The 55838-nt window shown below is 71.0% G+C and carries 52 protein-coding genes; 29 read left to right on the plus strand and 23 right to left on the minus strand.

The annotated features are described in order from the left end of the window. Positions 1 to 39: 39 nt before the first annotated feature. Positions 40 to 825, minus strand: coding sequence for a glucosamine-6-phosphate deaminase (gene nagB, locus ACWGO0_RS05110; RefSeq protein ID WP_453528157.1), 786 nt, complete (start codon positions 823 to 825; stop codon positions 40 to 42). 206 nt (positions 826 to 1031) lie between these two features. On the opposite strand from nagB, the gene ACWGO0_RS05115 reads away from it, so the two are divergent. Next, a complete protein-coding gene (locus tag ACWGO0_RS05115; RefSeq protein WP_453528160.1) occupies positions 1032 to 2114 on the plus strand; it encodes an SIS domain-containing protein in 1083 nt (360 codons plus the stop codon). Between the two features lie 353 nt (positions 2115 to 2467). Then, entirely contained in the window at positions 2468 to 3934 is a 1467-nt protein-coding gene (locus ACWGO0_RS05120) for a sensor histidine kinase (RefSeq protein WP_453528704.1), read from the plus strand. Positions 3935 to 4115: 181 nt separating this feature from the next. Here the strand turns inward: ACWGO0_RS05120 and ACWGO0_RS05125 are convergent, their stop codons facing one another. Next, positions 4116 to 4373: a WhiB family transcriptional regulator gene (locus ACWGO0_RS05125; protein ID WP_003953983.1), complete on the minus strand. Its 258-nt coding sequence runs from the start codon at positions 4371 to 4373 to the stop codon at positions 4116 to 4118. A gap of 319 nt (positions 4374 to 4692) precedes the next feature. Beyond that, the gene (locus ACWGO0_RS05130) at positions 4693 to 5661 is read right to left on the minus strand and encodes a diacylglycerol/lipid kinase family protein (protein ID WP_453528163.1); all 969 of its coding nucleotides are present in this window, start codon (positions 5659 to 5661) and stop codon (positions 4693 to 4695) included. Positions 5662 to 5875: 214 nt separating this feature from the next. On the opposite strand from ACWGO0_RS05130, the gene ACWGO0_RS05135 reads away from it, so the two are divergent. Beyond that, positions 5876 to 6253 (plus strand): hypothetical protein, encoded by a 378-nt coding sequence (locus ACWGO0_RS05135; RefSeq protein ID WP_453528707.1) that lies wholly within the window; start codon positions 5876 to 5878, stop codon positions 6251 to 6253. A 3-nt stretch (positions 6254 to 6256) separates the two neighbouring features. Here the strand turns inward: ACWGO0_RS05135 and ACWGO0_RS05140 are convergent, their stop codons facing one another. The 3 genes from ACWGO0_RS05140 to ACWGO0_RS05150 form a co-directional block, all read right to left on the minus strand. Then, on the minus strand, positions 6257 to 7210 hold the full coding sequence (locus tag ACWGO0_RS05140) for an RNA polymerase sigma factor SigF (RefSeq protein WP_453528166.1): 954 nt from the start codon (positions 7208 to 7210) through the stop codon (positions 6257 to 6259). Next, a complete protein-coding gene (locus ACWGO0_RS05145; RefSeq protein WP_003966375.1) occupies positions 7207 to 7620 on the minus strand; it encodes an ATP-binding protein in 414 nt (137 codons plus the stop codon). The genes ACWGO0_RS05140 and ACWGO0_RS05145 overlap by 4 nt, the downstream gene beginning before the upstream one ends. Before the next feature lie 232 nt (positions 7621 to 7852). Next, complete coding sequence (locus ACWGO0_RS05150) at positions 7853 to 8113, minus strand: UBP-type zinc finger domain-containing protein (protein WP_453528170.1); 261 nt, start codon at positions 8111 to 8113, stop codon at positions 7853 to 7855. Positions 8114 to 8148: 35 nt separating this feature from the next. Between ACWGO0_RS05150 and ACWGO0_RS05155 the strand changes: the two genes are divergently transcribed. Then, entirely contained in the window at positions 8149 to 9750 is a 1602-nt protein-coding gene (locus ACWGO0_RS05155) for a Na+/H+ antiporter (protein ID WP_453528173.1), read from the plus strand. A 60-nt stretch (positions 9751 to 9810) separates the two neighbouring features. Here ACWGO0_RS05155 and ACWGO0_RS05160 read toward each other — a convergent pair whose 3' ends face one another. From ACWGO0_RS05160 to ACWGO0_RS05175, 4 genes are all read right to left on the minus strand, one after another. Then, the gene (locus ACWGO0_RS05160) at positions 9811 to 10707 is read right to left on the minus strand and encodes a 1-aminocyclopropane-1-carboxylate deaminase/D-cysteine desulfhydrase (protein ID WP_453528176.1); all 897 of its coding nucleotides are present in this window, start codon (positions 10705 to 10707) and stop codon (positions 9811 to 9813) included. 22 nt (positions 10708 to 10729) lie between these two features. Then, on the minus strand, positions 10730 to 11320 hold the full coding sequence (locus ACWGO0_RS05165) for an N-acetylmuramoyl-L-alanine amidase (RefSeq protein ID WP_453528179.1): 591 nt from the start codon (positions 11318 to 11320) through the stop codon (positions 10730 to 10732). A gap of 89 nt (positions 11321 to 11409) precedes the next feature. Next, the gene (locus tag ACWGO0_RS05170; RefSeq protein ID WP_453528181.1) at positions 11410 to 12606 is read right to left on the minus strand and encodes a globin domain-containing protein; all 1197 of its coding nucleotides are present in this window, start codon (positions 12604 to 12606) and stop codon (positions 11410 to 11412) included. An 82-nt stretch (positions 12607 to 12688) separates the two neighbouring features. Further along, entirely contained in the window at positions 12689 to 13135 is a 447-nt protein-coding gene (locus tag ACWGO0_RS05175) for an RrF2 family transcriptional regulator (RefSeq protein ID WP_453528184.1), read from the minus strand. A gap of 179 nt (positions 13136 to 13314) precedes the next feature. Between ACWGO0_RS05175 and ACWGO0_RS05180 the strand changes: the two genes are divergently transcribed. From ACWGO0_RS05180 to ACWGO0_RS05195, 4 genes are all read left to right on the plus strand, one after another. Beyond that, complete coding sequence (locus tag ACWGO0_RS05180; protein WP_453528187.1) at positions 13315 to 14721, plus strand: family 2B encapsulin nanocompartment shell protein; 1407 nt, start codon at positions 13315 to 13317, stop codon at positions 14719 to 14721. Between the two features lie 139 nt (positions 14722 to 14860). Further along, positions 14861 to 15904 carry a family 2 encapsulin nanocompartment cargo protein polyprenyl transferase gene (locus ACWGO0_RS05185; RefSeq protein WP_453528710.1) on the plus strand — a complete coding sequence of 348 codons (1044 nt, stop codon included), beginning with the start codon at positions 14861 to 14863 and terminating at the stop codon, positions 15902 to 15904. Between the two features lie 81 nt (positions 15905 to 15985). Beyond that, entirely contained in the window at positions 15986 to 16582 is a 597-nt protein-coding gene (locus tag ACWGO0_RS05190; RefSeq protein ID WP_453528190.1) for a GNAT family N-acetyltransferase, read from the plus strand. 102 nt (positions 16583 to 16684) lie between these two features. Beyond that, positions 16685 to 17353 (plus strand): DUF6304 family protein, encoded by a 669-nt coding sequence (locus ACWGO0_RS05195; protein ID WP_453528193.1) that lies wholly within the window; start codon positions 16685 to 16687, stop codon positions 17351 to 17353. Between the two features lie 82 nt (positions 17354 to 17435). On the opposite strand, the gene snpA is transcribed toward ACWGO0_RS05195, so the two are convergent. Next, positions 17436 to 18116: a snapalysin gene (gene snpA, locus ACWGO0_RS05200; protein WP_453528196.1), complete on the minus strand. Its 681-nt coding sequence runs from the start codon at positions 18114 to 18116 to the stop codon at positions 17436 to 17438. A 303-nt stretch (positions 18117 to 18419) separates the two neighbouring features. Between snpA and ACWGO0_RS05205 the strand changes: the two genes are divergently transcribed. The 4 genes from ACWGO0_RS05205 to ACWGO0_RS05220 all read left to right on the plus strand — a co-directional run bounded on the left by ACWGO0_RS05205 (position 18420) and on the right by ACWGO0_RS05220 (position 21815). Then, positions 18420 to 19373, plus strand: a complete 954-nt coding sequence (locus ACWGO0_RS05205; protein WP_453528199.1) for a LysR family transcriptional regulator — start codon at positions 18420 to 18422, stop codon at positions 19371 to 19373. Between the two features lie 150 nt (positions 19374 to 19523). Then, positions 19524 to 20501, plus strand: coding sequence for an NAD-dependent epimerase/dehydratase family protein (locus tag ACWGO0_RS05210; RefSeq protein WP_453528713.1), 978 nt, complete (start codon positions 19524 to 19526; stop codon positions 20499 to 20501). A gap of 85 nt (positions 20502 to 20586) precedes the next feature. After that, positions 20587 to 20937 carry a DUF952 domain-containing protein gene (locus ACWGO0_RS05215; RefSeq protein ID WP_453528202.1) on the plus strand — a complete coding sequence of 117 codons (351 nt, stop codon included), beginning with the start codon at positions 20587 to 20589 and terminating at the stop codon, positions 20935 to 20937. Beyond that, positions 20934 to 21815, plus strand: coding sequence for an NmrA family NAD(P)-binding protein (locus ACWGO0_RS05220; protein WP_453528205.1), 882 nt, complete (start codon positions 20934 to 20936; stop codon positions 21813 to 21815). The genes ACWGO0_RS05215 and ACWGO0_RS05220 overlap by 4 nt, the downstream gene beginning before the upstream one ends. Positions 21816 to 21889: 74 nt before the next feature. Here the strand turns inward: ACWGO0_RS05220 and sodN are convergent, their stop codons facing one another. Further along, the gene (gene sodN / locus ACWGO0_RS05225) at positions 21890 to 22285 is read right to left on the minus strand and encodes a superoxide dismutase, Ni (protein WP_185298534.1); all 396 of its coding nucleotides are present in this window, start codon (positions 22283 to 22285) and stop codon (positions 21890 to 21892) included. 182 nt (positions 22286 to 22467) lie between these two features. Between sodN and sodX the strand changes: the two genes are divergently transcribed. Next, positions 22468 to 22905, plus strand: a complete 438-nt coding sequence (gene sodX, locus ACWGO0_RS05230; RefSeq protein ID WP_453528209.1) for a nickel-type superoxide dismutase maturation protease — start codon at positions 22468 to 22470, stop codon at positions 22903 to 22905. Here sodX and ACWGO0_RS05235 read toward each other — a convergent pair. Continuing rightward, a complete protein-coding gene (locus tag ACWGO0_RS05235; RefSeq protein WP_453528212.1) occupies positions 22809 to 23438 on the minus strand; it encodes a CGNR zinc finger domain-containing protein in 630 nt (209 codons plus the stop codon). The two genes, sodX and ACWGO0_RS05235, sit on opposite strands and share 97 nt — an antisense overlap. 88 nt (positions 23439 to 23526) lie before the next feature. Here ACWGO0_RS05235 and ACWGO0_RS05240 point away from each other — a divergent pair, with 88 nt between their 5' ends. From ACWGO0_RS05240 to ACWGO0_RS05250, 3 genes are all read left to right on the plus strand, one after another. After that, the gene (locus tag ACWGO0_RS05240) at positions 23527 to 24288 is read left to right on the plus strand and encodes a class I SAM-dependent methyltransferase (RefSeq protein WP_453528215.1); all 762 of its coding nucleotides are present in this window, start codon (positions 23527 to 23529) and stop codon (positions 24286 to 24288) included. 141 nt (positions 24289 to 24429) lie between these two features. After that, positions 24430 to 24918 carry a SigE family RNA polymerase sigma factor gene (locus tag ACWGO0_RS05245; RefSeq protein ID WP_453528218.1) on the plus strand — a complete coding sequence of 163 codons (489 nt, stop codon included), beginning with the start codon at positions 24430 to 24432 and terminating at the stop codon, positions 24916 to 24918. Then, positions 24915 to 25691, plus strand: a complete 777-nt coding sequence (locus ACWGO0_RS05250; RefSeq protein WP_453528221.1) for a hypothetical protein — start codon at positions 24915 to 24917, stop codon at positions 25689 to 25691. The genes ACWGO0_RS05245 and ACWGO0_RS05250 overlap by 4 nt, the downstream gene beginning before the upstream one ends. A 61-nt stretch (positions 25692 to 25752) precedes the next feature. On the opposite strand, the gene ACWGO0_RS05255 is transcribed toward ACWGO0_RS05250, so the two are convergent. The 3 genes from ACWGO0_RS05255 to ACWGO0_RS05265 are packed head-to-tail and all read right to left on the minus strand — an operon-like array spanning position 25753 to position 28437. Next, positions 25753 to 26514 carry an amino acid ABC transporter ATP-binding protein gene (locus ACWGO0_RS05255; protein WP_453528224.1) on the minus strand — a complete coding sequence of 254 codons (762 nt, stop codon included), beginning with the start codon at positions 26512 to 26514 and terminating at the stop codon, positions 25753 to 25755. Next, on the minus strand, positions 26511 to 27461 hold the full coding sequence (locus ACWGO0_RS05260) for an amino acid ABC transporter permease (RefSeq protein ID WP_453528228.1): 951 nt from the start codon (positions 27459 to 27461) through the stop codon (positions 26511 to 26513). The genes ACWGO0_RS05255 and ACWGO0_RS05260 overlap by 4 nt, the downstream gene beginning before the upstream one ends. A 28-nt stretch (positions 27462 to 27489) precedes the next feature. Beyond that, entirely contained in the window at positions 27490 to 28437 is a 948-nt protein-coding gene (locus ACWGO0_RS05265; RefSeq protein ID WP_453528231.1) for an ABC transporter substrate-binding protein, read from the minus strand. Between the two features lie 524 nt (positions 28438 to 28961). Between ACWGO0_RS05265 and ACWGO0_RS05270 the strand changes: the two genes are divergently transcribed. The 4 genes from ACWGO0_RS05270 (at position 28962) to ACWGO0_RS05285 (ending at position 32143) form a co-directional block, all read left to right on the plus strand. Beyond that, positions 28962 to 30221 carry an NAD(P)-dependent malic enzyme gene (locus ACWGO0_RS05270; RefSeq protein ID WP_453528234.1) on the plus strand — a complete coding sequence of 420 codons (1260 nt, stop codon included), beginning with the start codon at positions 28962 to 28964 and terminating at the stop codon, positions 30219 to 30221. Between the two features lie 108 nt (positions 30222 to 30329). Then, the gene (locus ACWGO0_RS05275; protein ID WP_453528237.1) at positions 30330 to 31295 is read left to right on the plus strand and encodes a zinc-binding dehydrogenase; all 966 of its coding nucleotides are present in this window, start codon (positions 30330 to 30332) and stop codon (positions 31293 to 31295) included. A gap of 66 nt (positions 31296 to 31361) precedes the next feature. Beyond that, positions 31362 to 31571 (plus strand): helix-turn-helix domain-containing protein, encoded by a 210-nt coding sequence (locus ACWGO0_RS05280; protein ID WP_356866897.1) that lies wholly within the window; start codon positions 31362 to 31364, stop codon positions 31569 to 31571. After that, the gene (locus ACWGO0_RS05285; protein WP_453528240.1) at positions 31571 to 32143 is read left to right on the plus strand and encodes a Clp protease N-terminal domain-containing protein; all 573 of its coding nucleotides are present in this window, start codon (positions 31571 to 31573) and stop codon (positions 32141 to 32143) included. The genes ACWGO0_RS05280 and ACWGO0_RS05285 overlap by 1 nt, the downstream gene beginning before the upstream one ends. A 43-nt stretch (positions 32144 to 32186) precedes the next feature. Here the strand turns inward: ACWGO0_RS05285 and ACWGO0_RS05290 are convergent, their stop codons facing one another. Continuing rightward, positions 32187 to 33200, minus strand: coding sequence for a helix-turn-helix transcriptional regulator (locus ACWGO0_RS05290; protein ID WP_453528243.1), 1014 nt, complete (start codon positions 33198 to 33200; stop codon positions 32187 to 32189). Between the two features lies 1 nt (position 33201). Then, complete coding sequence (locus tag ACWGO0_RS05295; RefSeq protein WP_453528246.1) at positions 33202 to 34059, minus strand: DUF4097 family beta strand repeat-containing protein; 858 nt, start codon at positions 34057 to 34059, stop codon at positions 33202 to 33204. 156 nt (positions 34060 to 34215) lie between these two features. On the opposite strand from ACWGO0_RS05295, the gene ACWGO0_RS05300 reads away from it, so the two are divergent. Next, positions 34216 to 35058, plus strand: coding sequence for a hypothetical protein (locus tag ACWGO0_RS05300; protein WP_453528249.1), 843 nt, complete (start codon positions 34216 to 34218; stop codon positions 35056 to 35058). Between the two features lie 15 nt (positions 35059 to 35073). Here ACWGO0_RS05300 and ACWGO0_RS05305 read toward each other — a convergent pair whose 3' ends face one another. Further along, complete coding sequence (locus ACWGO0_RS05305; RefSeq protein WP_003966321.1) at positions 35074 to 35259, minus strand: DUF6104 family protein; 186 nt, start codon at positions 35257 to 35259, stop codon at positions 35074 to 35076. A gap of 171 nt (positions 35260 to 35430) precedes the next feature. Between ACWGO0_RS05305 and ACWGO0_RS05310 the strand changes: the two genes are divergently transcribed. From ACWGO0_RS05310 to fxsT, 8 genes are all read left to right on the plus strand, one after another. Beyond that, positions 35431 to 36000, plus strand: coding sequence for a CU044_2847 family protein (locus ACWGO0_RS05310; RefSeq protein ID WP_453528253.1), 570 nt, complete (start codon positions 35431 to 35433; stop codon positions 35998 to 36000). A gap of 56 nt (positions 36001 to 36056) precedes the next feature. Next, positions 36057 to 38135: a VMAP-C domain-containing protein gene (locus ACWGO0_RS05315; protein WP_453528256.1), complete on the plus strand. Its 2079-nt coding sequence runs from the start codon at positions 36057 to 36059 to the stop codon at positions 38133 to 38135. Positions 38136 to 38229: 94 nt separating this feature from the next. Continuing rightward, positions 38230 to 39255 (plus strand): AAA family ATPase, encoded by a 1026-nt coding sequence (locus ACWGO0_RS05320; protein ID WP_453528259.1) that lies wholly within the window; start codon positions 38230 to 38232, stop codon positions 39253 to 39255. Positions 39256 to 39262: 7 nt separating this feature from the next. After that, on the plus strand, positions 39263 to 42655 hold the full coding sequence (locus ACWGO0_RS05325) for an SAV_2336 N-terminal domain-related protein (protein WP_453528262.1): 3393 nt from the start codon (positions 39263 to 39265) through the stop codon (positions 42653 to 42655). Positions 42656 to 42767: 112 nt separating this feature from the next. Then, positions 42768 to 42980, plus strand: a complete 213-nt coding sequence (gene fxsA / locus ACWGO0_RS05330) for an FxSxx-COOH cyclophane-containing RiPP peptide (protein ID WP_453528265.1) — start codon at positions 42768 to 42770, stop codon at positions 42978 to 42980. Between the two features lie 231 nt (positions 42981 to 43211). Next, entirely contained in the window at positions 43212 to 44393 is a 1182-nt protein-coding gene (locus ACWGO0_RS05335) for an FxsB family cyclophane-forming radical SAM/SPASM peptide maturase (RefSeq protein WP_453528268.1), read from the plus strand. Beyond that, on the plus strand, positions 44390 to 45775 hold the full coding sequence (locus ACWGO0_RS05340) for an aKG-HExxH-type peptide beta-hydroxylase (protein WP_453528271.1): 1386 nt from the start codon (positions 44390 to 44392) through the stop codon (positions 45773 to 45775). Before ACWGO0_RS05335 ends, ACWGO0_RS05340 begins: the two co-directional genes overlap by 4 nt. Positions 45776 to 45866: 91 nt before the next feature. Then, positions 45867 to 48866 (plus strand): FxSxx-COOH system tetratricopeptide repeat protein, encoded by a 3000-nt coding sequence (gene fxsT / locus ACWGO0_RS05345; RefSeq protein ID WP_453528274.1) that lies wholly within the window; start codon positions 45867 to 45869, stop codon positions 48864 to 48866. A gap of 82 nt (positions 48867 to 48948) precedes the next feature. Here fxsT and ACWGO0_RS05350 read toward each other — a convergent pair whose 3' ends face one another. From ACWGO0_RS05350 to ACWGO0_RS05365, 4 genes are all read right to left on the minus strand, one after another. Beyond that, positions 48949 to 52758, minus strand: a complete 3810-nt coding sequence (locus tag ACWGO0_RS05350) for a multifunctional oxoglutarate decarboxylase/oxoglutarate dehydrogenase thiamine pyrophosphate-binding subunit/dihydrolipoyllysine-residue succinyltransferase subunit (protein ID WP_453528278.1) — start codon at positions 52756 to 52758, stop codon at positions 48949 to 48951. A 258-nt stretch (positions 52759 to 53016) separates the two neighbouring features. Next, positions 53017 to 54093, minus strand: coding sequence for a HAMP domain-containing sensor histidine kinase (locus tag ACWGO0_RS05355; RefSeq protein WP_453528281.1), 1077 nt, complete (start codon positions 54091 to 54093; stop codon positions 53017 to 53019). Further along, positions 54090 to 54827 carry a response regulator transcription factor gene (locus ACWGO0_RS05360; RefSeq protein WP_328905824.1) on the minus strand — a complete coding sequence of 246 codons (738 nt, stop codon included), beginning with the start codon at positions 54825 to 54827 and terminating at the stop codon, positions 54090 to 54092. Before ACWGO0_RS05360 ends, ACWGO0_RS05355 begins: the two co-directional genes overlap by 4 nt. 232 nt (positions 54828 to 55059) lie before the next feature. Continuing rightward, on the minus strand, positions 55060 to 55737 hold the full coding sequence (locus ACWGO0_RS05365; RefSeq protein ID WP_453528284.1) for a spermidine synthase: 678 nt from the start codon (positions 55735 to 55737) through the stop codon (positions 55060 to 55062). Positions 55738 to 55838: the final 101 nt, after the last annotated feature.

A 55838-nucleotide genomic window follows, 5' to 3' on the forward strand; every position in this document is an offset into this window, starting at 1 on the left:
GCCCCTACCTGGGTGCCCGGCCCTCACGCGTACGAACCGCTAAATGCCCTGCCACGCCGGCTTCGCCGCGTACGTGGCCCGGAAGTAGTCGCCCAGCTTCAGCTTCGACGCGGCGGCCTCGTCGACCACCACCGTCGCGTGCGGATGCAGCTGCAGCGCCGACGCGGGCACGATCGAGGCGACCGGACCCTCGACCGTCTGCGCGATCGCCTCGGCCTTGCCCTCGCCGGTGGCCAGCAGGATCGGGTGGCGGGACTCCAGGATCGTGCCGATGCCCTGCGTGATGACGTGGTGCGGCACCTGGTCGATGTCGTTGTCGAAGAAGCGCGCGTTGTCCACCCGCGTCTGCTCCGTCAGCGTCTTGATCCGCGTACGGGAAGCGAGCGAGGAGCACGGCTCGTTGAAGCCGATGTGCCCGTCCGTGCCGATGCCGAGCAGCTGGAGGTCCACTCCGCCCGCCTCGGCGAGCGCCCTGTCGTACGCCTCGCAGGCCGCCTGGACGTCCTCGGCGGAACCGTCGGGGCCCATGAAGGACGCCTCGGACAGACCCAGCGGCTCCACGACCTCGCGCAACACCACAGAGCGGTACGACTCGGGGTGGCCGGGGCGCAGTCCGACGTACTCGTCGAGCTGGCAGATCCGGGCGCGCGAGGCGTCCACGGCCCCGGAGCGGACCTTGGCGGCCAGCGCCTGGTAGATGGGCAGCGGGGTCGAGCCGGTGGCAACGCCGAGCAGGGCGTCGGGCTTGCGGCTCAGCAGGACTCCGATGGCCTCCGCGATGAGCTCGCCGCCTGCCGCGGCGTCCGGGACGATGACAACTTCCACGCTGTGCCTGCCGATCTGAAAGGTGGAGTCATGTGGTATAGACCAATCTAGTCACCAATCTAGCAGAACCGGGCAGCCCGGAGGTGAACTGCTCACAGAGCGGTCAGCCGGTTCGTCCCGCTGGCGGCTGCCCGCCGGGCCGTGGTCGACTTGTCCGAGCCGGCGGGCGCCTGCCCGCGCGCATTCACCGCACGGGAGGCACCCATATGTCCGCCACCTCTTCGGCCGCGCAGCGGGACCAGGGCGAGCGGCCGGGCGTGATCATGTCCGGCGAGATGGCCGAGCAGCCGGCCATGCTGCGCCGCATCCTCCAGCGGGGAGCCCCCGCGATCCGTCAGGTGGCCGCCGAGATCGCGGCGAAGAAGCCCCGGTTCGTCCTGCTGACGGCCCGGGGGTCCTCCGACCACGCGGCGCTCTACGCCAAGTACCTGCTGGAGATCCGGCTCGGACTGCCCTGCGGCCTCGCCTCGATGTCCACGACGACGGCCTACGGCGCGGAGCCGGACCTCACGGACGTCCTGGTGATCACCGTCAGTCAGTCGGGCGGCTCGCCCGACCTGATCGCCTCCACGAAGGCCGCCCGCTCCGCCGGTGCGATCACCCTCGCGGTGACCAACAACCCGGACTCCTCGCTCGCCGCGGTGTCCGAATACAGCATCGACATCCTCGCGGGCCCCGAGAAGGCGCTGCCCGCGACCAAGACGTACACCGCCTCGCTGCTGGCGCTCTATCTCTTCGTGGACGGCCTGGCCGCGGGGGACGGCCCTGCCGCCGCCGAGGCCCTGCCGGACCTGGCCGAGCAGATCCTGGCCCGGAAGGACGAGGTCAAGTCCCTCGCCTCCCGCTACCGCTTCGCCGAACGCATGGTCATCACCTCGCGCGGCTACGGCTACCCCACCGCCAAGGAAGCGGCTCTGAAACTGATGGAGACCAGCTACATCCCCGCTCTCGCCTACTCGGGCGCAGACCTGCTGCACGGCCCGCTCGCCATGGTCGACAACATCTCCCCGGTGATCGCCGTCGTCACCGACGGCCGCGGCGGCCAGGCGCTCCAGCCGGTCCTGGACCGGCTGCGGGGCCGCGGCGCCGACCTCTTCGTGGTCGGCCCGAAGGCCCAGGTGGAGGCCGCGTCGGCGGGCTTCGCGCTGCCGGTGGCGGGAGTGGCGGAGGAGTTGCAGCCGATCCTGGAGATCCTGCCGCTCCAGATGCTGGCCTACGAGGTGACGATCGCCCGCGGCCAGGACCCGGACGCGCCCCGCGCCCTGGCCAAGGTCACCGAGACCCACTGACCGCCGGGGCCGTAAGCCCCCCGGAAACACCCGCGGGCCGCGGCGCCAGGACGGGACCCTCAGCCCGTCCGGCACCGCAGCCCGGAGTTGCGCGGCCGGCGGTGTGCGGTTCCTCCGGCCGAGGAGGCACCGGCGCAGTCAGGGCAGAGAGCGCCGGGTGCCTCGTTCCGTTCTCCTGTGCGGGGAGAACGGAGGTCTTTCCTGTGCATTGTGGACTAGACCAATCGTTCGTGTCCATCCGTGTGCACGGCAATTCCGGCCGGACTTCCCGCCGCACCCTCTTTCACGGGGCGGCGGGCCGATCGGTTCGGAAGCTCCGAGTATCCACGGGTACGCTCGCACACGTGCCCTCCATGAACGACCTCGTCCGCCAGCACACAGCCCTGAGCGATACCGACCTCGAATGGCTCCACCTGCTGGTCTCGGAGTGGCAGCTGCTCTCCGACCTGTCCTTCGCCGACCTCGTCCTGTGGGTCCCGACCCGCGACGGGACCCGCTATGTGTCCGTCGCGCAGATGCGGCCCAACACCGGCCCCACCTCCTACCAGGACGACATGGTCGGCCATCTGGTGCCGCGCGGCAGGCGTCCGCTGCTCGACGCCGCCCTGGACGAGGGCCGGATCGTGCGCGAGGGCGACCCGGAGTGGCGCGAGGAGGTTCCGGTACGGGTCGAGTCCATCCCCGTACGCCGTGAGGGCCGCGTCCTCGGCGTGATCGCCCGCAACACCAACCTCCTCACCGTACGTACGCCCTCCAGACTGGAGCTCACCTACCTCCAGTCCGCGTCCGACCTGGCCCAGATGATCGCCGCCGGGTCCTTCCCGTTCCCCGGTCAGCAGGTCGACATGGACGCCTCGCCGCGCGTCGGCGACGGGCTGATCAGGCTCGATGCCGACGGGATCGTCCAGTACGCCAGCCCCAACGGCCTCTCCGCCTACCACCGTCTCGGCCTCGCCTCCGACCTTGTCGGCCATCACCTCGGCACCACCACGGCCGAGCTCGCACCCTCCCGGGGGCCGGTGGACGAGGCCCTGGTCAAGGTGGCCAGCGGCTACGCGCCCCGCGAGTTCGAGGTCGAGTGCGCCAGCGGCGTGATCCAGCTCAGGGCCATCCCGCTCAAGCCCAAGGGTGTCCGCATCGGCTCGCTGGTTCTCCTTCGCGACGTCACCGAACTGCGCCGCCGCGAGCGTGAGTTGATCACCAAGGACGCCACCATCCGGGAGATCCACCACCGGGTGAAGAACAACCTCCAGACGGTGGCGGCCCTGTTGCGTCTCCAGTCCCGCCGGATGGATTCCGAGCAGGGCCGCGAGGCGCTCAACGAGGCGGTACGACGGGTCGGTTCGATCGCGATCGTGCATGAGACGCTGTCTCAGAACCTGGACGAGCGGGTCGAGTTCGACGAGATCGCGGACCGGGTCATCGCGATGGTCGCCGAGATCTCCCCGGGCAAGGTCACCTGCCGCCGCACCGGCCGCTTCGGAATTCTCGACGCGGAAGTGGCCACGCCGCTCTCGATGGTGCTCACCGAGGTGCTCCAGAACGCCCTGGAGCACGCGTTCACCGTGGCCGAGCGCGGCACGGTGGAGGTCTCGGCGGTACGGGGCGGCGCACCGTCCGACGCGCGGCTGCTGATCACGGTCTCGGACGACGGACGCGGACTGCCCGAGGGATTCGACCCGAAGCGGGCCGGGAATCTGGGGCTGCAGATCGTGCGGACCCTGGTGGAGGGCGAGCTCGGCGGCACCTTCGGCATGGTCCCGGGACCCGAGCGCGGCACCCACGTGATCCTGGACATCCCGGTGGGTTCGGCGAAGTAGCCGGGCCGCTTCCATGCCTCACACATAGCAGTGGGCCCGGACCGTGCTGACGGTCCGGGCCCACTGCTTATTACGTACGTTGCGATGCGCTACGGGGTACTGCGCGCTGCGACTCGAAGGCGGGGCTGTGCGTACGCTCTGTACGCGCCGCCGGGCTGAGGCTCGTAGCGGGGGGCGTCAATCAGGCGCTGGCGTTACGCGCCCGGTTGCGAGCGGCACGGCGCTTCATCGCGCGGCGCTCGTCCTCGCTGAGGCCACCCCAGACGCCGGAGTCCTGGCCGGACTCGAGCGCCCACTGCAGGCACTGCTCCATGACGGGGCAGCGACGGCAGACGGCCTTGGCTTCCTCGATCTGCAGCAGCGCAGGACCGGTGTTGCCGATGGGGAAGAACAGCTCCGGGTCTTCCTCACGACAAACGGCGTTGTGACGCCAGTCCATGGCTGCTACCTCTCCTTGGTATTTCAAGCTCGTTGCTTGTGAATGTGAACGCTTTCACGAATCCCCCCGCAGACACAGGGCCGACTCCCAGATGAACTGGTTGTGGTCTTGTCAGTGAGGAGGGGTTCTGGCTCTCAGTGGAGGCCGGTGTTGCGGGCCGTCCCGATCGCCATGTAGAGATTCGCAAACCTCGGCGACGGATACAACCCCTTCTGGAAAGTTTTTTTTGATTCCTCGGTGTCGGCTAGGTCACAGCCGTACTTCCAGGGGGTGGGGGCCAGTCCAAACGTTCGAGTTAAAGGACTTTGGGCCCTTCCACTCACACAATCACACGCAGTGCACGGCGTACGCCTGTGAACGTCACGCTCGTACGCAGTCCCAGGTGGTCGCCGTCCATCTGGAAGGGCAGTGGGGCCTTTGAATGCAAGGTGAAGTCGGTGAGGTCATGAAGTGAAACGGCGTGCTTGCCGTGCGGGCCCTTCTCGGGGCTCGAAGTGAGCAGCTGGGTGCCGTAACGGGCGACCGCGGGGGTCGAGAGACGCTTCAGACCGAGGATGTCCAGGGCGGTGTCGAAGGACGCCTTCGGAGAGGCGTACATCGGACGATTCCCCAGGTAGGTCCAGGGGGCGGTGTTGCAGATTATGGACAGCGCGAGGTCCGTGACGGGGTCCTGGCCGGGCACGTCGAGCGTGATCAGACCGTGCCGCCGGTGCGGCTCCTCCAGGAACTGGCGGACCACCTGGCGTACGTACAGCGCGTGAGTCGAACGCTTGCCGCGCTCGCGCTTCTGTTCGACCCGGCCGATCACGCCGGCGTCGAATCCGAGACCGGCACAGAAAGTGAACCAGCGCTCCGGGACGGCCTCGTCCTCCGTGCCCGGCGTGCCGGCCGCGAGACCCAGGCCGACCGTGCGCTCGCTGCGCTGTTCCAGGGCGTCCAGGATGGCGCCGGTCGCCTCCACGGCGTCGTTGGGCAGCCCGAGGGCGCGCGCGAAGACATTGGTGGAACCGCCGGGGACCACGGCCAGGCTCGGCAGATTGTCCACATCGGGCCCCTTGTGCAGCAACCCGTTCACGACCTCGTTGACCGTGCCGTCGCCGCCGAGGGCGACCACGAGATCGATGTCGTCGGAGTCCGCTGCCCGTCGGCCCAGGTCCCGGGCGTGCCCTCGGTACTCCGTGGTGACGGCTTCGATCTTCATCTCGCTCGCGAGAGCGTGAATCAGCACGTCACGCGTCCGCGCACTGGTAGTGGTGGCAGCTGGGTTGACCACGAGGAGTGCGCGCATGCCCGCCAGACTACCTACCGCGAGGTACCGGCCTGAAGTCCCGCAGCCCTGGGTTCACGCTCGGTGACGGGCTGTGAACGACGAGGGCGTGCCACTGACCCCGGCTTCACTTTCCCGGGGGAGGGATGCCAACCTGCATAGCGTGAGCATTCAGGAGAACACGCCCTCTTCCTCGCCGTCGGCCGGACCGGAGAAGCCGGGCAGGATCGCCGCAGTGGCCGGACTCAACGCCCTCGAAGGGGCGGCGCTCGTCGCAGGCGGGATCTACATGGTGGTCATGGGACTGCTCGGCCGGCCCGACAGCCCCCAGCAGGCGGAGATGGGCGGACTCACCCTCGTCGCGCTCGGCCTGATCCCGCTGTTCGCCGCGCGCGGACTGCTGCTGCGGCGCAGCTGGAGCCGCGGGCCCGCGCTCATCACCCAGCTGATGGCGCTGCCGGTCGCCTGGACGCTGCTGCGGTCGCAGGGCGCGCTCATTCCCGCGGGCATCGTGCTCGCCGTCGTCGCGGTGACGTCGCTGGTGCTGCTGCTCAGCCCGACGACCACGCAGGCGCTGGGCATCCGGGGGCCGCGTACGACCCCCGAAGCCTGAGCGCTACTCCTCGACGAGAAGGCGCTCGCGCAGCTGCGCGAGCGTGCGTGCCAGCAGCCGGGAGACGTGCATCTGCGAGATGCCGACCTCCTGGGCGATCTGCGACTGGGTCATGTTCCCGAAGAAGCGCAGCAGCAGAATGCGCTTCTCGCGCGGCGGCAGGTCCTCCAGCAGCGGCTTCAGCGACTCGCGGTACTCGACGCCCTCCAGCGCCTCGTCCTCGGAGCCCAGGGTGTCCGCGACCGCCGGTGACTCGTCGTCCGTGTCCGGGACGTCCAGCGACAGCGTGCTGTAGGCATTGGCCGATTCCAGGCCCTCCAGGACCTCTTCCTCGGAGATACCGAGACGCTCCGCCAGCTCGTGCACCGTCGGGGAACGGCCGTGCTGCTGGGAGAGCTCCGCGGTGGCCGTCGTCAGCGAGAGCCGGAGCTCCTGGAGGCGACGGGGCACCCGAACGGCCCAGCCCTTGTCACGGAAGTGGCGCTTGATCTCCCCGACCACCGTGGGGGTCGCGTACGTCGAGAACTCCACGCCGCGGTCCGGGTCGAACCGGTCCACCGACTTGATCAGGCCGATCGTGGCGACCTGGGTCAGATCGTCCAGCGGCTCCCCGCGGTTGCGGAATCTGCGGGCCAGGTGCTCCACGAGCGGCAGGTGCATCCGCACCAGCCGGTTGCGCAGCTCCGCCTTCTCGGCCGAGCCGTCGGGCAGCTCCCGCAGCTCGATGAAGAGTGCCCGCGCCGCACTGCGGTCGCGTGGATCGTGGTGCCCGTGCTCGCTCATCTGGACCGTCCGCTCTGCCTGCGACTGCTCCACCGCGGCCGTACGGCCTTGCGTCCCGTCCGCCCCGTCCACCGGATGCGGCCTGGCCTGTTGCTCCGGGATGCCCGTCGCGCGCACCACCCCGGGGCGGATCGTCTCGTCCCGCACAGGTCCGTCCCCGTTCCCGTTGCTCACGCCGGCCCGGGTCCCGCGCCGCGCTGTTTGTAGAGGCTGATGCTGACCGTACGGTCGTCCGCGACCGTGGAGTCGACCTTTCCGGCCAGTGCGGAAAGCACCGTCCAGGCGAAGGTGTCGCGCTCCGGCGCGCGGCCGTCCGTCGTAGGTGCCGACACCGTCACCTCGAGGGAGTCGTCGACGAGCCGGAACACGCAGCTGAGGACGGAGCCGGGCACGGCCTGCTGAAGCAGGATCGCGCAGGCCTCGTCGACCGCGATGCGAAGATCCTCGATCTCGTCGAGAGTGAAGTCCAAACGCGCTGCCAGACCGGCCGTGGCCGTTCGCAGCACCGACAGGTAGGCACCCGCAGCGGGCAGCCGGACCTCTACGAAGTCCTGATTCCCGGGCTCGCCTGCGATCTGGGACACCCTCACCTCCAAGGTGGCACAAACTCTTTCGAAGTTCCGGGAAGGGTGGCCCGGAGCCATGCGGTCCGTCGTCGGTTCTTGGTTCGGCGACGCTATCGCGATCCATGATGCCGTGTCGCCAGGACCCCGCCCGATGGTCGTCACTCATGGTAAGCCCATGAGTACGCACAGTGGGTAGGGGTCGGTGGCGGTCAATTGCGAAGAACCGGCGCCGGTTTGACGTACCCAGACGTCAGACGATCGAACCGTCCTGGAAGCACCAACGCCAGCTCTCGCCCGCTTCGAAGCTCCGCATGACCGGATGACCGGTGTCCTCGAAGTGCCCCGTCGCGTGCCGCAGGGGCGAGGAATCGCAGCATCCGACGTGCCCGCAGGCGAGGCAGAGGCGCAACTGCACGGGATGGCCGCCGGCCGCCAGACACTCCGTGCACGTCCCGCTGAGCGGGGCGGGCTCGGGGCGCGGCAGTTCCTGAAGGTGGGGGCACTCACTCATGATGTGCAGGTTACGACGGATGTGAGGACCGTGAGATGGACGCATTGCCCCTGGTGGCGCTGGTCGCGGCCAGTGCCGCGGTAGCCGGGGCCGCGCGCCGGACGCCGGTGCCGGCCCCGCTGCTGCTGGTCGTCGTGGGGCTGCTGGCCTCTTACCTGCCCGGAGTGCCGACGTACACCCTGGACGCGCACATCGTGCTGCCGCTCCTCCTCCCGCCGCTGCTCTACACGGCCGCGGTGGACAGCTCGTACCTCGATCTGCGGGCCAACGTCCGCCCGATCGCCCTGCTCTCGGTCGGGTACGTGCTCTTCGCGACCCTCGCCGTCGGCTGGCTGGCCTATCTGCTGGTTCCCGGTCTGCCGCTCACGGCCGCGCTGGTGCTCGGCGCCGTGATCGCCCCGCCGGACGCCGTCACGGCCGCGGCGATCGCGCGCAAGGTGGGGCTGCCCGCCCGGGTGACCACGATCCTCCAGGGCGAGTCCCTGGTGAACGATGCCACCGCGATCACCGCCTTCAAGGTGGCTCTCGCCGCGGCCGTCGGCGAAAGTGTCGGCTGGGGCGCCGGGATCGGCGAATTCCTGCTGGCCGCGGTCGGCGGTGTGGGTGTCGGTCTGCTGCTGATGGTGCCGCTGCACTGGCTCCGTACGCACCTCAAGGAAGCCCTGCTCCAGAACACCCTGTCCCTGCTGATCCCCTTCGTGGCCTACGCGGCGGCGGAACGGGTGCACGCCTCCGGAGTGCTCGCGGTCGTGGTCGTGGCGCTCTATCTGGGACACCGTTCCTGGCAGGTCGACTTCGCGACACGGCTCCAGGAGGCGGCGGTCTGGAAGATGGTCGCGTTCGTCCTGGAGTCGGTGGTCTTCATGCTCATCGGCCTCCAGTTGTCCTTCGTACTGAAGGGCCTCGGAACGTACGGCGTCGGGGAGGCGCTCTGGTACGCCTTCGCCGTGTTCCTGGCGGTCGTCGTGGTCCGCTTCGTCTGGGTCTATCCGGCGACCTATCTGCCGCGATGGCTCTTCAGGCGCATCCGGGAGCGGGAGCCCGCGACGGACTGGACCGGGCCCTTGATCGTCGGCTGGGCGGGGATGCGCGGTGTGGTCTCGCTCGCCATCGCCTTCTCCATCCCGATGGTCATGGACGACGGCGAGGACTTCCCGGCCCGCAACCTGGTGCTGTTCCTGACGTTCACGACCGTCATCGGCACCCTGGTGATCCAGGGTCTGACCCTGCCGCTCCTGGTGCGCGTACTGAAGCTCCCGGGGCGGGACCTGCGCGCGGAGACGCTGGCCGAGGCGCAGGCCCAGAGCCAGGCGTCCACGGCAGCCGAGGCGCGCCTGGAGGAGCTCCTCTCCGATCGGAGCAACGCTCTGCCGGGGCCGCTCGCCGACCGGCTGCGTACGGTCCTGGAGCGCCGCCGCAACTCCGTGTGGGAGCGGCTCGGCGCGGCCAACCCGGTCACCGGGGAGTCGGCGGACGACACCTACCGGCGGCTCGCACGGCAGATGATCGAAGCCGAGCGGGAGGTCTTCGTCCGGCTCAGGGACGAGCGGCGTATCGACGACGAGATGATGCGCACGCTGCTGCGGCGGCTCGACCTGGAGGAGGCGGCGGCCTACCGGGAGTCGGACGACGCCTAGTGCTGTCGCCGTCCCGGAAGGCCGGCTGCCTGGCGCAGTCGCCCGGCGGTACGACAGGTCCTAGAAGGGCGTACCCGTGACGACGGCCGCCAGGCGGGTCCCCGGGGCGAACGCGCCCTCCTCGGTGAGCGTGGTCAGCGCGTACAGGAGCTTGGCCACGTAGAGCCGTTCGACGCGCAGCCCGTGCCGGTCCTCGAAGTCGTCGGCGAAGGCGTGCAGCTCCGGGGGCGTACGGGCGTAGCCGCCGAAGTGGAACCGCTCGTCCAGCGACCACCGTCCGGCCGGGCCGCCGAACGCCTCCCGTTGCAGGTCCCGTACCGCCTCGGCCAGGAACCCGCCGCGCAGGACCGGGACGCCCAGGGCGCGCTGCTCCGGTCCGAGCCCGGCGGCGAGGCCCGCGAGGGTGCCACCCGTTCCGCAGGCGACCGCCGCCACGTCGGCCAGGCCCCGCAGTTCGCGCCCGAGCTCTGTACAGCCCTGTGCGGCCAGCGCGTTGCTGCCACCCTCCGGGATGACGACGCACTCCCCGAAGAGGCTCAGCAGGCCGCTCAGGGCGTCAGGATCGGCCTTCGCGCGGTACGTGGCGCGGTCCACGAAGTGCAGACGCATGCCGTCGGCCGCGCACTGCGCGAGCGACGGGTTGAGCGGCCGGTGTGCCAGTTCGTCGCCGCGCACGACCCCGACCGTACGGAAGCCGAGCAGCCGCCCGGCGGCGGCCGTGGCGCGCAGGTGGTTGGAGTAGGCGCCGCCGAAGGTCAGCACGGTACGGCCGTCGGCGGAAGCCAGGTTCAGGGAGAGTTTCCGCCATTTGTTGCCCGGCAGATCCGGGTGGATCAGGTCGTCGCGCTTCAGCAGCAGCTGTACGCCCCGGCGCGCGAAGCGCTCGTCCCCGGCCGGCTCCAGAGGTGAGGGGAGGGCCGGTCGCAGCCGGGGCGTACCGGGTGTTTCTTGGTGCACTCGTGCATTGTCCCGCAGGGGGTCACTTGAGGCGTTCGTGGATACGGGCGCGCAGGGCGCTCATCGGGAATCCGCGCGGGTCGACCTTGCCGGGCTGCCACTCCCGGTGGCCGATCACCGAGGGGGCGCCCCAGTGGTGATAGCGGCAGATCGCCGACGCCGCCCGCTCGATGGCTTCGAGCTGGACGGCGGGCCAGGGGTCCTTGCCGTCGCCGAGGTTCTCGCACTCGAATCCGTAGAAGTACCGGTTTCCGTCGGTGTTGGCCTCGTTGTCCGGGGGAAGACGCTTCTCCGCGACGACGGCCCGCAGGACCTCGTCGTCGCCCAGCCCCGCGTGGTTGGTGCGGCCGTAGCCGACCAGATGGGCCCGGCCGTCCTTGGCGATCACTCCGTGGCAGAGCGGGCCCGGGAGGCCCGGATATCCGTCACGGCAGAGCTCGACGGTCCGGGCGGTGCCCCTGGTCACGGTGTGATGGATCATCACGCCGTGCACCGGTCCCCAGGGGCCCTTGTGATTGCGGTTGTGGGTACGCCAGTCGCCGACCTGGACGACGGTGAGCCCTTCGTCCTTCAGGGCGTCGAGGAAGCTGCTCGCGGACATGGGTGAGGACATGGCCGGCTCCTTGTTGCGCGTGGGGGAGTGCCGTACAGCGCTTGTACCCGAACAGGGCCCGGTGGACCCTCCGTTCCCGGCCTTTGCGCTCAGCCCTGGGCGAGCCACAGGTCGGGGCCGAACACCTCGTAGTGGATGTCCGCCGCCGGAAGGCCCTTGGCCAGCAACTGGGTCCTGACCGTGCGCATGAACGGCAGCGGTCCGCAGAGGTAGGCCTGCGTGCCGGAGGGGACCACGAGGCCCGTCACGTCGACAAGACCCGTGCGGTCGGCGGGGTGGCCGGGCCCGGGGTTCTCGTACCAGAAGTGCGCCGAGGCGTCGGGGAGCCGGCCGGTGAGGAGGGTGTGGTCCGCGCGCAGGGCGTGGTCGGCGGGGGACCGGTCCCCGTGCACGACCGTCACGGGTGAACGGTGGCCGGTGGACGCCAGGTGGTCCAGCATCGCGAGCATCGGGGTGCAGCCGATGCCGGCCGATGCGAGGAACAGCGGGGCGTCCACGGAGTCCAGCACCAGGTCCCCGTAGGGGACGGAGACGCGCAGCCGGTCACCGGGGCGCGTGCGGTCGTGCAGGTGCCGTGAGACCTCTCCGTCGGGGGTGTCGCCGCCACGCACCCTCTTGACGGTGATCGAGCGCACCGGCGAACCCGGGGCGCTCGACAGGCTGTACTGGCGTATCTGGCGTGCTCCGTCGGGGAGTTCCACCTGTACGGAGACGTACTGGCCCGGCCGGAAGACCGGAGCGGGCGCGCCGTCGGCGGGACCGATCCGGAAGGTGGCGACGTCCTCGGTCTCCTCGGTCCTGCCGATGACCTCCCACTCGCGCCAGACGTCACCGGCCACGACGCCCTGCTGGGCGTACAGCCGCTCCTCGACGGCGACCAGGGCGTTGGCCATCAGCCAGTACACCTCGTCCCAGGCGCCGGCGACCTCCGGGGTGACCGCGTCGCCGAGCACCTCGGCGATTGCGGCGAAGAGATGGGTGTGCACGACCTTGTACTGGGCCGCCGTCACACCGAGCGAGGCGTGCTTGTGTGCGATGCGGTTCAGCATCACGTCCGGGCGGGTGTCCGGGTGTGCGACCAGGTGTGTGGCGAACGCGGCTATCGAACCGGCGAGTGCCTGACGCTGCGCCCCGGACGCCTGGTTGCCCCGGTTGAAGAGGTCGCGCAGCAGCTCGGGGTGGGCGTCGAACAGCTTCCGGTAGAAGAGGTCCGCGATGTCGCCGACGGCCGCCCCGACGGCGGGCAGCGTGGCACGGACAGTGACGGTCGACGTCTCGGAGAGCATCGGGGAACTCCTGGGTGTGGATGGGGCTGTGGGTGGGGCTGTGTTGGCGGGTGGGAGACGGGCGGCGCGTCTCAGTCGCGTCTCAGTCCGGGGCGGGGCCGCTGGTGATGCCGATCAGCAGCGGGCCGGTGGGGGAGGCGACGAGCTCCGTCACGGTGAGGGGGTCGAGCGAGGCGTAGAACGCCTCCTGTGCCCGGCGGAGCGCGCCGCGCAGCACACAGGCGGCGCGCAGCGGGCACGGCGTGCTGCCCTCGCACTCGACGACGTCGTCAGCGCCCTCCAGCTCCCGCACGAGCGCGCCGATCGACGCGGAGCGGCCGGCCTCGGAGAGGGCGAGGCCGCCGCCCCTGCCGCGCCGGGCGTCGACAAGGCCGAGGTGCTGGAGCCTGGCCACGACCTTGGTGGCGTGGGTGTACGGGACCCGCATGGTCGCCGCCACCTCCCTGGTGGTCGGCGGTTCCCCGCCCTCCGCGACGGCCAGGTGCATGAGGACGCGCAGTGCCACATCGGTGAATCTCGTCAGCCGCATGAACCTCACGCTAGGTAATTTGCATCTCAGATGCAAATTAAAGGGAACGCGTGGCGACGGTATGCAACGTGCCCCGCCGAAGGTGGATTAGTCACACTCTTTTGTGTAATGGCGCGGCCGGCGCTCCTGCTGAAAGGCTTCTTCGCACAGGTCAGCCCATGATCGAGAGGACCCGTCAGATGTCCGTTGGTGAAGAGGTTCGCGACACGCAGGTACCGCCGCAGCAGAGTCTTGGCACGGCAGCCGCGCGGAACCTCGCGACGACCACCAAGTCCGCGCCGCAGATGCAGGAGATCACCTCACGGTGGCTGCTGCGCATGCTGCCGTGGGTGCAGGTACAAGGCGGCACTTACAGGGTGAACCGTCGGCTGAGCTACTCAGTCGGTGACGGCCGTGTGACCTTCGTGCAGACCGGCGACCGGGTCAGTGTGATCCCCGCCGAGCTCGGTGAACTGCCCGCGCTGCGCGAGTTCGGCGACGAGGAGGTGCTGGCGGAGCTGGCACGGCGTTGCGAACAGCGCGATGTGGAACCAGGGGAGGTCCTGGCCGCGGCAGGGGACGCGGCGGACCGGGTCTTCCTGCTCGCACACGGCAAGGTCGAGAAGATCGGCTCCGGGCTCTACGGGGACGAGACGGAGCTCGGAGTCCTCGCGGACGGTGCCTACTTCGGTGACCACGCCCTGGTCGACGGCGACGCCAGCTGGGAGTACACCGCCCGCGCCGTCACCGCCTGCACCCTGCTCACGCTGCGGCGTTCGGACGTGCTCAACCTCGCGGCCCGCGCCGACTCGCTCCGCGACCATCTCGCAGGACTGCTGTCCATCCCGCACCAGCGCACCAACAACTACGGCGAGGCGGCGATCGATCTCTCCGCCGGCCATGTCGGGGAGACCGTCGTCCCGCACACGTTCGTCGACTACGAGTCGGCCCCGCGTGAGTACGAGCTGAGCGTGGCCCAGACCGTGCTGAAGGTGCACAGCCGGGTCGCCGACCTCTACAACCAGCCGATGAACCAGACCGAGCAGCAGTTGCGGCTCACGGTCGAGGCGCTGCGCGAGCGCCAGGAGCACGAGCTGATCAACAACCGCGAGTTCGGACTGCTCAACAACTGCGACTACGGCCAGCGCATCCAGCCGCACGACGGCGCTCCCAGCCCCGACGACATGGACGAGCTGCTGTCCCGCCGGCGCGGTTCGAAGCTCTTCCTCGCCCACCCGCGGGCCATCGCCGCCTTCGGCCGCGAGTGCAACAAGCGCGGTCTGGTGCCGGAGAGCGTGGAGGTCGGCGGACACCATGTGCCCGCCTGGCGAGGGGTGCCGATCTTCCCGTCCAACAAGATCCCCGTCACCGACGCCCGCACCACGTCCATCATCTGCATGAGGACAGGCGAGGCGGACCAGGGCGTCGTCGGACTCCAGCAGAGCGGCATCCCGGACGAGATCGAGCCGAGCCTGTCGGTGCGCTTCATGGGCATCGACGAGCAGGCGATCATCTCGTACCTGGTGACGGCCTACTACTCCGCGGCCATCCTCGTGCCGGACGCCCTCGGTGTCCTGGAGAACGTCGAGGTGAGCCGCTGGCGGTGACCTTCCGGAGGACCCGGACAGGGGTGTCCGGGTCCTCCTCCCCGCCACTGTGCACACATCCATCGGGATGCCCGGCCGCGGCGGCGGCCGGGCATCCCGATGGAGCCCGAAGGGCGACTCAAGAGGAGAGACCGTGACCATGACGAGTACGGACGCCGCGACGGAAGGCCATGAGGCCGCAGTCCTCCTGGAGCGCACCAGAAGCGCCGTCGACCCGCATCTGCGCTCAGCCGTGGAGTCCTTGCCCGGAGGCATACGACGGGTCGCGATGTACCACTTCGGCTGGGAGAACGCGGACGGCAGCGCCGCATCGGGGCAGGCGGGCAAGGCCATCAGACCGGCACTCGTCCTGGCCGCCGCCCGCGCGACGGGCGGGGACCCGGACCGTGCGGTGAGAGCCGCCGTCGCCGTGGAACTCGCGCACAACTTCACCCTGCTCCACGACGACGTGATCGACGAGGACGCCACCCGCCGGCACCGGCCCACCGCCTGGGCGGTCTTCGGAGTCCCGGACGCCGTGATCACCGGCGACGCCATGCTCGCCCTCGCCCAGCGGATGCTCGCCGACGACCCGCACCCGGCCGCCGCGCGGGCCTCGGCGAGACTCTCCACCTGCGTCATCGAGCTGTGCGCCGGCCAGCAGGCCGACTGCGCCTTCGAGGAGCGCGGACCGGACGACGTCTCGCTGGACGAGTGCCTCACCATGGCGACGGCCAAGACGGGGGCGCTGCTCGGCTGCGCCTGCGCTCTCGGCGCCCTCTACGCGGGGGCGGACGAGCGGGCGGTCGGCGCCATGGACGGCTTCGGCCGCGAGGCGGGACTCGCGTTCCAGCTCATCGACGACCTGATCGGCATCTGGGGCGACACGGCCCGTACCGGAAAGCCGGTCGGTGCGGACCTGGCCGCCCACAAGAAGTCCCTGCCTGTGGTGGCCGCGCTCACCTCCGGCACACCGGCCGCCGCCGAACTGGCCGCGCTCTACCGGGGTCCCATGGCGACCCCGGGCGAGGTGAGCCGGGCCGCCGACGCGGTGGACCGGGCCGGGGGGCGGGACTGGGCGCAGATCTGCGCGGGGGACCGGATGGCGCGTGCGGTCCACCATCTCTCCCGGGCGGTGCCCGATCTGGCATCGGCCGGTGACCTGCTGGCGCTCGCGGAATTCGTCACCCGCCGGACGCACTGACCTCCCGCCGCCGGCCCGTCGGCCCAACTCTAGGATTCCGCAGGACGGTTGAGGTCGTACGGGAACTGGCGGGAGTCGGACATGGGTGCACGGATACGGCAGGCGGACGAGCGGGACCGGGACCAGGTCGTGAGGATCCTGGACGAGGCGTTCCACGACGACCCGGTGAGCAGCTGGGTCTTCCCGGACGAGGAGCACCGCCGTGCGGTGCACGGCACGTTCCTCGGCGTCTTCGTCGACGTCACCCTCGGCGAGGGCCGCATCGATCTGCTGGAGGACGGCACCGCCGCGGCCCTGTGGCTTCCGGTGCCCGCGGGGGCGCCCGATGAGGAGGACCCCACCCCCGCGCTGATGAGGGAGACCGCCGACCCGGACAACGAACGGGCCGAACTGATAGGGAGGCTGACGGGCGCCGTCCATCCGCACGACCGCGCCCACGAGTATCTGCTCATGATCGGGGTGTCTCCCGAGCACCAGGGGGAGGGCCTCGGGGCCGCTCTGATCGACGACGTCCTGGCGCGGTGCGACCGCGAGGGGATCCCGGCCTATCTGGAGGCGAGCAGTGAGCGGAGCCGCGGACTCTACGAGCGGCTGGGGTTCACCTTCATGGGTCGAACGGTCGATCTGCCCGACGGGCCCTCGATGTGGCCCATGTGGCGTGAACCCCGGTCCGCCTGAGGGCAGTCGGGCCGGACGGGCCGTACCGCGGGCCGGCGCCGCCCGGAGGGAAGCGGAGGGTGCCACCGAGGCGGCGACGCGTACGGGCTACAGTCCCTGCTCATGACAGATGAGTCGTGGGCAGGCTGGTACCGGGACCGTCATGGTTCCGTCGCCGTCATTCTCACCACGGACGGACAGCAACTCCGCATCCGGATCAGAGGTGTCGACTTCGAGGGCGAGAGCTTCGGCGCCCTCGGTCCCGTGGCCGGGGTCCCGCCGGAGGGCGCGGAGTTCGCCTTGGTGGACGGCGTGCTCGACGACTGCGTACTGGAGTGGGACCTCCCGCTCCCGGTCCTCGTGTCCGGCACGCTCCGCCAGGCCACCCTCAGCTGCCTGCTGTCGCTGCGCCGCGCAGATCCGGATCTGGCGCTCGCCCTGCATCTGGACGGTGCGGTGTACGAATCGGCGCGTGCCGCGGGTGACTTCGCGGCGGCCCTGGCGACCATCCAGCGCGTGCTCCCGGAGGGAATTCGCCTCCAGACCTGCATCGCCTGCGCCTTCTCCGACTACTTCCCGGATCCGGCCCGCGGGCTCTCCGGTGGTCTCGCCTGCTTCCGTGGCGCCAAGGACGAGTACCGCGGCGCCGCGGACGCCGGGGACGTCGCCCAGCTGTGGGACCGGCGCTCCGGGTTCGTACAGGAGATCTGGAGCTGCCGGGAGTTCGAGGCGCGTCCCGCGGAAGGGGCGGGCACCGGGCACCGGGGCGCGTTCCCGCTGGAGCACGCCTGATCCGGACGCGTGAGCGCCCACGCACAAGGAGCCGCCCCGGATCGGGAGCGGCTCCTCGTGGCGGGACCGGGGTGGGGCCCGGTCAGGAAGTGGCGCCGGCCAGGGAGGCCGCGAAGCCGTTCTGCCAGAGGGAGTTCACCCGTGAGCGCTCGGCCGCGTTCGGGTAGGCGTTGGTGCAGGACGTGCCGGGGCCGCCGCCCGACATCAGTTCGCTGCACGGCCCTGTGTAGTGGTCCGGGAGGCCGAGCACGTGCCCGGTCTCATGGGATGTGACGCGGGTCGAGTTGTACTGCTGGTTCTGCCGGTAGTCCAGGAAGATGTAGCCGTTGCCGTGCCCGTCGGTGCTCGCGTACGAACCGCGGGAGTCATTTCCCTCGTAGTACGCGAAGTCCGCGTTCGAGCCTTCCTGGAGCCTGACGTTGGTGACCGAGCCGTTCCAGATCTGGGTGCTGCTGGCTATCTGGCTGCGGAAGCTCGGCGCGTTGGCGGCGCTGTAGACGACCGTGACCGAGGCGGCGCCCGGGTTGGCGGCCCGCTTCTCGGCGACGGACTTCATGACGGCCTTGTGGAACGCCCGGTTCGCGGCGGCGTTCTCGCTCGACCCGGCGTACGCGGCATAGCCCGCCGCCGCCGTCGCTGCCGACGAGGTGCTGGTGGGTGCGGCGGATGCCGGATCGGCGGCGGCCGCGGGCGTCGCGCCCAGGGCGGCGACGAGGCCGAGACCGGCGACAGCCGAGGCGATGATGGTCCGGAGGTGTCTCATGGGGGGTTCTCCTAGCGGTCCGATGAACCCGTCCGCCGACTGGCGTCCGACGCACCGACAGGCCGGCCAGGAGGGCGAACCTGTCCGGTGTGCGGACTCGGGACGGGTGCGGTACGCAGAGAGTGTGGGGGCGCGCGGGGCCGTTGCGGATGATGCCAACCGGCGATAGCACCGCCCTATCGCCCACACATCCACCGCACACGACCATCACTGGTCGAGCGCCCCAACAGCCGCTGAATTGCTGTCCTTTGGTGCGGTTGTGGCGTCTGGTGCGAGCCGGTCGCGCCGCCCTACCCTCACAGCATGGAGCTTGAGGTGAGGCACCTCAGGGCGCTCTGCGCCATCGCCGACACGGGAAGCCTGCACCGCGCGGCCCGGCAGCTCGGCGTCAGCCAGCCCTCACTGACGACCCAGCTGCGACGGATCGAGAACGCCCTCGGCGCCGAACTGTTCCGCCGCGAACGCACCGGCTGCCGGCCGACGCTGCTCGGCCGATCGGTCATCAGCCGCGCCCGCCCCCTCGTCGACGGCATGAGCGCCCTCGTCAGCGAGTCCCTGGCGGAGGCGGGAGCGGCCCGTGGGAGCGGCCCGCTCCTTCGCATCGGCTGCACCGCGAGCCGCGTCATCGGCGGCTGGCTGCGCAGACTGCGGGTCGTGCTGCCCGGCACAGACATCTCGCTGCGCGTCGACGTCTCGGCCCATGCCCTGCTCCGCAGCGTCGAGGCGGGGCGCCTCGACGTGGCCTTCGTGCACGAGGTCGAAGGCTGCCCGCTCGCCGTTCCCGACGGTCTGCGTCAGCGCGTACTGCTGGACCGTGAGCCGCAGTTCATCTCGATGGCCCGCGACCACCCGGCAGCCGCCCGCCCTGTGGTGGACCTCGGGGATCTGGCCACCGACCGGTGGATGGTCGACCCCACGGTGGACGGCGAGTGGGACGGCGTACGCAGAGTCCTCGGCGCCGCCGGACTCGACCCGCCCGTCCTGCACGGCGACTACCTCACCGCGGCCTCCCTCGTCGTACTCGGCGAGGTGGTCGCCCCCTGCCAGCCCACCTCAGGACCGCGCGAGGACATGGCGATCCGCCCGCTGCGGGGCGACCCCCTCGCCGTACGCCTCCTGCTGGTCTCCCGGCCGGGGACCGATATGACGGTGGTGTACGGGGAGCTGGAGGCGGCGTACCGCGAGGCGGCGCTGCGGGCGGCCCCCTACCACCAGTGGCTGCTGCGCCACCGCAGCCCGCTCGCCCGCACGTTGTGAGTACGGCACACCGTGAGTACGGCACACCGTGAGTCCCGCACACACTGTGATTCCCGCGCACCGCGCCGTACGACACGCGGATTCTGCCCGTAGCGAGGCGGCGTTCCCAACCGGCCGCCCGCCGTGCAGAGTCGCCGTATGAAGCTCTTGATGCTGGGTGGTACGGAATTCGTCGGACGTGCCGTCACCGAGGCGGCGCTGGCGCGCGGCTGGCAGGTCACCGTGTTCCACCGCGGGCACCACGCGCCACCGCCGGGAGTCACCGCCCTGACCGGCGACCGCACCACCGAGGACGGCCTCGCGGCCCTGGCCGACGGAAGCTGGGACCTGGTCGTCGACACCTGGAGCGGCGCACCCTCGGCCGTCCGGGACGCCGCCCGGCTGCTGTCGGGGCGGGTGGGGCACTACACGTACGTGTCCAGCCGTTCCGTGTACGAATACCCCGCCCCGGCCGGACTGGCGGAGGACGGCCCGCTGGTGTCCGGTGCCTCGCCCGACGCCGGCGGGGACGTCTCGTACGCCCTGGCCAAGCGCGGTGGGGAACTGGCCGCGCTCGACGCCTTCGGCGACCGCGCCCTGCTGGCCCGGGCCGGACTCATCATCGGCCCGGGGGAGAACATCGGCCGCCTGCCGTGGTGGCTGGGGCGGATAGCCCGCGGCGGACCGGTGATCGCACCGGGCCCGCGGGACGCCGACATCCAGTACATCGACGCCCGCGACCTCGCCACGTGGATCCTGGACGCCGCGGTGAACGGCCTCCACGGCCCGTACAACCTCGTCAGCCACCCCGGACACACCACCATGGGCGAGCTGCTCGACGCCTGTGTGCGGGCCACGGGCTCCGATGCCGACCTGCGCTGGACCGACCCCGGGACGCTGCTCGCCGCAGGCGTCGAACCCTGGAGCGACCTGCCGGTCTGGCTTCCCGCGGGGGAGCTCTACGACACGCTCTACATGGGTGACGTCGGCAAGGCGCACGAGGCGGGGCTGCACTGCCGGCCGGTGGCGGAGACGGTCGCCGACACCTGGACGTGGCTGCTCGGGGAAGGCGGCACCGCACCGCAGCGGCCGGACCGCCCCAAGGTGGGACTCGACCCGGAGCTCGAGGCGAAGCTGCTGGCCGGCTGAGCCGTCCGCATCCGGCCGGGTACTGGTCGCGGCGCGCGGGGCACGCCGCCGCTCCACCCAGGACCCGCCCCGTTAGCGTGGGCCGATGACCGAACCGACGCGGCACGTGCTCCACCTCACCGAAGCCCCCCTGTGGGAGGCCGCCCGTGCGATCGGGACGTACGAGATGTCCACCCGCGGCCGGACCGTCCACGAGGAGGGCTTCATCCACTGCTCGCTGGCGCACCAGCTGCCCGGCGTGGCCGAGATGCTGTACGGGGACGACGACGAGGGCCTGGTGGTGCTGGTCATCGACCCCGGCCGGCTCACCGTGCCCGTGCGGTACGAAGCGATGGCGCCCGGCGGCGAGGAGTTCCCGCACATCTACGGGCCGCTCCCGGTGGACGCGGTCGTGGATGTGCTCCCCTGGCAACGAAAGGACCACGAACTCCAGTGATCGCCCCCCTCATCGCGGTGACCGGCGCGAGCGGCGCGGTCGGCGGACGGGTCGCACGGCGGCTCGCCCGGACCGGCGTCCCCGTAAGGCTCCTGGGCCGCGACCCGTCCAAGCTGCCCGAACTGCCCGGCGCGACCGTGGCCCCGGCCGCGCCCTACGGCGACGGCGAGGCGATGCGCCGCGCCCTCGACGGCGCGCACACGCTCTTCCTCGTCTCCGCGCACGAGAGCCCGGACCGGGTGCGTGAGCACACGACGGCAGTGGACGCGGCCGTGGCGGTGGGGGTCGAACGGATCGTGTACGTCTCGTTCCTCAACGCCTCACCGGACGCGACGTTCACGTTCGCCCGCGACCACTGGCACACCGAGGCGCACATCCGGGTGGCCGAGGTGCGCCACACCTTCCTGCGCGACAGCTGGTATCTCGCCGCACTCCCGGCGATGACGAGCGCGGACGGTGTCCTGCGGGGGCCGGGCGGCGACGGCCGGGTCTCGGCGGTCGCGCACGAGGACATCGCCGACGCGGCCGCGGCCGTACTGCTCGACGAGGGCACCACCCACGACGGTGCCACCTACGACCTCACGGGACCCGAGGCGTTCACGCTCGCCGAGGCGGCGGAGGAACTGGCCCGCCGCACCGGCCGCCCGGTCCGCTACGTCCCCGAGACCAGGGAGGAGGCGTACGCCTCCCGCTCCTCGTACGGCGCCGAGGACTGGGAAGTCGCGGGCTGGGTGACCTCGTACGAGGCGATCGCGGCCGGCGAGATGGACACGGTCTCGGACGCCGTGCCGGTGCTCAGCGGCCATCCGGCCAAGAGCTTCGCCACGTATCTGGACGAGAACCCGGCCAGCTACCGCCACTTGCTCACGGGCGGCTGACGCAAGGCTCCCGCGGTGCAAACAGAAAGGCCGCCCGACCGGCGAAACCGCAGGTCGGACGGCCTGACCGAAGATCAAGCCTTCTTGGTCTCCCAGAAGATGGCGTCGATCTGGGCAATCAGGTCCAGAGCCTTCTGGCCCGTCGCCGGGTCGTTCGAACCCTTGGCCGCGGAGAGCGCCTTCAGGGTGTCGTTGACCAGCTGGTGCAGCTCCGGGTACTTCTCGAAGTGCGGGGGCTTGAAGTAGTCGCTCCAGAGCACCGAGACGTGGTGCTTCGCGAGCTCGGCACGCTGTTCCTTGATCAGAACGGCGCGCGTGCGGAAGTCCGCGTCCTCGTTGGCCTGGTACTTCTCCTGGACGGCCTTGACGGACTCCGCCTCGATGCGGGCCTGGGCCGGGTCGTACACACCGCAGGGCAGGTCGCAGTGTGCGCTGACCTTCACCTTGGGGGCAAACAGGCGGGAAAGCATTGAGCTGTCCTTCCTCGTGATCGTCTTCTCAGGTGGGACATTACTCCGTGAGACCCGGGTTTTTGCGGGTGCCCCCATGGGCTTAGGCCAAAAGTCCAGGGTGAGGATGGGACCAGTGGCCGAATGTACGGAGTGCTGCGTACGGCGGTGTACTGGAGGACGGACCGGGAGGAGCCAGGGAGATGCCGGGGCTGACACAGGGGCCGGGGCGAGGACGGACGGCGCGGGTGCGGTTTCAGGTGGTCGAGGTGACGGGGCCTTCTATGGTGCCCACGCTCTATCACGGCGACTGGCTGCTCGTGCAGTTCGGGGCGCCGGTGCGCCCGGGGGACGTGGTGATCCTGCGGCATCCCTTCCAGCAGGATCTGCTGGTCGTGAAGCGTGCCGCCGAGCGCCGCGGGGCCGGCTGGTGGGTGCTGGGTGACAACACGTTCGCGGGCGGCGACAGCACGGACTACGGGACGGTGCCCGAGGAGCTGGTGCTCGCCCGGGTGCGGGCCCGCTACCGGCCGCTGAAGCGGGATCAGAGGTCGGTGTTCGGTGTGCTGGGCTGGGCGGTGTCCGCGCTGAGGCCCGTCTCCGCCGACCGTTCGGTCTCCAGGCGCTTGCGGGCCCGGTAGGCGGCCACGTTGGCCCGGGTCGCGCAGCGGTCCGAGCAGTAGCGCCGCGAGCGGTTGGTCGAGGTGTCCAGGTACGCGTTGCGGCACGGTGCGGCCTCGCACAGGCCGAGCCGGTCCACGCCGTGCGAGGTCAGGTGGAAGGCGAGGCCCATCACCGCGATCGCGGCGTAACCGGCCGTCGCGTTCGACGGGTGGTCGGCCAGGTGCATGTGCCAGTCCGGCTTGCCGTCCTCGTCACGGGTGTCGTGGCCGGAGATCTGCGGGCTCACCGGGAATTCCAGCAGCAGTGAGTTGAGCAGATCGACCGCGAGCGTCTCGTCGCCGCCGTCGGCCGCCTCGAAGACCGCGCGCAGCCGCGCCCGTACGGACCGGAAGCGGGTCACGTCCGCGTCGGTCGCGCGGCGTGCGGCCTGCGCGTTGGCGCCGAAGAGGTCGCGGACCGCGTCGACCGTCGTGAGGACGTCCTTGCTGCGGGCCGGCTCCTCGGTGTTGACCAGGCGCAGGGCATAGTCCGAGTAATAGGCCAGTTCCACTTGTAGTCCTTACGGCGTCGGTCTAAGGTCGATGCGTCGACCAGTGTAATGGGTGGTCGCGGTAATTGGGTATTACGTGGAGGTTCGGGTGACGGAAACAGTGACGGGTGCCGACTGGCCGGCATGGCAGGCGAGCTGGGACCGGCAGCAGGAGTGGTACATGCCGGACCGCGAGGAGCGGTTCCGGGTGATGCTGGACATGGTCGAGGCGGTGGTGGGGCCCGAACCGCGCGTACTCGACCTGGCGTGCGGTACGGGAAGTATTACGGACCGGCTCCTCAAGCGGTTCCCGAAGGCCACCAGTACGGGTGTCGACCTCGACCCCGCGCTGCTCGCCATCGCCCGCGGCACCTTCGACGGCGACGAACGCGTCACCTTCGTCACCGCCGACCTCAAGGACCCCTCCTGGGCGGAGCGGCTCCCCTTCGACTCGTACGATGCCGTGCTGACCGCCACCGCGCTGCACTGGCTGCACAGCGAGCCGCTGGCCGCGCTGTACGGCCGCATCGGGCAACTCGTCAGGGACGGCGGTCTGTTCATGAACGCCGACCGCATGATCGACGCCGACACCCCGCGTATCAACGCGGCCGAACGCGCCCACCGGCACGCCGGGATGGACCGCGCCAAGGCGGCGGGCGTCCTCGACTGGGCCGACTGGTGGGCCCTCGCCGCCAAGGACCCGGTCCTCGCAGGACCGACCGCCGAACGGTTCGAGATCTACGGCGAGCACGCCGACGGCGACATGCCGTCCGTGCAGTGGCACGCCCGCACCCTGCGCGAGTCGGGCTTCGCGGAGGCCCGCGCCGTCTGGGCCTCGCCCTCGGACAGCCTGGTGCTCGCGGTCAAGTAGTACAGCGGCAGGCGTGGGGCGGTGCGGACCTCGGTCCGTGCCGCCCCGCTTTCGTACTCCTGGCACTGCAACCCGCCGAGCACCCCGGCGCACTGGAAGGGTGGGACGGTCCGCACCCGCGGACCCGGAAAGGGGCGGGGAATGCGGATCGACGACGATGCCGCGCTGCACGCCTTCGTCGAGGGCAGACGCACGGCGCTGTTCCGCAGCGCCTATCTGCTCTGCGGCGACCGGCACGAGGCCGAGGACCTGGTGCAGACGACGCTGGTCAAGGTCGTGCTCGGTGGCCGGCGCCACGGGCGGCTCGACAACATCGAGGCGTACGCACGCAAGACCCTGGTCAACACCTTCATCGCCTCCAGGCGCCGCTTCTGGCGGCGCGAACGGGCGTACGGCGAACTGCCCGAGACGGCGCACACCGCGGCCGACACGGACACCGGGCTGATGGTCAGGGCGGCGCTCGCCCGGCTCACGGCCAGGCAGCGCGCGGTGCTGGTGCTGCGCTACTGGGAGGACCTGAGCGTCGAGGCCACGGCCGCGCTGCTCGGGATGCGGGAGAACACGGTCAAGAGCCACACGGCTCGGGGGTTGGCGGCGCTGCGCGCCGAGATGGTGGAGGAGCCTGCATGAACGACGTACAGGAGCTGCTGGGGCGGGTCGCGGACGAGGCGGGACGGTCCACGGTGACCACCGAGGCGGTGTACGCGAAGGCCGCCAGGGTGCGGTGGCGGCGGCGTGCCACCGTGTCGGCCGCCGCGCTCGCCGTCGTCGCGGCGGGAGCGGTCGCGGTGCCGCAGCTGGGGGCGGAGGCGAAGCCGGAGCGGTCCTCGGTGGCGGCGTCCGGGGAGCCGGCAGGCAAGAGCGGCAAGGCCGCGCGGCTGTCCGCGTTGCTGCCCGCCGATGTGGGGGACATCGGGCAGGTTTCGTTCGCCGTCCTGCTCAAGCAGGCGACACGCCAGGAGGCCAAGGAGAAGTACATCGGTCCGCTGGACGGCCAGTACGCGGTCCGTACGGACGGCGGCGTCGGCTACCTGGCCCTCTCCAACATGACTCGTGAGGGGATCGCCAGGAAGCTCGGCGAAACGCACATGCCGAAGGACCTGTGCGCGGAGCAGGACAGCCAGAGGCCCCGCCGTACCGACTGCGAGCGCGAGGTCCTGCCGGACGGGCGGGTACTCACGACCTGGAGCAGGCAGTTCGACAATGGAGACGGCGGCACTCCGCAGTGGGGCGCCGAGATCATCGGCGAACTCACCCTGCAGGACGGCGGGCTGCTGACCGTCAGGGACAGCACCGGTTTCGAGAGCGAGCACGCGCTGGGGCCCCTGCTCAAGACCCCGCCGCTCACCCGTGACCAGCTGCGCACGCTGATGCTGAGCCCGGAGCTGCTGCCGGAGAAGTAGGGGCGGGTGCACGAAAGGGGCGGTACGGGCTCGACGCCCGTACCGCCCCTTTCCGTACCTGCTACAGCACCTTGGACAGGAACGACTTCGTCCGGTCGTGCTGCGGGTTCGTCAGTACGTCGCGCGGGTGGCCGGACTCGACCACCACGCCGTCGTCCATGAAGACCAGCGCGTCGCCGACCTCACGGGCGAAGCCCATCTCGTGGGTGACGACGATCATCGTCATCCCCTCCTCGGCCAGACCGCGCATGACGTCCAGGACGTCACCGACCAGCTCGGGGTCGAGCGCGGACGTCGGCTCGTCGAAGAGCATCAGCTTCGGCTCCATGGCCAGCGCACGGGCGATGGCCACCCGCTGCTGCTGTCCGCCGGAGAGCTGCGACGGGTAGTTCTTCGCCTTGTCGGAGAGGCCGACCCGGTCCAGCAGGCGCACGGCCCGCTCCCGGGCGACGGACTTCGACTCGCCCCGGACCTGGACCGGCGCCTCCATGACGTTCTCTATGGCCGTCATGTGCGGGAACAGGTTGAAGCGCTGGAAGACCATGCCGATGTCCCGGCGCTTCACGGCGACTTCGCTGTCCTTGAGCTCGTAGAGCTTGTCGCCCTTCTGGCGGTAGCCGACGAGCTCGCCGTCGACGTACAGCCGGCCGGCGCTGACCTTCTCCAGGTGGTTGATGCACCTCAGGAAGGTCGACTTGCCGGAGCCCGAGGGGCCGATGAGGCAGAACACCTCGCCCTGCGCCACCTCCAGGTCGATGCCCTTGAGGATGTGCGCGGCGCCGAAGGACTTGTGTACGCCCTCGGCCTTCACCATGGCGGTCATGCCTTGGCTCCCTTCGGGCGGCCAAGCGACAGCACGTTGGCCCGGATCTTCTGCAACGGAGTCGGCGGCAGGGTCCGGCTCGAACCTCGCGCGTAGTGCCGCTCCAGGTAGTACTGGCCGACGCTCAGCACCGAGGTCATGATCAGGTACCAGGCCGCGGCCAGGAAGTACATCTCGACCGGGGCGCCGGACGCCTGCCCGATGTCCTGGGCGTAACGGAAGAGTTCCGTGAACTGCACGGCCGCCACCAGCGAGGTGGTCTTGAGCATGTTGATGACTTCGTTGCCCGTCGGCGGCACGATCACGCGCATCGCCTGCGGGACCACGATGCGTCGCAGCGTCTTGCTGTGGCTCATGCCCAGCGCCTGCGAGGCCTCCGTCTGGCCCTCGTCGACCGAGAGCAGACCCGCACGGCAGATCTCGGCCATGTAGGCGGCCTCGTTGAGACCCAGGCCCAGCAGCGCGGTCAGGAGCGGCGTCATGAAGGACGACCACTCGTCCTTGTAGACGGGCCCGAGGTTGATGTACTCGAAGACCAGACCCAGGTTGAACCAGACGAAGAGCTGGACCAGGACCGGGGTGCCGCGGAAGAACCAGATGTAGAACCAGGCGATCGAGGAGGTCACCGGATTCTTCGACAGGCGCATGACGGCCAGCAGGATGCCGCCGACCACGCCGATCACCATCGACAGGGCGGTCAGCAGCAGAGTCTGCCCGACGCCCTTGATGATGCGGTCGTCGAAGAAGTAGTCCGGGATGGCATCCCAGTTGATCTGGCCCTGGGAGAACGCGTAGACGACCGCGGCGAATGCGATGATCGCGATCGCGGCGGAGGCGTAGCGCCCGTAGTGGCGGACCGGAATGGCCTTGATGGCCTCCGGCCCGGCCGCCGGGGTGGGTGCCTTGGGCGGCTCGTCGGCCGGCCCCGTCTTCTTGATGTCAGTCACAAGCGATGCCCTTCAGCGCCGGAATCCGTCAGGATCCGCCGTTGATCTTGGCCTCGGTGACCGCGCCGGCCTCGACGCCCCACTTGGCGATGATCTTCTCGTACTCGCCGTTCTTGATGATCGCGTCCAGGGCCGCCTGGATGGCCTTGGTGAGCTCGTCGTTGCCCTTGGCGACGGCGATGCCGTACGGGGCGGCCTCGACCTGCTCGCCGACGATCTCGAAGTCCTTGCCGCCGCCCGAGGTCTTCACCGCGTACGCGGCGACCGGGAAGTCGGAGGAACCGGCGTCGGCGCCACCGCTGCGCAGGCGGGTCTGGGCCTCCAGGTCGGTGTCGAACGCCTCGATGGCGATCTTCTTGCCGGCCGGGCACTTCTTGTTCTCGGCCTTGGCCAGGTCGTTCGAGACGGTGTTGCGCTGGACCGCGATCTTCTTGCCGCAGAGGTCGGCCCACGTGGCGATGCCCTTGGTGTCGCCCTTCTTGGTGTAGATCGAGACACCGGCGGTGAAGTAGTCGACGAAGTCGACGCCCTCGCCGACCTTCTTGCCGGTCTCCGGGTCGACGCCGTTCTGGCGGTCCTTGCTGTCGGTCATCGCCGACATCGCAATGTCATAGCGCTTCGAGCGCAGACCCGTGATCAGCGTGTCGAATGTGCCGTTCTCGAATGTGAACTTCACACCGAGCTGCTTGCCGAGCGCGGCACCCAGGTCGGGGTCGATACCGACGGTCTTGCCGGACTTGTCCTTGAATTCGACCGGCGGGTACGCGATGTCCGAACCGACCTTGATCTCGCCCTTGTCCTTGATGTCCTTCGGGAGGAGATCGGCGAGCGGGGCGCTCGAGCTGGTGGACGTCTCGGAGCCGCTGTCGGTCTGGTCGCCGCACGCGGTCAGCAGCATGGTGCCGGCGACCGCGATGGCGCCGACCGCTGCAATCCGGGACTTTGCGGTCGTACGACGAGTGGTGCTTGCGGTCATGGTGGTGATCCTCCGGCGTGGTGAGGGTGGACTGCCAGGTGGGGGGCGAACTTCCTGTCGGGCGTCGCCACCCTGTGTGATTCAGGCATCTTGCCATTCGGACTAGCCCATTCAGGGTGCCGGGCATGTCAAAATCGGATAACGGGCCACCCCCGTACCCCAGCGGGCCGGTACATCAAGGCCGGACCTTCTGCTGGAATTCTGTCTTCCGGCCGGAGAATCTCCGGCGTGTCTCGACTGCTGGACGACCTTTAGGCCGCTGAGTGGACTTGTCCCGATATTCGACTATGAGTCATGTCACCGCGTCGATACCGACTCGTCCGAGGTGCGGTTCATCCGGTAAGAAAGACGTTTACACCCCTCATCCGGGGCTCAGGGCGCGTGTGCGGCGCGCCCGCGCGTATGTACCTCCCCTGGCGGAGCGGGCCACCCGTTCGATGCCAGGCGCGTACGCGGTCCCCGCCCACCCCTCCTCAACCAGGAGTGGCCACCCTCAAACGATGAAGACTTAAGGGGTCAATACCATGGCAGCGGAGATCGTCAATCCTCGCAGCGACAGCAAGACGCACGGTGCGGCCAGTGCGGACAACGACATCAGCGGTACGGCGAGTGTCGCCGGCGCTCCGGACGAGCCCTTCGATCCGGCGTTCGCCCTCCACCGCGGCGGCAAGATGGCCATCCAGGCCACCGTCCCGATCCGCGACAAGGACGACCTGTCCCTCGCCTACACCCCCGGTGTGGCCAAGGTGTGCAGCGCGATCGCCGAGAATCCCGAGCTCGTCCACGACTACACCTGGAAGTCGCAGGTCGTGGCCGTCGTGACGGACGGAACCGCGGTTCTCGGCCTCGGGGACATCGGCCCCGAGGCGTCCCTCCCCGTGATGGAGGGCAAGGCGATCCTGTTCAAGCAGTTCGGCGGAGTCGACGCGGTCCCGATCGCGCTCGCCACCACCGACACGGACGAGATCGTCGAGACCGTCGTGCGGCTCGCGCCGTCCTTCGGCGGGGTCAACCTGGAGGACATCTCCGCGCCCCGCTGCTTCGAGATCGAGCGCAAGCTCCAGGAGCGCCTGGACATCCCGGTCTTCCACGACGACCAGCACGGCACCGCCGTCGTGACGCTCGCGGCCCTGCGCAACGCCGCGAAGCTCTCCGGCCGGACCCTCGGCGACCTGCGCGGCGTCATCTCCGGCGCCGGCGCCGCCGGGGTGGCCATCGCCAAGTTCCTGCTGGAGGCGGGCATCGGCGACGTCGCCGTCGCCGACCGCAAGGGCATCGTCAGCCGGGACCGCGAGGACCTGACGGACGTGAAGCGCGAACTCGCCGAGATCACCAACAAGGCGGGCATCTCCGGCACGCTGGAGACGGCACTGGCCGGCGCCGACGTCTTCATCGGCGTCTCCGGCGGTACGGTCCCCGAGCCGGCCGTCGCCTCGATGGCCCCCGGTGCGTACGTCTTCGCGATGGCGAACCCGACCCCCGAAGTCCACCCCGACATCGCGCACAAGTACGCGGCCGTCGTGGCGACCGGGCGTTCGGACTACCCCAACCAGATCAACAACGTGCTGGCCTTCCCCGGCATCTTCGCGGGCGCGCTCCAGGTCCGGGCCTCCCGGATCACGGAGGGCATGAAGATCGCCGCGGCGAACGCGCTGGCGGACGTCGTGGGTGACGAGCTCGCGGCCGACTACGTGATTCCGTCGCCGTTCGACGAGCGCGTCGCGCCCGCGGTCACCGCGGCGGTCGCCGCCGCCGCCCGCGCCGAGGGCGTGGCTCGCCGCTGACGCCGGCGGGGGGTCCGGGGCTCCGCCCCCGGACCCCCCGGCATGCGCGGCGCGCGTCACACCCGTAGCCGGTTACGCAGCCGCCCGCCCCGTCCTATCGTCGGGGCCATGTTCGCCGCCTACGCCGCACGTATCGACCGCGACCAGCCCCTCAACGGACTCGAGCTGGGTGAACGCCCCGCGCCAGCGGCGCGTCCCGGCTGGACCACCGTCAATGTCAGGGCCGCGTCCCTCAACCACCACGACCTCTGGTCCCTGCGGGGCGTTGGCCTCGCCGAGGACAAGCTGCCGATGATCCTCGGCTGCGACGCCGCCGGAGTCGACCAGGACGGCAACGAGGTCGTCCTGCACTCCGTGATCGGCCAGACCGGGCACGGAGTCGGCGCGGACGAGCCGCGCTCCATCCTCACCGAGCGGTATCAGGGCACCTTCGCCGAGCAGGTCACCGTCCCGTCCTGGAACGTGCTGCCGAAGCCCAAGGAGCTCACCTTCGAGCAGGCGGCCTGCCTGCCGACCGCCTGGCTCACCGCGTACCGCATGCTCTTCACCAACGCCGGAGTGCGTCCCGGTGACTCCGTGCTCGTCCAGGGCGCGGGCGGTGGCGTCGCCACCGCGGCCATCGTGCTCGGCAAGGCGGCCGGGCTGCGCGTCTACGCCACCAGCCGCGACGAGGCCAAGCGCAAGCGGGCCCTCGAACTCGGGGCCGTCGAGGCGTTCGAATCCGGTGCCCGGCTCCCGCACCGCGTCGACGCCGTCATCGAGACGGTGGGCGCGGCTACGTGGTCGCACTCGGTGAAGTCCCTGCGGCCCGGCGGGACCCTGGTCATCTCCGGCGCCACCAGCGGCGACCGTCCCGCGCACGCCGAGCTGACCCGGATCTTCTTCCTGGAGCTGAAGGTCGTCGGTTCGACGATGGGTTCGAAGGAGGAGCTGGAGAGCCTGCTGTCGTTCTGTGCGGCCACCGGTGTGCGCCCCGTGATCGACGAGGTGCTGCCGCTGGACCGGGCGCGCGAGGGGTTCGAACGGCTCGCCTCCGGTGACCTGTTCGGGAAGATCGTGCTGACGTCCTCCTGACTCCCTCCCGACCCCGTGCTGTCAATGGTGGTTGACACGTCCTCCGTGTCAACGTAAATTGACGGCATGACCGAAGCAACGGATCTCGCCGCACGTGCCGGTGACCGTGACCCGCGGGTCGGGCTGCGGGCCGTCGCCGCGCTGCGGCGGCTGCTGGAGCAGCTCGAAGCCGTACAAGTGAGAAGCGCACGCGTTCAGGGCTGGTCGTGGCAGGAGATCGCGGCCGAGCTGGGCGTGAGCCGGCAGGCCGTCCACAAGAAGCACGGGAGGGTTTGATGTTCGAGCGATTCACGACAGGCGCCCGCGCCACGGTGACCGGCGCCGTGACCCATGCCGAACGGGTCGGGGCCGGCTCCGTCACCGAGGAACATCTGCTCCTCTCCCTGCTGGACCAGGAGGGCAGCCGCGCCTCCTTCGCCGCCGCTGCACTCGGCCTCACCGGCCGCCGCGCATCGGTGGAGGCGGCGCTCGCCGACGCCCGTCGGCGCGGCGGTCTGACCAAGGCCGATACGGACGCGCTGGCCGGTATCGGGATCGATGTCGGGGAGATCGTGGCCCGGGTCGAGGGGACGCACGGCGAGGGCGCGCTGGCCGGTGACCGAAAGAGCCGGCGGTGGTGGTCGGGTCACCGCGCCTTCACAGCCGGCGCGAAGGGCATCCTGGAGAACTCCCTGAGGGTGGCCCTGGGGCGCGGTGACCGCTTCATCGGCGAGGAACACCTTCTGCTGGCGCTCACGGCCCGCCCCGGCGTGGTCGCGGACGTACTCGCGGAACACGGGGCGACGTACGCGACCGTCGAACGGGCGTTGTACGGGGCCGGGGGAGAGGGGCAGGCCAAGGCGGGCTGATTGCGCGTCAAGCCCGCCGGGGCTGCGCCTGCCTGTCATGGCGTCAGCTGTCGGGGGCCCCGTCGGCGGGCTTCCGCAGCAGCGTGCCGATGCGGTCCGCCGCCGTCGACAGGTGCCGCCGGGCCTCCGTCAGCTGGTCCTCCGTTACGCCCCGGTCCCGGGCAGCGTCGCGGATCTCGTCGCGGAAGCGGTCCAGCAGGCGGTCCAGGTCGCGGGCCGGGTCGCCCGAGCCCGTGGAGTCGCTGCCCCACTCCGGGTCGGCGGCGGCCTCGGCGCCGGCATCGGCGTCGGTGGGCTCCGGCTTGACGTACGGCGGCCAGTTGCCCGTCCTGGCGAAGCTCCCCAGCTGGCCGGTGATCTCCGCAAGTCCCTCCCGTACGCCCGTGGGCCAGTCGCCCCGTGCGAAGTGCTCCTGCACCTGACGTGCGGCGTTCTGCATCTGCTCGCTCGCCTTCTCGTGGGCCTCCTTGGCCTGGCGGCGGGCCTGCTGGGCGTCCTCGCGAGCGCGCCGGGACTCGTCCTTCGCCCGGCGGGCCTGCTCCTTCCACTCCTGCTTGGCCTTGCGCAGCTCTTCCTTCGCCGCGCGCCACGCCTCGTTGTCCCCGAAGTCTCCGAAGTCGCCGAAGCCGCCGGGACCTGACTCCCGGTCGCTCTTGGCGCCCGCGGTGTGCCGGGACTCGGAAGCAGCCGCCCGCATGTCGCTGCGCAGCCTGCCCGCGGCCCCGCGCACGTCGTCGCGGATCTCGGCCGCCAGTTCGGCGACCGACTCGCGGATCTCCAACTCCAGATCGGCCAGCTCGCCGCTGCGGCCCGCCAGTTCGGCGCGCCCGGCGTCGGTGATCGAGTAGACCTTGCGACCGCCCTCCGTGGCATGGGTGACCAGGCCCTCGGCCTCCAGCTTGGCGAGGCGGGGATAGACGGTTCCGGCGGAGGGTGCGTACAGGCCCTGGAAGCGTTCCTCCAGGAGCCGGATCACCTCGTAGCCGTGGCGCGGGGCCTCGTCCAGCAGCTTCAGCAGGTAGAGGCGGAGGCGGCCGTGGGCGAATACGGGGGCCATGTCAGAGCACCTTTCCGGTCGGCTCGGTGTCGTACGGACCGTCCTCGGCCGGTGGGCGGCGCAGCAGGGCGATGGAGCCGGAGAGGGTCGTCGCGCGCAGCGTTCCCGTGCCGGCGCCGAGCGTTCCGGTGATCTTCTTCGAACCCCACATGCCGCTCACCCGCAGATCCTCGAAGGCGTTGGAGACCCTGCCGCTCGCGGTGTTCGCCTCGACCTTCGCGTCGGCGGGATGGGGCAGCCGGATGGCGATCTCGCCGGAGACCGTGGCCAGCCGGATGTCGGTGGGCTTCCCGGACGGGTCGAGATCGAGCACCATGGCGCCGCTGACCGATTCGGCGTGTACGGAACTTCCGGCGCCGTCGACGACCGTCAGATCGCCGGACACGGACTGGTAGCGGAGGTCGCCGGTGACGGCCTGGGCCTCCAGGCTTCCGGAGACCGTTTCGCCGCGCACCGTGCCCGAGAGGCCGACGAGGGTGGTGTCGCCGCTGACGCCGCGCACCTCCGTACGCCCCCGGATGCCGGAGACGACAGCTCCGGCGCCGACGACGCCGACCTCCACGGACGAGCCGGCCGGTACGGCGAGCGAGACGACGGCGCTGCGCCTGCGGTTCTTGGGGTCGAGCCACTTGAGGAAGCCGTTCCAGGGCAGATCCTCGTAGGCGACCGTGAGGATGCCGTCCTGCTGGGTCACGACGAGCGGTGGTCCCTCGACGTCCGAGATCTCCAGCCTGGCGTGCTTCTCCTCCGTGCCGACCACGTTGACGGCGCCGTTGACGATGCGCACGTGCAGCGCCGTCACCGGGTCGTCGAAGGCGAGCTTGCGAGGCGCGGCGATGGCCCACGTCGACACCGGCATGGATCTGACCTTCCGTCGGGTGCGGATCGACGCAACATATCGCGTCTCCTGTGGAACACGATATATCGCGGATCGATGAAGTCAAGGCCGGTCGAGGCGTGGGGTTCGGTCGATAAAGTGCACCGAATGTGGGCAAACTGCCCTAGCGTGTGAGGCATGAACGCGACACCCGTAGGAGCGCTGCTGCTGTGCCGGGCCGACCCGGGGAACGTACGCCCACCCGCGCACCTCCTGCGCGAGCCGATGGTGCTCACGCCCGCCGGTGACGACTGGAGCGTGCTCGTACCGGAGGGCAAGCCCTGGCTGGGCGAGGGGCCGGGCGGTGATGGAGGAGAGCCCGTCGACCGGGTTCTGGGCGGCTGGGCCGCCGCACTCGCGGTCGGCTCCACCTGGCCGGTTATCGCCCTGTGGTGGGACGGCGACCGGGCCGGCTGCACCCTCGCCTCGGGATTCCGCCGCCCCGTCGGCTACGTCTGGCTCGCCGACGGCACCCCTGTCGGCGAGGACGAGGCCATGCGTACCTTCGCGGCCCGCCTCGGCCTCGACCCCGTCCTGGACGTCCAGTCGCTGGAGGCGCTGACCCTCCCGGACCCCGACGCGGACGCCGATGCCCGGCTGCGCGGACTGCTCGCCGTCCTCGCCCGTACGGGGGTGGCCCTCCCGCCCGGACTCGGCCCCGGCGAACCCGCCGACCGGCTGCGCTCCGTGGCCGGTGCCCAGCGCGAAGCGGAACGGATCGAATGGGCCGGCTGGCGCGATGCCGTACGCGTCGAACTCGACGCCGTCGAGCGCGGGAGCCTCGGCCCGTGGGTGCGCGGCCCCAGGGCCCGCGCGATCGCCGCCGCCCAGCTCGTCGTGGGTGTCCCGCTGCTGGTGGCAGGCGCCGGGCGGCGCAGTGGCGGCTGGCTCGTGGCGGGTGCGGTGCTGGTGGCGCAGGGTGCCCTGGGGCTCGCCTACAACCGGATCAGGGACGAAGCGGAGGACGGCAGCACCCGCTAGTGCCTAATCGTCCGCCTACGCGTCCTCGTCGTCCTCGTCGTCCAGCCGGGCCAGCCAGGTGGCGAGGCGCTCGACCGGGACCTCGAAGTCGGGGTTGAGGTCGACGAACGTACGCAGCTGCTCGGCCAGCCACTCGAAGGTGACCTCCTCCTCGCCGCGCCGCTTCTCCAGCTCCTCGATGCCACGATCGGTGAAATACATGTGCTGCGCTCGCTCCGGGTGAGGACGGTGATGGTCCCCACCAGGGTATGGCGTGCGGGGGCGGAACATGGCCGGGAACCGTCCCCCGGCACCCCGGCGTCCTGCGCTGTGTGTCTCGCACCGGTCGCGTACTCCCGCTAACCTGCCGGGAGTTGGGGAACGGGGGGTGTCATGGGTGACAGTGAGGCCCGTATTACGCGCATTGAGATGCCGGACGGAACGCCGGTCTGGGCGCGGATCTCCGGGGCCGAGGAACTGGAGCGTCCCGGGGGCGGTCTGGCCTACAAGGACATCGGCTACCCGGACCTGGTCGATCAGGTGCAGGCCAGGGTCGAGAGTCTGACGGGGATCGTGACCAGCGTCGCGCGGTCGCTCGCCGAGCCGCTGCGGGCCGTGCGGCCCGACGAGGTCAGTGTGGAGTTCGGCATCGAGCTCACGGCGAAGGCCGGCAAGGTCGTCGGGCTGCTGGCGGACGGCGAGGCCAAGGGCGGCATCAAGGTCACGCTCACCTGGAACGGCGGTGGGCCGGTCGTCGACCCGCCGATCACTCCGCCCGTGCCCGTGCCCGCGCAGGCACCGCCACCGCCCCCGGCGGCCCCGCCCGCGCCGCCGGCCCCACCGAACCCGCCCACGCCCGCGCGCCCCGCGGGCGCACCCGACGCCGGGCCGGACGCCGGTGCGCCCACCGGCGCATCGGCGCATCCGGGCCAGGAGCCCGCGCCCGGCTGCGGCGGATCATGACAGGGGCGGCCGGAGGGGGCGCAGAGGGCGGATGGGACCGCACCACCCTTGCCCTGATGAACCTCGTGATGGCGGCGACCGTACGCATCCATCGGCCGGACCCCGGGTATGCCCCTGACGGAACCGGCAGAGGCTTCCTGGGCAGCGGCTTCTTCATCGCCCCGAGCTGGGTCCTCACATGCGCGCACGTCGCGATGCAGGGGGAGGGGCGCGAAGTGGACGTGGTGTTCCGGGCCGACCGCGACAGTGCCGCCGAGACGTCCGTCGCGGGGACGGTCGTCGCGACGCTGCCCGAGTCCGGTCCCGGCGCGCCCGGCGGCCAGGGACTCCGTCCCCCCGTCGGCTGGGCCGCTCCCGACCTGGCCCTGATCCGCCTGCTGCGGCCGGTCGACCACGCCTGTGTGTACGTCACGGAGCGCCCGGCCGCCATGCTGCCGGGCGGCACCGTCCACTACGTGGGCTGGACCGGTCCGCGCGACGGGCAGCTCGCGGCGGTGACGGGCGACTGCACGGTCAAGGGCATGTTCGGCGGGCCGGCCGACGCCGAGCAGCAGATCCGGCTGGGCGGGGACTGGCTGGAGCCCGGGATGTCCGGTGGCCCCGTCGTCGACCTGGCCCGGGGCGAGGTCGTCGGCGTCCTCAAGTCACGCCTCGAGGGCGAGCAGGGCGGGACCGCCATCGGCATCGAGCGGCTGCGCACCATGCCCGTACCCGGCGCCACGTCCGTACCCGGCGCGGCACCCATACGCGCCGCCACCGCCGACGGCCCGCCCGCCGATACCTATCAAGCCGTCTTCCACGCCCACGACCGCTATCACGCGGACCGGCACAACAGCCCCGCCAGTACCGAACGGACCTGGGCCGACACCCAGAGCGAACTCCCCGTCAGGCCGGGACGCGCGCTCAGCCCGAAACAGCGCATCGACCTGCTCGGCCGGCTCGCCGAATTCCCGCCGCCCGTCAGCACCCGCGACCTGCTCGACCTCCTGGACGGCCTCCCGGACGTCCACTCGCGCGACCACCGCCCCGCCCCGCGCGGCTGGCGCGACGGGCTCGGCGCGCTGTACGAGGCGCGCGACGGGGACGGCGCGCTCGAACTGATCCTGCGCTACTGCATGGCGGTCGTCGCCGCCGAGCGGCCCTACGGCTTCCCGTCCGCCGCGGCCGCCGAGCGCAACCTGTGGGAGTGGGTCCGCAGGATGGCCGAGGACCATCTCTCCAGAAGCTTCCGCAAAGAGCTGGCCGTGCTGTGGAGCGCCGCGCGCCACCGCCCGGACATGGAGCACCGCAGGCCCGCCGTGGCGCCGTCCGAACCGGCCAGGCGCAGGGAGCGGCTCTTCGTGCTGCTGGCGCTGGAGCTGCGCGGCTGGGAGCAGGGCCGCTACGACTGGCGGATCAGCGTCGGCGACACCATCGGGGACTTCCTGCCCGTGGAGGAGGACGTCCGGGGCACCGCCCTGGCCGACCTGCCGGGCCGGCTCGCCGCGCCGCTGGCCGAGGCGTTCCGGCGCTGCGACGAGCCGGACGGGCTCGCCGTGCTCCAGGTCGCCGTAGGCCGGTCGCTGCTCGGTCTGGACGTCGACAACTGGCGGTTGTCGCCGGGCGATCCGCCGCTCGGAGCCGTACGCCCCGTCGTCGTCCGCTGCTCCGACCAGCTGCCCAGGAGCGAGGAGTGGCTGAAGGAGCGCAAGGCGCGCTGGAACCGGACGGGGGCGGCCGTGATGCGCGCCGAGACGCTCGACTGCGAGGGCGGCATCAAGGTCCGCGTTGCGGAGCCGGACGAACTGCGCACTCTGGCGTACGGCACGGTCCCTCTGCTGTGCCACTACGGCACGGACACCCGGCCCGATGCCGCGGCGGGGCTCGACCGGCTGCTGGCCGGCGGCTTCGGCGTGGCGCTGTGGCGACGGCGCGGCGGAGAGGGCGGAGCGGTGTGTACGGAGTTCCACCGGCGTGCCGCCGACACCGTTGGCGAAACTCGCGCCACTGAGCAATTGCCTTACAAACTGCATGAGTTGAGGAAAGGTGTCCATGCGGGCCGTATTGAGACGTACTGGTCGGACGGTGTGACGCTGTACTACGACGACCCGCACCACCCCCTGCCCGGATCCGAGCAGCTCCTGGAGGCGCCATGACCGGCCCGCCCCTTACGGTGCGTGCATCGGATCGCTACCGTGAAGCACGCTTGGCAACGGCCGCCCCGGTGGACGAGCGACGACGAGGAACGCTATGAGTGAACCCAGTGAGTGGCTCATCTACCGAGGGGCCGGCGAACCGCACGAGGGGATAGGGCGGCTGCCCGAGCCGCCGCCCTGGCGGGACTTCGCCGGGCGCGGGACACCCGCGGACGGCGAGGCGGACGGTTCCGCCGACCGGCGGCTCGGCAGCCACCGGCACATGGCCGAGCTGCACCGGCCGGGCGCCGAGGAACTCGAAATGATCAACGCCGCGCTCTATCTCCGCAGGCCCCTCCTGGTCACCGGGAGCCCCGGCGCGGGAAAGAGCACCCTCGCCCACTCGGTCGCCCATGAACTGGGCCTGGGCCGTGTGCTGCGCTGGCCCATCGTCAGCCGCTCCACGCTCCTCGACGGGCTGTACCACTACGACGCCATCGCCCGGCTCCAGGACGTCCAGATCGCCGCGCACGGCGGGGCCGTCGCGGCGGCCGGGACCGATCCGGCCGACAGCATCGGCAGCTATATCCGGCTCGGGCCGCTCGGCACGGCGCTGCTGCCTTCCGACCGGCCGCGGGTGCTGCTCATCGACGAGCTGGACAAGAGCGACATCGACCTGCCGAACGACCTCCTCAACGTGCTGGAGGAGGGCGAGTTCGCCATTCCGGAGCTGGAGCGGATCGCCGACCGGCTGCCCGACGGCGAGGCCGTGGTCCTCGACGACGACGGCAACAAGGTCGCGATCAGGGGCGGACGGGTGCAGTGCTCGGCATTCCCCTTCATCGTCCTCACGAGCAACGGCGAGCGCGACTTCCCCGCCCCCCTCATGAGGCGCTGCATCCACCTGGAGCTCGGCCGCCCCGACCACCAGCGTCTCGCCACGTTCGTACGCGCGCACCTCGGCGACGAGGCGGCCCGCTCCGGTGACGACCTGATCACGCACTTCCTGGAGCGTTCGCGCGGTGAACTGCTCGCGACCGACCAGCTGTTGAACGCGATCTATCTCACCGACGCCGCCGCCCCGGCCGGCCGTGACCGCCTCGCCGATCTGCTCATCCAGCGACTCGACCGGCCGAGGTGATGCACTGATGCCCGACGTCACGGCGCGGCACGGACCGGACGGGGGTCCGGAGCACTACGACGGGCACCTGCTGACCGCGCTCGTCGCCCGCCTGCGCGAGGGCGGGCTCGACCCCGACGCCGAGCAGCTCTGCGACGCTCTCTGGCTCGCCCGGTGGACCCGTGTCGCCGGAGCGTTACCCGACGGCGCCGAGGATCCGGCCGCGCGCGTCACCCCGCCGGGCGGGGCGACCGCCACCGCACCCGCCGAACGCAGGGCCGAAGGCGACGGTACGCAGGACGCGCCGCCGGAGGAGGCTCCGCAGCAGCCGGAACCCACGGGTCCCGACCGCCGGATCGCCCTGTACCCGGTCCCGCACGGGCCGGGCTCCGGCGACCCCGGCCGGTCCGGCGGCAACGCGCCCCGCGTCGGTCGCGGAGCCGGTGCCTCGGCGCTCCCGCTGGGCGTTCCGGCGGCTCCCGCCCTGCCCGCCCTGCTCGAACTCCAGCGTGCCCTGCGCCCGTTGCAGCGTTACCGGCCCGCCGCACCGCCCCTGCGCACGACCCTGGACGAGGTGGCGACCGCGGAACTCAGCGCACGTGCCGGAGGACTGATCATTCCTGTGTTCCGGGGCGTGGCCCGCGCGGACGCACTGCTCCAGTTCGTCATGGACGCCTCTTCGTCCATGCGGGTCTGGGACCGGATGTTCACCGAATTCCAGCAGATATTCAGCCAGTTGGGGGCATTCAGGGACGTTCAGGTGCGCTATCTGCACCAGGGCCCCGACGGCGCGCCCGCCGTGAGCCGCAGCCCCGACCCGGGCGCCGCCCCCCTGAACTCCGCGGAGCGGCTCAGCGACCCCACGGGCCGCCGGGTCACCGTCCTCGTCAGCGACTGCGCCGGCCCGATCTGGCACAGCGGCCAGGCCCACCGGCTGCTGCACCACCTCGCCCGCCAGGCCCCCACCGCCGTCCTCCAGCCCCTGCCGCAGCGCATGTGGAACCGCACAGGACTGCCCGTCACCTACGGCGTCCTGTCACGCGGCGAGGGCAGCGCCGGAGCCGTCGTCAGGGTCGCCGAGAACCCCGGAGCGCTCCCGAAGGCGCACGAGGGCGCCCTCGCCGTCCCCGTACTGCCACCCGTGGCCGGCGCCCTGGCCGCCTGGGCGGGGCTGCTCGCCGGCACCGGAGGCGGGCGGATCTCCGGAGCCGTCGGCTGGGTGCGCGCGGACCAGCCCGCGGCCGCCCCGCAGCGCACCGGCAGCCGGCCGTCCTCGCTCCAGCTGGTCAGCCGGTTCCGCTCGGCCGCCTCCCCGGCCGCAGGACAGCTGGCCGTCTACCTCGCCGCCGCCCCGCTGTATCTCCCGGTCATGCAGCTGGTGCAGCGCACCATGCTGCCGGACTCCGGCCCGTCCGAGCTGGCCGAGGTGCTGCTCAGCGGTCTGCTCACGCGCAGCAGGAACGACGGCGCGGAGGACGGGCAGTGGTACGAGTTCACGCCCGGCGTCCAGGAGGCGCTGCTCGCCCCGCTCGGCCGGGACGAGGCCCTGCTCGTACTCAAACACTGCTCGGAGTACATCGAGCAGCGCTTCGGAAAGGCGGGCCCGAACTTCCCGGCGCTCGCCCTCGCGCAACTCGGCGACGAGAGAACGGGCTCCACGTACCGCACCGGCCGTCCGGGCCGAGGCGTCGAGCGGGACGGCGACACCGAAACGGACACCGAAGCGGACGCCGACGGGGAGAACGGCGGCTCCCGTGCCCCGCACCCCTTCGCGGAGGTCGCGGCGCGCGTCCTGGAGCGGTTCATGCCGCTGCCCGAGCAGTTCGCCTACTACGGCGAGCGGCCCGGGCGCCACGCCCCCGACCCGACGACCGCCACGGCGGTGGCCCGGGCCCGGGCGCTGATGCGGCAGTTCGAGTCGGACAGCATGGTGCAGTACCTGATCGACGCCGTGCAGCTGCTGCGCGGCGCCACCTACCGCGACCAGGTGTCGGTCTCCGACCCCGAACTGTGGGCCGAGTACGCGCGCTGTCTGCTGCGGCTCTGGGAGGTGCAGGGCGGCAACGAGCTGCTGCGGGAGTCGGAGGAGGCCGCCGAGCGCGCCGCCGCCCACCCCGGGGCCGTACGCGAACGGGCCGTCCTCGCCAAGGTGCTGCACGCGGCCGCCGACGACCGGCGGCGGCGCGGGGACCGGCGCGGCGCCCTGGACCTGCTGCGCCGCGCGGACCGCGAGTACACCGTGGCCTGTGCCGCGCCAGGGCTGGACCCGGCGGAGGCCCTGCGGCTCACGCTGGAACGGGTGCGTGCCCTGGAGGCGCAGTGGCGGCTCGGCGGTGACACCGCCCTGCTCCAGGCGGCCGTCGGCATGCTGGAGGCGTTCGCCGATGTCTGGCCCGACCAGGAGAACCGCCCCACGAGTCTGGTCCTGACCCACGGCCGTGTCCTGCTGCGGCTGACCGGGGCGACCAACGACACCGAACAGTCCCGGGTGTACGCCCGCCAGGCCGCCCGCTCGCTGCGCAAGGCGTTCTCCCCCGGCGGCGCCCCGCACACGACCGGCACCCAGGTACGGATCCTGCTGGACCTGGTGGACGCGCTGCTGAGCTGCGGCGACGAACCGGACGAGGCCGCGACACTGATCGAACAGGCCCTGGAGACCGTACGGGAACAGCGGATGCGCGCCCAGCTCCAGACCAGGGCGGGCCGCGTCCATGTCGCACGGTACGAGCAGAGCGGCGACCCGGCCGAACTGGTCGAGGCCGCCGAGTGGTTCACCCGGGCGGCCCGCGGTGTTCCCCGTGACTCGCAGGATCACGCCGACCTCCTCGCGGAATGGGGGAGCGCCCTGCTGCGCCGGGCCGAACTGCCCGACGGGAAGCGGTACATCGGCGCGGCCGTACGGGTGCTGCGCGACTGCCGTACGGAGACGGCGGCGGGCAGCCCGCGATTGGCGGGCCGGCTGCTGTCGCTCGGCCGTGCGGTGATGCTGCGCCACCGGGCCACCGAGGACCGGGTGGATCTGCGGGAGGCGGAGCACCTGTTCGGCCTGGCCGCGCAGGAGGCGCGCGATCCGCTGATGGCGGCGCGGTGCTGGCTGGCGCTGGGACGGTCCCATCTCGACGCCTCGCGTGTCCTTCAGCGTCCGGCCCGGCTCGACGAGGCGGCGGAGGCGTTCCGTGACGCGGCCGAGTCCGCCAGGACCGCGGAAGCGGAACCGGACGGTCAGCAAGAACGCGAACAGGCAGTGGAGTTGGGTGCTACAGCCAACCACTGGCGGGGTATGACCTATGAGGAGGCGGGCCGGCCCAGAGCCGCGCGCGATGCGTACAGGGCCGCCCGCCAGGAGTGGCGCAAGCTGCCCGACGGAGGCGGTGCGTCGGGCGAGTCGACCGAGGGGCGGCTGCTTGCCCTGGGGCAATGAGCGTTCAACGGCGAGCGCTTTGAGCTGTGTTCGACGGTGAGTACGTCAGGGGTGTGCGCCCGTGCGCGGGCGCACGGCCGCGAACCGAGCAGGACAGCAACGGGGAGTCGTGATGGACCAGTCGATCGTTGAGAAAACCGCGCCGGACGTGACGTCGCACGCCGGGACGGACAGAGCGCCTGACGCCCTGCCGGACTTGCTCGGGCTCGATCTTGCGGCCCTGCGGACCCTCGACCACCCCGTGCTCTCCGCGGTGGTCGCGGACCTGCGGGACCGGGCCGAGCAGCCTCGGGACACGCTGTGGGGTTTCGACAGCGCCTTCTGAACGGGGCGCCGGCACTTGCCGTTCGAGGGGCTACCCGGTCGGTTTCGGCCGGAGAGTCCCCGGGAACAGGACGCGCTAGCGCAGCCGGGTTTGCGTCGGCATCAGGCCAGGGATACTCGCTTCGGACCGGCGGCGGGGGCCGTACCAAGGGCCGTACGCGGACCCGGACAGCATGGGGGTGCCGGAGTGTCCCGGAAGGCTACCTCTGGCGCGGCGCCGTGCGGCGGCCCCGTGACCCCGGCCCCCGACCCCGTCCCTTTCGGACAGTTCATCGTCAAAGTGCACGGACGCTGCAATCTGGCCTGCCGGTACTGCTACCTGTACGAGGGCCCGGACAGCACCTGGCGCGACCGTCCCACCGCCGCTTCGCCCGCCGTCCTGGACGGGGCGGCCACCCGCATCGGCGAACACGCCGCGACCCACGGGCTCCGGAAGGTCGCCCTCGTCCTGCACGGCGGCGAACCACTGCTCGCAGGCGCGGACCGGCTCGCCGCGTTCGCCGCGCGGGTACGCGCACGCGTCCCCGGCTCCTGCACCGTCCGCACCACCGTGCAGACCAACGCCACCCTGCTCACCGACGCGCGCGTCGCCACCCTCGCCCGGCACGGCATACGCGTCGGGATCAGCCTCGACGGCGGTCTGGCGGCCCACAACACCCAGCGCCTGGACCACGCGGGGCGCCCCTCCTGGCCCGCCGCCTCGCGCGGCGCCCGGCTGCTCGCCGAGCGGCACCCGGAGGCGTACGCGGGCATCCTCACCGTGGTCGACCCGCGCACCGACCCGGTCGAGATGTACGAGTCGCTGCTCGCCCTGCGCCCTCCGGCCCTTGACCTGCTGCTGCCGCACGGCAACTGGACCGCGCCACCCCCCGGACTGCCCGCCGACGCACGGCCCCCGGCGCGGCCCGTGGGTTCCGGCAGGCCCACCCCGTACGGCGACTGGCTGTGCGCCGTCTTCGACCGCTGGTGGCGCGCCGGACGCCGCGAGACCCGGGTCCGGCTCTTCGAGGAGTGCCTGGCCCTGCTGCTGGGGCTGCCCGCCGCCACGGAGGCCCTCGGCCTCGACCCGGTCAACGCCGTCGTGGTGGAGACCGACGGAGCGATCGAGCAGGTCGACTCCCTCAAATCCGCCTACGACACGGCGGCGGCCACCGGACTCGACATCTTCCGCCACACCTTCGACGAGGCACTGCGCCACCCCGGCGTCGCCGCCCGCCAGGCCGGCGCCGGCGCGCTCGCGCCGGTCTGCCGCGGCTGCCCGCTGCTCACGGTCTGCGGCGGCGGCCACTACGCCCACCGCTACCGCGCGGGACACGGCTTCACCAACCCCTCGGTCTACTGCGCCGACCTCGACCGGCTGATCCGCCATATCGCGGGACGGCTGGCCGCCACGACCGCGGGAGACCGCCCATGAGTCCGGCCCTGTCCGAAGGCGCGCTCCGCGCACTCGGCCGCACGGCGGGCGACGCGGACACCCTCGGCCTGCTCGTACGCGACCAGGACACCCGCCGGTTCGTGCTCCTGCGCGCCCTGCTCGACGCGGCGGCCCAGGCGCCGGACACGGTCTGCCCACCGGAGCTGCGCGACCGGGTCGCGGCCGACTGGGCGCTCCTGGAGGCCGCCGAACGCGCGGACAGGGCAGCCGTCCGCTCCGTGCTGCTCTACCCGCTCGTGGGCCCCTGGGCCCTGCGCTGTCTGCACGGCCTCACAGGATCGGCGCCGGGACCCGAACTCCGTACCGATCTGGCCCACTTGGGGGCGCTGGCGGTGGCTGCCGCGATCCGTGCCCGGCTGGCCTTCACCGCACGGCTCACCGCACGGGGGCCCGTGCTGGTGCTGCCCACCGTCGGAGCCCTTGAGGTCGGGCCGGGGCAGGTGGACATCAGCGTCGGCGAGGGGCAGTTGACCTTCCGTCAGGAGGTTGCGGGGGATGTCCTCGTACACCTCGAATCCGGGATCGCCCGCCCCTGGGACCCGCGCTGGCGGCCTACACGCGTCCTGCCGCCCCTGCTGGCCGGCGGCGCCCCCGTCCCGATGGACGACCTCGACCCGTACCGGACGGCAGGCGACAGCCCCGAACCGCACGGGCTGAGCGCCGCCGTCCGCCTCGACGGGCCGGCGCGCCTGGGCTGGGCGGAGTCCTGGGCGGGTGTGGCGGCCCAGCTGCGGACCGGCGGCCACCAGCGGCTGACCGAGGCCGCCGTCCTGCTGCGCTGTGTGGTGCCCCTCGCCCCGCCGCCCGGCTCCGGCAGGACCGGTGGAAGTTCCGCGCACTGCAGCGGCACCCGGCGCGAGGCGTTCGGCGCCGTACTCAGCAGCAGGCCCGCCACCCCCGCCCACTTCGCGTCCACCCTCGTGCACGAGCTCCAGCACACCAAGATCGCCGCACTGAGCGCGATGACGCCCCTGCACCACGAGGGCCCCGACGCCCGGTACTTCGCGCCCTGGCGCCCCGACCCGCGCCCGTTCGACGGGCTCCTCCAGGGCGCGGTGTCGCACGCCGCCCTCGCCGACTACTGGCAGCAGTGCGCACTCGGCGCGGAACGTGCCGACCAGCGTGACCTGGCCTGGTCCGAACACTCCCGCAAACGCGAACAGGTGGGTGCCGTACTGCCCGTCCTGGCCGGTTCCGGGGCCCTGACATCCGAGGGGCGGGTGATCGTCAACGAGTTGATCACGCTCTACCACCGTCTGGCGGAATCTCCGGCCCCAACGGGGCATCAGGCACGGGCGAGGGCGTATGTCCGTACGGCCCGGGTGATATGGCAGCAGAGGAAAGACTCGAAACGGCTGTGAACAGGCGCTGCCGGGCTTGCGGGAACATGTGGGCCCGTCCGGTCGTCGGTGTATGTTGATTAGGCTTATAACGATGCAGGGAGACGGTTGAATGCCCGTAGCGCGTAAGCAAGTTGGAGCAACGGGGACGCAATCCGTCACCATTAGTTTCGCCGGGTTCAACCGGGCCTGGACGGCCTGGATCGGCGACCGTCTCGAACGGCGTGGTGTACGGGTCGTCTATCAGCGCTGGGACCCCCAGGCGGGTGCCACGCTCGAGGACGAACTGCGGAACGTGATGCTCGCCCCCGGCCGCATCCTTGTCGTACTCAGCGACTGGTACTTCCAGCTCGGACCCCGCAGCCACGACGAGTGGAACCGCGCGCTGCGCACGGTCGTTGCCCCGGACGCCGGGCGCTTCGCCGCCGTCTCCGTGACCACATCCGCGCTGCCCGGCGCCACGTCGGTCTTCGGGGCCGCCGATCTGACGAACGTCGGCGAGGACGAGGCGGAGCGCCGCATGCTCGCCCACCTCGGCCTGCCCACGGAGCCGCTGCCCCGCACGGAGGGCGGGCGGCCCGGACCCCGGTTCCCGGCCGACACCCCCGAGGTGTGGAGCAGCAGGGTGCCGCGCCGCAACACCCGGTTCACCGGCCGCGAGGCCCTGCTCAGCGAGGCGTACCACGCGCTCCAGGGCGCGGGCCCCGGTGCGGGTGTCGTCACGCTGCACGGCATGTCGGGCGTGGGCAAGACGCAGCTGGCCGCGGAGTACGTCTACCGCTTCGGCTCCGACTACGACGTGGTCTGGTGGGTGCCCGCCGACCGCCGCGCCCTCTACCGCCAGCGCCTCGCCGAACTCGCCCCGGAACTGGGCCTGTCCACCGGCGCCGAGTACGGCGAGCGACTGCGCGCCGTCCGTGACTCGCTGCGGCGCGGTCAGCCGCACTCCCACTGGCTGCTGATCCTGGACGGCGCCGACGAACCCGACCAGATCTGGGACCTCGTACCGACCGGCCCGGGACATGTCCTGATCACCTCACGCAACCCGGAGTGGCGCGAGCACAACAGCCACCTGGTGGAGGTTCCGGTCTACGACCGCGACGAATCGGTCTCGTTCATCCGCCGCCGCGCCCCGCGGCTGACGCACACCGAGGCCGATCAGCTGGCGAACGCCCTGGAAGACCTTCCGCTGCTCCTCGACCAGACGGCCGGCTGGCTCAACGACTCCGACATGTCCGTCGCGGAGTACATCGAACTCCTCGAAGGCGGCATCGACCAGGACGTCGTCAAGGTGTCGGCCGACTTCCCGCTGGCCTTCCAGACCGCCTGGTCGATACTGCTGAACAAGCTCAGGGAGACCGTCCCCGAGTCCGTCGACCTGCTGCGGCTGTGCAGCTTCTTCGCCCCGGGATCCATCCCCGTACGGCTCCTGAAGGAGATGCCGCCCGGCGATCTGCCCGAGCAGCTCTCCGGTCTGATGAACGATCCACTGCTGTGGAACCGTGCGATCGGCCAGCTGCGGCAGTACTCGGTCGTCCGGCTGGAGTCCCACGAGTCCTCCGTCGAGGAGGCCGCGTCCTCCGGTGAGTCGATCTATCTGCACCGCATGGTCCACAAGATCGTCGGCTCCGACATGCCCGCCCGGGACCGCCAGGAGTTCATCGACGTCGTACGCAAGGCCCTGGCCGCCGCCGACCCCGGGCGCCCCATCGACGCCGTGTACTGGCCCGCGTACGCCGAGATCGCCCCGCACCTGAAGTGGGCCGAGGTCCTTGAGAGCAAGGACCCCGCCGTACAGAGCCTGGTCCTCAACTGCCTGCGCTACATGTACTTCTCCGGGGAGTACCGCGCCGGCATCAAGCTCGGCGAACGCGCCATGACCGCCTGGCGGGAGCTGCTCGGCGAGACCCACCCCCGGGTGTGGGACCTCAGCTACAACTACGCCAACCTGCTGCGGGCCGTGGGCGACTACGCCGGGACGGAGGCCATGGAGCGGGCCGTCGTCGACCATCTGCGCGCCGAACGCGGGGTGCAGGACCTGGAGCACCTGCGGGCCGCCAACGGTCTCGCCGCCGACCTCCGCGGCCTCGGCCGCTACGACGAGGCCCTGGAGCTCTCCACGTGGCTTCTCGGCTCCTACCGCGAAGTCCTCGGCGATCAGGACGCCCGTACCGTCAACGCCCAGAACAACCTCGCCGTCTCACTGCGCCTGCTCGGACGGTACGAGGAGTCCCTGGAGCTCAACCGGCGCACCCTGGAGGCCCGCCGCCAGCTGCTGAAGGCGCGGCACGGGTGGATCCTCAAGTCCGAGATCGGCTACGCCACCGACCTGCGGCTCCTCGGCCGCTACAACGAGGCCGAGTCGCTCCTCGTACAGAGCGCCCGGGTGCACCGGATCGCACTGGGCGAGGACAACCCGCAGACCCTGCTCGCGGAATTCAACCTGGCGCTCTGCCGCTACCGCTCCGGCGACCGCGGCAAGGCGGCCGAGGCGTTCACCCGGGTCCTCGAACGAGGCGAGCGGGTCCTGGGCGAACAGAGCCCGCTGACCCTGATGTTCGCGGCCGGACAGAGCTGCTTCGCCCGCGAGCACGCCGACATCGACCAGGCCAGGACCATAAGCGATTACGTCATCAACGGGTATCTGATGATGCTCGGCGAGGGCCACCCGTACCTCGCGGGAACCCGCTCCAACCACGCCCTGATCCTGCGCAACGTCGGCGAGCGGGACCAGGCACTCCACCTCATCGAACAGGCCCTCGCCGATATGACGAGGTCCGTGGGCGAGAACCACCCCTGGACCCTGGGCTGCGCGATCAACGCCTCGGCGCTGCGCAACCTGGTGGGCGACCCGGAGTCCGCCGCCGCGCTCACCGAGCTCACCGTCACCCGGGCCACCGAAGCCCTCGGCAGGACCCACCCGCTGACCCTGTCCGCCAGGGTCGCGCACGCGGCGGACCTGCGCGGCCTGCGGGACCGGGTGCGGGCGGAGAAGGTCGAGACCGAGGCCCTGGGCGACCTGGGGGCGACCCTCGGGGCGCAGCACGTCCACACCGTGTCGGCCCGCTCGCGCAACCGGCCGTTCTGGGACTTCGAGCCGCAGACGATCTGACCGGACGCACCAGCGACAGGCCGAAGGCCCGGTTCCGTGAGACGACTCACGGAACCGGGCCTTCGGTTCGTACAGCGGCTGATCAGGCCTCGAACACCTCGGCGAGCAGCTGAGCCTGCTCGGCCTGGTGGCGCTTGGCCGAGCCGACCGCCGGGGACGAGCCGTGCGGCCGGGAGATACGGCGCAGGCGCTCACCGTGCGGGACGTCGGCGCCGACGGCCAGGTCCAGGTGGTCGATCAGGTTGAGCGCGATGAACGGCCACGCACCCTGGTTGGCCGGCTCCTCCTGGGTCCAGAGGTACTTCTCGGCGTTCGGGTACTTGGCGATCTCGGCCTGGATCTCGGCACCCGGCAGCGGGTACAGACGCTCCAGGCGGATGATCGCCGTGTCCGTGATGCCACGCTTCTCGCGCTCGGCGTCCAGGTCGTAGTAGACCTTGCCGGTGCAGAAGACGACCTTGCGGACGGCCTCGGCGCTCACCGAGTCGTCGCCGATGACCGGGCGGAATCCGCCGGTCGTGAACTCCTCCACCTTCGACGCCGCCGCCTTGAGGCGGAGCATCGACTTCGGGGTGAAGACGATCAGCGGCTTGTGGTGCGGGTTGTGCACCTGCCACCGCAGAAGGTGGAAGTAGTTCGACGGCAGCGTGGGCATGGCCACCGTCATGTTGTCCTGCGCGCACATCTGGAGGAAGCGCTCCGGGCGGGCGGACGAGTGGTCCGGGCCCTGGCCCTCGTAGCCGTGCGGCAGCAGCAGCGTGACGCCGGAGGTCTGGCCCCACTTCTGCTCGGCCGAGGAGATGAACTCGTCGACGACGGTCTGCGCGCCGTTGACGAAGTCACCGAACTGGGCCTCCCAGATGACCAGCGACTCCGGGCGGGCCAGCGAGTAGCCGTACTCGAAGCCCATCGCCGCGTACTCGCTGAGCAGCGAGTCGTAGACGTTGTAACGGGCCTGGTCCTCGGCGAGGTAGAGCAGCGGGGTGTAGTCCTCGCCGGTCTTCTGGTCGACGAGCACCGCGTGCCGCTGGCCGAACGTGCCGCGGCGGGTGTCCTGGCCGGCGAGCCGGACAGGGGTGCCCTCCATCAGCAGCGAGCCGATGGCCAGCGTCTCGCCCATGCCCCAGTCGATCGTGCCGTTCTCCACGGAGGCGGCGCGACGCTGCATCTGCGGCATCAGACGCGGGTGGACGGTGATCTCGTCCGGGATGTTCACCTGCGACTCGGCGATCGCCTTGACGACCTCCGAGGAGACCGCGGTGTTCACCGCCACGGGGAACTCGGCCTGGACGTCCGGGATGTGCGGCTGGGACGGCGCGGATGTGGCCTCGCGGACCTCCGCGAAGACCTTCTCCAGCTGGCCCTGGAAGTCCTGGAGCGCCTGCTCGGCCTCTTCCAGCGTGATGTCGCCGCGACCGATGAGGGACTCGGTGTAGAGCTTGCGCACCGAGCGCTTCTTGTCGATCAGGGTGTACATCTGCGGGTTGGTGAACTCCGGGTTGTCGCCCTCGTTGTGACCGCGGCGGCGGTAGCAGATGAGGTCGATCACGACGTCCTTGTTGAACGTCTGCCGGTACTCGAAGGCGAGCCGCGCGACGCGGACCACGGCCTCCGGGTCGTCACCGTTGACGTGGATGATCGGCGCCTCGATCATGCGCGCCACGTCGGTGGCGTACATCGAGGAGCGCGAGGACTCCGGGGCGGCGGTGAAGCCGACCTGGTTGTTGATCACCACGTGCACGGTGCCGCCGGTGCGGTAGCCGCGCAGCTGCGACATGTTGAGCGTCTCGGCGACGACGCCCTGGCCCGCGAAGGCCGCGTCGCCGTGGAGCGCGACGGGCAGGACCGTGAAGTCCGTACCGCCCTTGTTGATGATGTCCTGCTTGGCGCGGGCGATGCCCTCCAGGACGGGGTCGACCGCCTCCAGGTGCGAGGGGTTGGCGGCCAGCGAGACCTTGATCTGCTCGCCGTCGAGACCGGTGAAGGTGCCCTCGGCGCCCAGGTGGTACTTCACGTCGCCGGAGCCGTGCATTGACCGCGGGTCGAGGTTGCCCTCGAACTCCCGGAAGATCTGCGCGTACGACTTGCCGACGATGTTCGCCAGGACGTTCAGCCGGCCGCGGTGGGCCATGCCGATGACGACCTCGTCGAGGCGGGCCTCGGCGGCGGAGTCGATGACCGCGTCGAGCAGCGGGATGACGGACTCGCCGCCCTCCAGCGAGAAGCGCTTCTGGCCGACGTACTTGGTCTGCAGGAACGTCTCGAACGCCTCGGCGGCGTTGAGGCGGCGCAGGATCCGCAGCTGCTCCTCGCGCTCCGGAGCGGGGCGCGGACGCTCCACCCGGTCCTGGAGCCACTTGCGTTCCTTGGGCTCCTGGATGTGCATGAACTCGATGCCGGTGGTGCGGCAGTACGACTCGCGCAGGACACCGAGGATGTCGCGGAGCTTCATCATCGTCTTGCCGGCGAAACCGCCGACCGCGAAGTCCCGCTCCAGGTCCCACAGGGTGAGGCCGTGCTCGGTGATGTCGAGGTCGGGGTGCTTGCGCTGGCGGTACTCCAGCGGGTCGGTGTCGGCCATGACGTGGCCGCGGACCCGGTAGGAGTGGATCAGCTCGAAGACCCGCGCGGCCTTGGTGACATCGTCGTCGTGCGAGGCGTCGATGTCCCGGAGCCAGCGGACCGGCTCGTAGGGGATGCGCAGCGCCTTGAAGATGTCGTCGTAGAACCCGTTCTCGCCGAGCAGGAGCTGGCTCAGGACCCGCAGGAACTCGCCGGAGGCGGCGCCCTGGATGACCCGGTGGTCGTACGTCGAGGTCAGCGTCATGACCTTCGAGATGCCCAGCTTGTTCAGGGTGTCCTGCGACGTGCCCTGGAACTCCGCCGGGTAGTCCATCGCGCCGACGCCCATGATGAGGCCCTGTCCGGGCATCAGGCGGGGCACCGAGTGAACGGTGCCGATGCCGCCGGGGTTGGTCAGCGAGGCGGTGACTCCGGTGAAGTCGTCCATGCCGAGCTTGCCGACGCGGGCACGGCGGACGATGTCCTCGTACGCCTGCCAGAACTCGAAGAAGTTGAGCGTCTCGGCCTTCTTGATGGCCGCGACGACCAGCTGGCGGTCGCCGTTCGGCTTCACCAGGTCGATGGCCAGGCCGAGGTTCACGTGCTCCGGCTTGACCAGGGTCGGCTTGCCGTCCTTGACCGCGAAGGAGTAGTTCATCGTCGGCATGGCCTTGAGGGCCTGCACCATCGCGTACCCGATGAGGTGGGTGAAGGAGATCTTCCCGCCCCGGGCGCGCTTCAGGTGGTTGTTGATGACGATGCGGTTGTCGAAGAGCAGCTTCACCGGGACGGCGCGGACGGACGTGGCCGTCGGCAGTTCCAGCGAGGCGTTCATGTTCTTCGCCACGGCGGCCGAGGGGCCGCGCAGCGTCACGTACTCGGGTCCGCCCGTGGCCTCGGCCGCGGGGGCGGCCTTCGCCGGAGCGGGAGCGGCGGGCGCGGCCGGAGTGGCCGCGGGCTTCGCCGGAGCCGCCGGGGCAGCGGGCGCCGGAGCGGCGGCTGCGGGCGCGGCGGGTGCCGGGGCCGGAGCCTTCGCGGGCGCTGCCGGGGCAGCGGTGGTGATCTGGGTCGGTGCGGGTCCGGCCGGGGCCGGCGTCACCGCAGCCCCCGCGGCTGCGGCGTCGGGCTTTTCCGCCGTGCCGGGCGTGCCCGGCTTGTAGTCGGCGAAGAAGTCCCACCAGGCGCGATCGACCGAACTGGGGTCCTGGAGGTACTGCTGGTAGATCTCGTCGACGAGCCACTCATTGGGGCCGAATGCGGCGGCAGGGTTCTTACCCTGCTCCGATTGGTCGGTCGAGATGCTCGAGTTACTGGGGGACTGAGACGACACGGCGGCAACCGCCCTCTTCCGCTTCACAAGGTGATGGACAGCGGAAATCAAGGCTACGCCTCCCCAGCCGTTACGCGCAGGCCGGGCCGGTCTTCGTCGCGCAAGTCACATCGGAAGCCGGGTTTCGGTGCAGGAAATGGCGGGAAACAAGCGGGGTTCCGCTGCACTTCGGGTACGCGACAGAGCGGTTACGGCCACTTGGCCGCACCCACTCGGGGAAGTACACGCAGAACGTGCCCTTCCGGTTCGAACTCTATGTCAACCGCGCGACTGGCGGACTCCCGGAAGAGTGACCTGTATCCGGCAGCCGCGTGAGGATTCGGCCACGCCGATGCGGCCACCGTGCAGCTCCACCGCCCAGCGGGCGATCGCCAGACCCAGACCCGTACCGCCGTCGCTGCCGGGTCCGTGCGGGGACGGGGCCTGACCTCGGTTGAACCGCTCGAAGACGCGGTGGCGCTCGGCCTCCGGGATGCCGGGGCCCTCGTCGACGACTTCCAGCTCCAGCGACTCCGGGTTCTGCCCGCGCCGGGCCAGCACCGTGACCCGGCCGTGCGGCGGGCTGTGCTTGACCGCGTTGTCGATGAGGTTGGCGACCACCTGGTGCAGGCGTTCCGCGTCCGCGTGCGCCGTCAGCTCGGGCGGCGACACATCGAGATGGAGATGGACGTCGAGACGGGAGTGGTTGCCCGATCCGGAGGACAGGCCGCGCTGCGAAGCCGCGAGGTTCGCCTCCTTCAGTACCCCCGACAGATACGGCCAGACCTCGAAGCGGCGGGACTTCAGCGCCACCACCCCGTTGTCGAGCCGGGAGAGATCGAGCAGCGTCTCCACCAGCCTGCCGAGGCGCTCCGTCTGCTTCAGCGCCGTACGCATCGTCTCGGGGTCGGCGGCCGACACCCCGTCGACGACGTTCTCCAGCACGGCTCTCAGCGCCGCGATGGGTGTGCGCAGTTCATGGGAGACATTGGCCACCAGCTCCTTGCGGTGCCGGTCCTCGGCCTCCAGATCGTCCGCCATGCGGTTGATCGTCTGCGCCAGGTCGCCCAGCTCGTCACGGCGGCCCGCCCCGCTCACCCGCGTCGTGTAGTCGCCGTGCGAGATGGACCTGGCCACGGCTCTCATCTCGTCCAGCGGCGCGGTCATGCTGTGCGCCACGAACTGGGTGATCAGCAAGGTCGCGATCACCGAGAACACCGTGATGAACCGGAACTCGGTGCGGGTCCGCAGGGCCACGATCAGCAGCCCCGTGGTGATGAACACCGAGATCACGACCAGCGTGCCCAGCTTGGCCTTGATGGAGAACGGCCTCAGCCGGCAGCCGGGCCCGTTCATGGCGCGGGGGTCTCCAGGGCGTAGCCGACGCCGTGGACGGTACGGATCCGCTCGGCGCCGATCTTCCGGCGCAGCGCCTTGATGTGGCTGTCGACGGTACGGGTGCCCGAGGCGTCCGCCCAGTCCCAGACCTCGGCCAGCAACTGCTCCCGGGAGAGCACCGCACGCGGTGTGTTGGCCAGGCAGACCAGCAGGTCGAACTCGGTCGGTGTGAGGTGGACGTCGTCCGCCCGCACCCGCACCCGGCGCTGCGCGTGGTCGATCTCCAGCTCGCCGAGGCGCAGGATGCCGCTGCGCGGGGTGACCGCGGCGAGCGCGGCACGCTCCACCCGGCGCAGCAGGACGTGCACCCGGGCCGCCAGCTCGCGCATGGAGAAGGGCTTGGTCATGTAGTCGTCGGCGCCGACGCCGAGTCCGACCAGCATGTCGGTCTCGTCGTCGCGTGCCGTCAGCATCAGGACCGGCACAGGGCGCTGGGCCTGCACGCGCCGGCAGACCTCCAGGCCGTCGAAGCCGGGAAGCATGATGTCGAGGACCATCAGGTCGGGCTGCCACGCCTCGGCCGCGTCCACGGCCGCGGGGCCGTCGAGCGCGGTCTGCACGAGGAAGCCCTCGGCCCGGAGTCTCGCGGCAATGGCGTCCACGATCGTGGAGTCGTCCTCGACCACCAGGACCCGGCGCTGCGCGCCCGGGGTGGCCGCGACGCCGTTGTGGGTGGTGTGTGTCTGTTCCATCGCCCCGCCCCTGCCCGTTCTCGCGGGAGCCATTCCCCCGGAGGCACGGTCTTCGCTTGTGGATTTCGTGGGTAATCCCATGTGCCGCTCAGCAGCGTAAAGGCACAGGACGGTCCACGGCTACGCAGGGTGTTGTCGCGCGTGACCGGTTCCGCCCGCCGGGAAGGGCGGATCGTCGGCCTTGTGGGGCTTGGCCCCCGGCATACGGGGGCCGCGCATACCGGGTGGGGGGTCAGTCGGTCCGCAGTGCGAGATGGACCACGTCCGGAACACCTCGGGCAACGGCTACTTCTTCAGTGCGTACCGCGCTGAATCCGGCATTCCGCAATGCCTGTTCGAAAGCGGAGGAGGGCTGCGCGGACCAGACGGCGAGCACCCCGCCCGGCGTGAGACGCTCCTTGCAGGCCGCGAGACCGGCGGCGGAATAGAGGCTTCCGTTGTCTTCCGTGACGGTCCAGTCGGGGCCGTTGTCGATGTCCAGGCACAACGCGTCGTAACGCTCCGTGGTCGTACGGAGGTGGGCGACCAGGTCCGTGTGCGCGATCTCGGTCCGCGGATCGGCGAGTGCGGGGCCGGAGATCCGGTCCAGCGGCCCTTCCCGGTGCCAGTCGACGATCGCCTGTTCCCGCTCGACGACCACGATCCGCCCCCACCGCGCCTCCTCGGCCGCCCGGACCAGCGAGAAGCCGACCCCGAGGCCGCCGATGAGCACGGCCGGAGCGGTGCGGTCGGCGGGCAGCGCCGCGAGTGCGGCGTCGATCAGCAGCCGCTCGGACCGTCCGTCGGAGGTGTCCATGAGGAAACACCCGTTGGCGATGATCTCGAAGTCGTCCCCGCGCTCACGCAGGACGACCTCGCCGAACGGTCCCTCACGGCGGTCGAGCGTGACGGGGGCGGTACTCGCGGACATGACGTGACTCTCCGGTCTCCGGTGGTGGCGGTCGGTTCCGACGAACCATCCTGTCGCGCCGCGCGGCCCCGGACCAGCGAATTCGGGAGCCGGCGGCAGGG

The sequence above is a fragment of the Streptomyces sp. NPDC055749 genome, from assembly GCF_053617235.1.

Bases quoted from the DNA above. Each gene is read 5' to 3' on its own strand.
- ACWGO0_RS05115 (WP_453528160.1), top strand. From the start codon at position 1,032: ATGTCCGCCACCTCTTCGGCCGCGCAGCGGGACCAGGGCGAGCGGCCG.
- ACWGO0_RS05120 (WP_453528704.1), top strand. From the start codon at position 2,468: ATGAACGACCTCGTCCGCCAGCACACAGCCCTGAGCGATACCGACCTC.
- ACWGO0_RS05125 (WP_003953983.1), bottom strand. From the start codon at position 4,373: ATGGACTGGCGTCACAACGCCGTTTGTCGTGAGGAAGACCCGGAGCTG.
- ACWGO0_RS05130 (WP_453528163.1), bottom strand. From the start codon at position 5,661: ATGCGCGCACTCCTCGTGGTCAACCCAGCTGCCACCACTACCAGTGCG.
- ACWGO0_RS05150 (WP_453528170.1), bottom strand. From the start codon at position 8,113: ATGAGTGAGTGCCCCCACCTTCAGGAACTGCCGCGCCCCGAGCCCGCC.
- ACWGO0_RS05155 (WP_453528173.1), top strand. From the start codon at position 8,149: ATGGACGCATTGCCCCTGGTGGCGCTGGTCGCGGCCAGTGCCGCGGTA.
- ACWGO0_RS05165 (WP_453528179.1), bottom strand. From the start codon at position 11,320: ATGTCCTCACCCATGTCCGCGAGCAGCTTCCTCGACGCCCTGAAGGAC.
- ACWGO0_RS05170 (WP_453528181.1), bottom strand. From the start codon at position 12,606: ATGCTCTCCGAGACGTCGACCGTCACTGTCCGTGCCACGCTGCCCGCC.
- ACWGO0_RS05175 (WP_453528184.1), bottom strand. From the start codon at position 13,135: ATGCGGCTGACGAGATTCACCGATGTGGCACTGCGCGTCCTCATGCAC.
- ACWGO0_RS05180 (WP_453528187.1), top strand. From the start codon at position 13,315: ATGTCCGTTGGTGAAGAGGTTCGCGACACGCAGGTACCGCCGCAGCAG.
- ACWGO0_RS05185 (WP_453528710.1), top strand. From the start codon at position 14,861: ATGACGAGTACGGACGCCGCGACGGAAGGCCATGAGGCCGCAGTCCTC.
- ACWGO0_RS05190 (WP_453528190.1), top strand. From the start codon at position 15,986: ATGGGTGCACGGATACGGCAGGCGGACGAGCGGGACCGGGACCAGGTC.
- ACWGO0_RS05195 (WP_453528193.1), top strand. From the start codon at position 16,685: ATGACAGATGAGTCGTGGGCAGGCTGGTACCGGGACCGTCATGGTTCC.
- snpA (WP_453528196.1), bottom strand. From the start codon at position 18,116: ATGAGACACCTCCGGACCATCATCGCCTCGGCTGTCGCCGGTCTCGGC.
- ACWGO0_RS05205 (WP_453528199.1), top strand. From the start codon at position 18,420: ATGGAGCTTGAGGTGAGGCACCTCAGGGCGCTCTGCGCCATCGCCGAC.
- ACWGO0_RS05210 (WP_453528713.1), top strand. From the start codon at position 19,524: ATGCTGGGTGGTACGGAATTCGTCGGACGTGCCGTCACCGAGGCGGCG.
- ACWGO0_RS05215 (WP_453528202.1), top strand. From the start codon at position 20,587: ATGACCGAACCGACGCGGCACGTGCTCCACCTCACCGAAGCCCCCCTG.
- sodN (WP_185298534.1), bottom strand. From the start codon at position 22,285: ATGCTTTCCCGCCTGTTTGCCCCCAAGGTGAAGGTCAGCGCACACTGC.
- sodX (WP_453528209.1), top strand. From the start codon at position 22,468: ATGCCGGGGCTGACACAGGGGCCGGGGCGAGGACGGACGGCGCGGGTG.
- ACWGO0_RS05245 (WP_453528218.1), top strand. From the start codon at position 24,430: ATGCGGATCGACGACGATGCCGCGCTGCACGCCTTCGTCGAGGGCAGA.
- ACWGO0_RS05250 (WP_453528221.1), top strand. From the start codon at position 24,915: ATGAACGACGTACAGGAGCTGCTGGGGCGGGTCGCGGACGAGGCGGGA.
- ACWGO0_RS05255 (WP_453528224.1), bottom strand. From the start codon at position 26,514: ATGACCGCCATGGTGAAGGCCGAGGGCGTACACAAGTCCTTCGGCGCC.
- ACWGO0_RS05265 (WP_453528231.1), bottom strand. From the start codon at position 28,437: ATGACCGCAAGCACCACTCGTCGTACGACCGCAAAGTCCCGGATTGCA.
- ACWGO0_RS05270 (WP_453528234.1), top strand. From the start codon at position 28,962: ATGGCAGCGGAGATCGTCAATCCTCGCAGCGACAGCAAGACGCACGGT.
- ACWGO0_RS05275 (WP_453528237.1), top strand. From the start codon at position 30,330: ATGTTCGCCGCCTACGCCGCACGTATCGACCGCGACCAGCCCCTCAAC.
- ACWGO0_RS05280 (WP_356866897.1), top strand. From the start codon at position 31,362: ATGACCGAAGCAACGGATCTCGCCGCACGTGCCGGTGACCGTGACCCG.
- ACWGO0_RS05285 (WP_453528240.1), top strand. From the start codon at position 31,571: ATGTTCGAGCGATTCACGACAGGCGCCCGCGCCACGGTGACCGGCGCC.
- ACWGO0_RS05290 (WP_453528243.1), bottom strand. From the start codon at position 33,200: ATGGCCCCCGTATTCGCCCACGGCCGCCTCCGCCTCTACCTGCTGAAG.
- ACWGO0_RS05295 (WP_453528246.1), bottom strand. From the start codon at position 34,059: ATGCCGGTGTCGACGTGGGCCATCGCCGCGCCTCGCAAGCTCGCCTTC.
- ACWGO0_RS05300 (WP_453528249.1), top strand. From the start codon at position 34,216: ATGAACGCGACACCCGTAGGAGCGCTGCTGCTGTGCCGGGCCGACCCG.
- ACWGO0_RS05305 (WP_003966321.1), bottom strand. From the start codon at position 35,259: ATGTATTTCACCGATCGTGGCATCGAGGAGCTGGAGAAGCGGCGCGGC.
- ACWGO0_RS05310 (WP_453528253.1), top strand. From the start codon at position 35,431: ATGGGTGACAGTGAGGCCCGTATTACGCGCATTGAGATGCCGGACGGA.
- ACWGO0_RS05315 (WP_453528256.1), top strand. From the start codon at position 36,057: ATGAACCTCGTGATGGCGGCGACCGTACGCATCCATCGGCCGGACCCC.
- ACWGO0_RS05320 (WP_453528259.1), top strand. From the start codon at position 38,230: ATGAGTGAACCCAGTGAGTGGCTCATCTACCGAGGGGCCGGCGAACCG.
- ACWGO0_RS05325 (WP_453528262.1), top strand. From the start codon at position 39,263: ATGCCCGACGTCACGGCGCGGCACGGACCGGACGGGGGTCCGGAGCAC.
- fxsA (WP_453528265.1), top strand. From the start codon at position 42,768: ATGGACCAGTCGATCGTTGAGAAAACCGCGCCGGACGTGACGTCGCAC.
- ACWGO0_RS05340 (WP_453528271.1), top strand. From the start codon at position 44,390: ATGAGTCCGGCCCTGTCCGAAGGCGCGCTCCGCGCACTCGGCCGCACG.
- fxsT (WP_453528274.1), top strand. From the start codon at position 45,867: ATGCCCGTAGCGCGTAAGCAAGTTGGAGCAACGGGGACGCAATCCGTC.
- ACWGO0_RS05355 (WP_453528281.1), bottom strand. From the start codon at position 54,093: ATGAACGGGCCCGGCTGCCGGCTGAGGCCGTTCTCCATCAAGGCCAAG.
- ACWGO0_RS05360 (WP_328905824.1), bottom strand. From the start codon at position 54,827: ATGGAACAGACACACACCACCCACAACGGCGTCGCGGCCACCCCGGGC.
- ACWGO0_RS05365 (WP_453528284.1), bottom strand. From the start codon at position 55,737: ATGTCCGCGAGTACCGCCCCCGTCACGCTCGACCGCCGTGAGGGACCG.